At 39.6% G+C, this 57,671-nt stretch carries 51 protein-coding genes and 1 pseudogene (2 of these 52 running past the window's edge); 7 read left to right on the top strand and 45 right to left on the bottom strand.

What is annotated here, in order from left to right:
• From FHY60_RS04490 to FHY60_RS04445, 10 genes are all read right to left on the bottom strand, one after another.
• On the bottom strand, positions 1-243 hold the 5' end (the start) of the coding sequence (locus FHY60_RS04490; protein WP_139903827.1) for a glycosyltransferase family 2 protein. It extends 648 nt beyond the left edge of the window; only the first 243 of its 891 coding nucleotides appear in the window; the start codon lies at positions 241-243; its stop codon lies off the left edge, out of view.
• Positions 243-1,562, bottom strand: a complete 1,320-nt coding sequence (locus tag FHY60_RS04485) for an oligosaccharide repeat unit polymerase (protein ID WP_139903825.1) — start codon at positions 1,560-1,562, stop codon at positions 243-245. Before FHY60_RS04485 ends, FHY60_RS04490 begins: the two co-directional genes overlap by 1 nt.
• A gap of 7 nt (positions 1,563-1,569) precedes the next feature.
• A complete protein-coding gene (locus FHY60_RS04480; RefSeq protein ID WP_139903823.1) occupies positions 1,570-2,664 on the bottom strand; it encodes a glycosyltransferase family 4 protein in 1,095 nt (364 codons plus the stop codon).
• 263 nt (positions 2,665-2,927) lie between these two features.
• Positions 2,928-5,075 (bottom strand): Ig-like domain-containing protein, encoded by a 2,148-nt coding sequence (locus FHY60_RS04475; protein ID WP_139903821.1) that lies wholly within the window; start codon positions 5,073-5,075, stop codon positions 2,928-2,930.
• Between the two features lie 21 nt (positions 5,076-5,096).
• On the bottom strand, positions 5,097-6,146 hold the full coding sequence (gene rfbB, locus FHY60_RS04470; protein ID WP_139903819.1) for a dTDP-glucose 4,6-dehydratase: 1,050 nt from the start codon (positions 6,144-6,146) through the stop codon (positions 5,097-5,099).
• On the bottom strand, positions 6,146-6,724 hold the full coding sequence (gene rfbC, locus FHY60_RS04465) for a dTDP-4-dehydrorhamnose 3,5-epimerase (protein ID WP_139903817.1): 579 nt from the start codon (positions 6,722-6,724) through the stop codon (positions 6,146-6,148). The genes rfbB and rfbC overlap by 1 nt, the downstream gene beginning before the upstream one ends.
• Before the next feature lie 10 nt (positions 6,725-6,734).
• The gene (rfbA, locus tag FHY60_RS04460) at positions 6,735-7,604 is read right to left on the bottom strand and encodes a glucose-1-phosphate thymidylyltransferase RfbA (RefSeq protein ID WP_139903816.1); all 870 of its coding nucleotides are present in this window, start codon (positions 7,602-7,604) and stop codon (positions 6,735-6,737) included.
• The gene (locus tag FHY60_RS04455) at positions 7,601-8,551 is read right to left on the bottom strand and encodes a glycosyltransferase family 2 protein (protein WP_139903814.1); all 951 of its coding nucleotides are present in this window, start codon (positions 8,549-8,551) and stop codon (positions 7,601-7,603) included. Before FHY60_RS04455 ends, rfbA begins: the two co-directional genes overlap by 4 nt.
• Before the next feature lie 223 nt (positions 8,552-8,774).
• Positions 8,775-9,794 (bottom strand): LCP family protein, encoded by a 1,020-nt coding sequence (locus tag FHY60_RS04450; protein WP_139903813.1) that lies wholly within the window; start codon positions 9,792-9,794, stop codon positions 8,775-8,777.
• A 139-nt stretch (positions 9,795-9,933) separates the two neighbouring features.
• Entirely contained in the window at positions 9,934-10,962 is a 1,029-nt protein-coding gene (locus tag FHY60_RS04445) for an LCP family protein (protein ID WP_139903811.1), read from the bottom strand.
• Positions 10,963-11,237: 275 nt separating this feature from the next.
• Here FHY60_RS04445 and FHY60_RS04440 point away from each other — a divergent pair, with 275 nt between their 5' ends.
• Positions 11,238-12,680, top strand: a complete 1,443-nt coding sequence (locus FHY60_RS04440; protein ID WP_139903809.1) for a cell wall-binding repeat-containing protein — start codon at positions 11,238-11,240, stop codon at positions 12,678-12,680.
• Positions 12,681-12,831: 151 nt separating this feature from the next.
• Here FHY60_RS04440 and FHY60_RS04435 read toward each other — a convergent pair whose 3' ends face one another.
• The 3 genes from FHY60_RS04435 to FHY60_RS04425 all read right to left on the bottom strand — a co-directional run bounded on the left by FHY60_RS04435 (position 12,832) and on the right by FHY60_RS04425 (position 16,789).
• The gene (locus FHY60_RS04435; RefSeq protein WP_139903807.1) at positions 12,832-13,479 is read right to left on the bottom strand and encodes a TcaA NTF2-like domain-containing protein; all 648 of its coding nucleotides are present in this window, start codon (positions 13,477-13,479) and stop codon (positions 12,832-12,834) included.
• 32 nt (positions 13,480-13,511) lie between these two features.
• Complete coding sequence (locus FHY60_RS04430) at positions 13,512-15,545, bottom strand: DUF5050 domain-containing protein (protein ID WP_139903805.1); 2,034 nt, start codon at positions 15,543-15,545, stop codon at positions 13,512-13,514.
• 152 nt (positions 15,546-15,697) lie between these two features.
• The gene (locus tag FHY60_RS04425) at positions 15,698-16,789 is read right to left on the bottom strand and encodes an O-antigen ligase family protein (protein WP_180375470.1); all 1,092 of its coding nucleotides are present in this window, start codon (positions 16,787-16,789) and stop codon (positions 15,698-15,700) included.
• A 324-nt stretch (positions 16,790-17,113) separates the two neighbouring features.
• Here FHY60_RS04425 and FHY60_RS04420 point away from each other — a divergent pair, with 324 nt between their 5' ends.
• Positions 17,114-17,773, top strand: a complete 660-nt coding sequence (locus FHY60_RS04420; RefSeq protein WP_139903802.1) for a sugar transferase — start codon at positions 17,114-17,116, stop codon at positions 17,771-17,773.
• Between the two features lie 25 nt (positions 17,774-17,798).
• On the opposite strand, the gene FHY60_RS04415 is transcribed toward FHY60_RS04420, so the two are convergent.
• The 18 genes from FHY60_RS04415 to FHY60_RS04330 form a co-directional block, all read right to left on the bottom strand.
• Positions 17,799-18,974 (bottom strand): DegT/DnrJ/EryC1/StrS family aminotransferase, encoded by a 1,176-nt coding sequence (locus FHY60_RS04415; RefSeq protein ID WP_139903800.1) that lies wholly within the window; start codon positions 18,972-18,974, stop codon positions 17,799-17,801.
• A 34-nt stretch (positions 18,975-19,008) separates the two neighbouring features.
• Positions 19,009-20,235, bottom strand: a complete 1,227-nt coding sequence (locus FHY60_RS04410) for a glycosyltransferase family 4 protein (protein WP_139903799.1) — start codon at positions 20,233-20,235, stop codon at positions 19,009-19,011.
• Between the two features lie 11 nt (positions 20,236-20,246).
• Positions 20,247-21,302, bottom strand: coding sequence for a non-hydrolyzing UDP-N-acetylglucosamine 2-epimerase (gene wecB / locus FHY60_RS04405; RefSeq protein ID WP_139903797.1), 1,056 nt, complete (start codon positions 21,300-21,302; stop codon positions 20,247-20,249).
• A gap of 3 nt (positions 21,303-21,305) precedes the next feature.
• On the bottom strand, positions 21,306-22,397 hold the full coding sequence (locus tag FHY60_RS04400; protein WP_139903795.1) for a glycosyltransferase: 1,092 nt from the start codon (positions 22,395-22,397) through the stop codon (positions 21,306-21,308).
• Between the two features lie 19 nt (positions 22,398-22,416).
• Positions 22,417-23,751: a glycosyltransferase gene (locus FHY60_RS04395; protein WP_139903793.1), complete on the bottom strand. Its 1,335-nt coding sequence runs from the start codon at positions 23,749-23,751 to the stop codon at positions 22,417-22,419.
• Between the two features lie 20 nt (positions 23,752-23,771).
• Positions 23,772-25,079 (bottom strand): oligosaccharide flippase family protein, encoded by a 1,308-nt coding sequence (locus FHY60_RS04390; RefSeq protein WP_139903792.1) that lies wholly within the window; start codon positions 25,077-25,079, stop codon positions 23,772-23,774.
• A gap of 2 nt (positions 25,080-25,081) precedes the next feature.
• Positions 25,082-26,590, bottom strand: a complete 1,509-nt coding sequence (locus FHY60_RS04385) for an O-antigen ligase family protein (protein ID WP_163215994.1) — start codon at positions 26,588-26,590, stop codon at positions 25,082-25,084.
• A gap of 10 nt (positions 26,591-26,600) precedes the next feature.
• A complete protein-coding gene (locus FHY60_RS04380) occupies positions 26,601-27,779 on the bottom strand; it encodes a glycosyltransferase family 4 protein (protein ID WP_139903788.1) in 1,179 nt (392 codons plus the stop codon).
• Position 27,780: 1 nt separating this feature from the next.
• A complete protein-coding gene (locus tag FHY60_RS04375) occupies positions 27,781-28,884 on the bottom strand; it encodes a Gfo/Idh/MocA family protein (RefSeq protein WP_139903787.1) in 1,104 nt (367 codons plus the stop codon).
• Positions 28,885-28,951: 67 nt separating this feature from the next.
• Entirely contained in the window at positions 28,952-30,265 is a 1,314-nt protein-coding gene (locus tag FHY60_RS04370) for a nucleotide sugar dehydrogenase (protein WP_163215997.1), read from the bottom strand.
• A gap of 150 nt (positions 30,266-30,415) precedes the next feature.
• A complete protein-coding gene (locus FHY60_RS04365; RefSeq protein ID WP_139903783.1) occupies positions 30,416-32,260 on the bottom strand; it encodes a polysaccharide biosynthesis protein in 1,845 nt (614 codons plus the stop codon).
• A 26-nt stretch (positions 32,261-32,286) separates the two neighbouring features.
• A complete protein-coding gene (locus FHY60_RS04360) occupies positions 32,287-33,390 on the bottom strand; it encodes a DegT/DnrJ/EryC1/StrS family aminotransferase (RefSeq protein WP_139903781.1) in 1,104 nt (367 codons plus the stop codon).
• Positions 33,391-33,618: 228 nt separating this feature from the next.
• Positions 33,619-34,923, bottom strand: coding sequence for a cell wall-binding repeat-containing protein (locus tag FHY60_RS04355; protein WP_139903779.1), 1,305 nt, complete (start codon positions 34,921-34,923; stop codon positions 33,619-33,621).
• 74 nt (positions 34,924-34,997) lie between these two features.
• Positions 34,998-37,169, bottom strand: a complete 2,172-nt coding sequence (locus FHY60_RS04350) for a cell wall-binding repeat-containing protein (RefSeq protein ID WP_139903778.1) — start codon at positions 37,167-37,169, stop codon at positions 34,998-35,000.
• 89 nt (positions 37,170-37,258) lie between these two features.
• On the bottom strand, positions 37,259-38,341 hold the full coding sequence (locus FHY60_RS04345) for a mannose-1-phosphate guanylyltransferase (protein ID WP_139903776.1): 1,083 nt from the start codon (positions 38,339-38,341) through the stop codon (positions 37,259-37,261).
• Positions 38,342-38,483: 142 nt separating this feature from the next.
• Positions 38,484-40,148, bottom strand: coding sequence for an SGNH/GDSL hydrolase family protein (locus FHY60_RS04340; protein ID WP_139903774.1), 1,665 nt, complete (start codon positions 40,146-40,148; stop codon positions 38,484-38,486).
• Positions 40,149-40,423: 275 nt separating this feature from the next.
• Positions 40,424-41,038, bottom strand: a complete 615-nt coding sequence (locus tag FHY60_RS04335) for a sigma-70 family RNA polymerase sigma factor (protein WP_139903772.1) — start codon at positions 41,036-41,038, stop codon at positions 40,424-40,426.
• A gap of 60 nt (positions 41,039-41,098) precedes the next feature.
• Positions 41,099-41,302, bottom strand: a complete 204-nt coding sequence (locus FHY60_RS04330) for a hypothetical protein (RefSeq protein WP_139903770.1) — start codon at positions 41,300-41,302, stop codon at positions 41,099-41,101.
• 168 nt (positions 41,303-41,470) lie between these two features.
• Here FHY60_RS04330 and FHY60_RS04325 point away from each other — a divergent pair, with 168 nt between their 5' ends.
• Both FHY60_RS04325 and FHY60_RS04320 read left to right on the top strand, forming a co-directional pair.
• Positions 41,471-41,833, top strand: a complete 363-nt coding sequence (locus tag FHY60_RS04325) for a helix-turn-helix domain-containing protein (RefSeq protein WP_139903768.1) — start codon at positions 41,471-41,473, stop codon at positions 41,831-41,833.
• Between the two features lie 39 nt (positions 41,834-41,872).
• A complete protein-coding gene (locus FHY60_RS04320) occupies positions 41,873-42,814 on the top strand; it encodes an ImmA/IrrE family metallo-endopeptidase (RefSeq protein WP_180375469.1) in 942 nt (313 codons plus the stop codon).
• A 95-nt stretch (positions 42,815-42,909) separates the two neighbouring features.
• Here FHY60_RS04320 and FHY60_RS04315 read toward each other — a convergent pair whose 3' ends face one another.
• Positions 42,910-43,683, bottom strand: a complete 774-nt coding sequence (locus tag FHY60_RS04315) for a hypothetical protein (protein WP_139903765.1) — start codon at positions 43,681-43,683, stop codon at positions 42,910-42,912.
• Positions 43,684-43,950: 267 nt separating this feature from the next.
• Here FHY60_RS04315 and FHY60_RS04310 point away from each other — a divergent pair, with 267 nt between their 5' ends.
• Positions 43,951-44,658, top strand: a complete 708-nt coding sequence (locus tag FHY60_RS04310; RefSeq protein ID WP_139903763.1) for a hypothetical protein — start codon at positions 43,951-43,953, stop codon at positions 44,656-44,658.
• 51 nt (positions 44,659-44,709) lie between these two features.
• On the opposite strand, the gene glf is transcribed toward FHY60_RS04310, so the two are convergent.
• The 6 genes from glf to tnpA (FHY60_RS04285) all read right to left on the bottom strand — a co-directional run bounded on the left by glf (position 44,710) and on the right by tnpA (FHY60_RS04285) (position 50,213).
• The gene (glf, locus tag FHY60_RS04305; RefSeq protein WP_139903761.1) at positions 44,710-45,834 is read right to left on the bottom strand and encodes a UDP-galactopyranose mutase; all 1,125 of its coding nucleotides are present in this window, start codon (positions 45,832-45,834) and stop codon (positions 44,710-44,712) included.
• Between the two features lie 394 nt (positions 45,835-46,228).
• Positions 46,229-46,363: a hypothetical protein gene (locus FHY60_RS18440; RefSeq protein ID WP_279230445.1), complete on the bottom strand. Its 135-nt coding sequence runs from the start codon at positions 46,361-46,363 to the stop codon at positions 46,229-46,231.
• Positions 46,353-47,660 carry an IS91 family transposase gene (locus tag FHY60_RS04300; protein WP_139903760.1) on the bottom strand — a complete coding sequence of 436 codons (1,308 nt, stop codon included), beginning with the start codon at positions 47,658-47,660 and terminating at the stop codon, positions 46,353-46,355. Before FHY60_RS04300 ends, FHY60_RS18440 begins: the two co-directional genes overlap by 11 nt.
• A gap of 119 nt (positions 47,661-47,779) precedes the next feature.
• Positions 47,780-49,414: an IS66 family transposase gene (gene tnpC, locus FHY60_RS04295; RefSeq protein WP_139902287.1), complete on the bottom strand. Its 1,635-nt coding sequence runs from the start codon at positions 49,412-49,414 to the stop codon at positions 47,780-47,782.
• Between the two features lie 140 nt (positions 49,415-49,554).
• Positions 49,555-49,911, bottom strand: a complete 357-nt coding sequence (gene tnpB, locus FHY60_RS04290; RefSeq protein WP_139902289.1) for an IS66 family insertion sequence element accessory protein TnpB — start codon at positions 49,909-49,911, stop codon at positions 49,555-49,557.
• Positions 49,905-50,213, bottom strand: coding sequence for an IS66 family insertion sequence element accessory protein TnpA (gene tnpA, locus FHY60_RS04285; protein WP_139902291.1), 309 nt, complete (start codon positions 50,211-50,213; stop codon positions 49,905-49,907). The genes tnpB (FHY60_RS04290) and tnpA (FHY60_RS04285) overlap by 7 nt, the downstream gene beginning before the upstream one ends.
• Positions 50,214-50,416: 203 nt before the next feature.
• Between tnpA (FHY60_RS04285) and FHY60_RS17805 the strand changes: the two genes are divergently transcribed.
• Entirely contained in the window at positions 50,417-50,587 is a 171-nt protein-coding gene (locus FHY60_RS17805; RefSeq protein WP_180375468.1) for a hypothetical protein, read from the top strand.
• A complete protein-coding gene (locus tag FHY60_RS04280; protein ID WP_139903758.1) occupies positions 50,577-51,317 on the top strand; it encodes an ATP-binding protein in 741 nt (246 codons plus the stop codon). Before FHY60_RS17805 ends, FHY60_RS04280 begins: the two co-directional genes overlap by 11 nt.
• 115 nt (positions 51,318-51,432) lie before the next feature.
• On the opposite strand, the gene FHY60_RS04275 is transcribed toward FHY60_RS04280, so the two are convergent.
• The 7 genes and pseudogenes from FHY60_RS04275 to FHY60_RS04245 form a co-directional block, all read right to left on the bottom strand.
• Complete coding sequence (locus FHY60_RS04275) at positions 51,433-52,038, bottom strand: ATP-binding protein (RefSeq protein WP_139903756.1); 606 nt, start codon at positions 52,036-52,038, stop codon at positions 51,433-51,435.
• Positions 52,026-53,588: an IS21 family transposase gene (gene istA, locus FHY60_RS04270; RefSeq protein WP_243122222.1), complete on the bottom strand. Its 1,563-nt coding sequence runs from the start codon at positions 53,586-53,588 to the stop codon at positions 52,026-52,028. The genes FHY60_RS04275 and istA overlap by 13 nt, the downstream gene beginning before the upstream one ends.
• Positions 53,589-53,716: 128 nt before the next feature.
• A pseudogene (locus tag FHY60_RS04265) lies at positions 53,717-53,848 on the bottom strand (IS256 family transposase); the annotation flags it as partial.
• A 107-nt stretch (positions 53,849-53,955) separates the two neighbouring features.
• Positions 53,956-55,569 carry an IS66 family transposase gene (gene tnpC, locus FHY60_RS04260; RefSeq protein ID WP_139903755.1) on the bottom strand — a complete coding sequence of 538 codons (1,614 nt, stop codon included), beginning with the start codon at positions 55,567-55,569 and terminating at the stop codon, positions 53,956-53,958.
• 91 nt (positions 55,570-55,660) lie between these two features.
• Complete coding sequence (tnpB, locus tag FHY60_RS04255; protein ID WP_139903753.1) at positions 55,661-56,011, bottom strand: IS66 family insertion sequence element accessory protein TnpB; 351 nt, start codon at positions 56,009-56,011, stop codon at positions 55,661-55,663.
• Positions 56,005-56,340, bottom strand: a complete 336-nt coding sequence (gene tnpA / locus FHY60_RS04250) for an IS66 family insertion sequence element accessory protein TnpA (protein ID WP_139903751.1) — start codon at positions 56,338-56,340, stop codon at positions 56,005-56,007. Before tnpA (FHY60_RS04250) ends, tnpB (FHY60_RS04255) begins: the two co-directional genes overlap by 7 nt.
• A 389-nt stretch (positions 56,341-56,729) precedes the next feature.
• Positions 56,730-57,671, bottom strand: the 3' portion of a protein-coding gene (locus FHY60_RS04245; protein WP_139903749.1) for a mannose-1-phosphate guanylyltransferase. It continues 129 nt past the right edge of the window; 942 of the gene's 1,071 nt are visible here — the last part of the coding sequence; its start codon lies off the right edge, out of view; it ends in the stop codon at positions 56,730-56,732.

Raw genomic sequence — 57,671 nt, 5'->3', positions numbered from 1 at the left:
CAGTGCATACCTTATACCAACATTATTCCCATAAGCAAAGCCTCCGTTTTTACCGGAGGACATAAATATGTGTTTATTGCCTATTGCTTTTTTTATTAATGAAACAGACTTATCCGTGGATTCATTATCAACTACCACTATTTTATAATTATCATAATCTATTCTTTCCAATGAATGTATGCAGTCAATTGTATCTACAGCCCCATTGTAATTCAGTAAAATAATAAATACTCTCTTATTCATTATCTCACCTTCTTCTTTATAAATTCATATAATCTTGGCAGCAATTTATATTTATGATTAAGTTCTACTGCCACCACCGCCATAATATTCAGCAGCAATACAGGAATCTTTAAGGAGTTGACAAACACACTCCAGAGCAGCAGGTTTAGAGTATTTGAATATATGACCATGGCTCCTACGGCAGAAAAGTCTGTTTTTCTCCTGTTCAGCCTCATGGTAAAGTATATCAGACCGCAATATATTCCAATATATACTAGTACCCCTACATATCCTAGGTCTTGATAGGCCTCTACTATAAAAGAGTCAGCAGTAAGTCCCACGGACTGAGCTAAATGAGGACTGAGAGTCTTTCTATGGTTTAGCCATTGCCTGTATTCATCACCCTTACCCACTATATTGGCTGATAATTTTATAAAGGGGTACAGCAGGTTATTAAAATAGGTAAACTCCACTTCCTGACTAGCCATAGAATGTGCCGCATTATCCATGGGACTTGTCAGGTACATGTATACCCACACCAAGGAGTCAGGCATATAATCACTCATCTTATAATGCTGCTGCAGGGTCTTATTATACTTATTAAGAGCGTACTCCATTCTTGCATTACCAACATAAGCAAAAAGCTGAAGGAAGATAACCACTGCTAAAACTGCAGCGGAAATGGATATATAGATTTTTCTTTTTGAAATTCTATCCTTTATTTTGATGAAGTGAATTACTTCATATATATATATTGTAGTGAATAAAAAGGCTATGGGGCCTCTGTTCAAGGTAAGAAAAAGCACCAAAACACTTATAATCAGTACTATAAGATCCTTTTTATTCTTAAAGGTCCTATATAGTATGTACTTTATCTGGGCACACAGGGTAAGCATATATACTATATAGGAAGAATAGTGCTCCATAGGCTGCTTGCCGATTTTATTTTCTGCAAGAAAGGCTAAGCCATAGTGCAGCACATTATTAATAAAGGTTGGCACAGCCATAAAAAAGATCACATTAGACACCAGGTAATATGTATTATAGGAATTTTCCTTACTGATCTCATCTATAAGTCCTATGGCCTCTTCACTGCTAATGGAATTGTTTCTAAGTATTAAGATAATTGCTGCAATGATCAGCATAACTATCAAATTAATTTGTAAAGTTGGTGAATACAGTCCACTGAACTGAAAATTATACAAACATATGGTGGTCACCCATAAAAGCACAAAGATCTTAGAGGGGTCTACCCAGAAGGTCAGCCCCTGTTTTTTGTTTCCTATATATATGTAATAACCAAGAAATAAAAGCTGGAGTACAGCAAATGCATATATCATCCCCTATTCATCCTTTCGTTATAAAGTTATATATTTCTTCCCCTGTCTTTTCCCAGGAAAAGTTCTTAAGGTTTTCTTCTCCTTTTCTTATAAGCTCCAACCTGTAGTTCTCATCAAAGAGCACAGCCTCCAGGGCCTGCTTTATACTTTCTATGCTTCTGGCATCAAAAAACGCAGCTCCCTCTCCAGATGCTTCCGGCAAGGAAGAATTATCACCGCAGATTACAGCAGTGCCACAGGCCGCCGCCTCCAGTATAGGCAGGCCAAAGCCTTCATATAGGGTTGGATAAACAAAGGCCTTTGCAAAGTAATAAAGTGCCGGTAAATCCTGCCCATCCACATAGCCGAGAAAAATAACCCTATCACTGATATTGAGTTCTGCGGCCATGGCCTTTAACTTCTCCACATAGGCTGAGCCCTTGCCCACTATAACTACCTTATAGTCTGTTTTATCCTTGATCTGACTAAAGGCCTTCAATACGCTCTCCAGATTTTTATGGGGATAGGCAGCTCCTACCATAATTATGTAGTCCTTGTCTATACCATACTTTTGTAATACTGCTTTATCTTTTTTCTCCCTGTTGAATACATTTTTATCATATCCATTATAAACAACTTTTATTTTACTTTCGTCAACCTTGTAAAGGTCCAGCAAGTCTTTCTTGGTGTTTTCAGATATGCAGATTATCTTTTCTGCCTTTCTCAAAAGAAAGGGCATTATGTACTTATAATAATAGTATTGATGCTTTGCAACCTCTGGGAAATGTACCGGTATGAAATCGTGAATTGTAATGATCTGCCTCGCCCGGGATAAAAACGATATGTACTGAAAAGGATGATATAATATATCCTCCTTCCCCGCCTTAAAAGGCAATACAAGCTGTGTCCATAAAAACCTGAAAAATCCTCCCTTTCTGCCATAGCTGGGCTTAACCTTATCTGTAATCTTTATTACCTCTACCCCTTCTATATCCACGGGGCAGAATACTTTAATATCCTTGTTTTTTCTGCCAATCTGCTTTATCACATTCTCTGCATAAATCCCAAGACCGGAAGGCTGTTCATGTAGAATACTTCCATTGATAAAAACTCTTTTTGCCATCCAAATTCTCCTTTTCCAAATCTTCTTTTCTTTACGTTTACACTTCCACTTCCACTACTTAATTATTATAAATAATAATGGGAGAAAAAGCAAAAAGATATCTGCTTTGAATTAAAAATTAAGAATAAAGGTGGGAATTCAGCTATGGCTGAATTTTTAAAAAATAATTAAAGAGCCCTCACGGGCTCTAAAAAATATTAAATTCAAAGACTTTTCTCAGCTCTCGCTGAGAAAAGTCCACCATAATTCTTAATTCTTAATTTTTAATTAGCCTTAGGTGCAAATACCGGTACTTCGAATACCAAAACGGGTCGTTCCATCTGGTCCACCAAGGCTTTGATGGACTTTGTCTGCTTGCTGGCCCAGCCGATGTCTGTGGCATATTCGTGCCAGATTACATCAAAGTTCCACTTCATCTTGTACAGGGTGTACTGCTTATACACCTCATTTTGGATATAGCTTTCAGAGATGAATTTTGCACCGCCTATTATGGCTGCGTCCACGGAGAACCACTGCTGCTTATAGGCGTATTCGGAGCCGAGGACGTTGGGGTTGGAGTCTCTTGCCCCAATTCCATAGATATTGTAGGTCACCCTAGGTTCTACAGGTACGCCTCCTACGCTGGTTACGTTTATACCTGTAGCTAATTTTGACTTACCGTTGCCGGTTTCCAAGAGGGCATGGGCTATAAGGTACAGTGGATTAACATTGTACAGTTTTCCACCATCTAGGAATGCTTGTCCCTTTCCTTCCAGTACTCCCTTGCCAGCCAAGGTTCTGTTGAGGTCTTCTACATCTATACCCTCTATATATGTAAGCTTCAGGAACATATATTTTCCGGAAGGATCATTGATGAAGTTTTCCGGATCCATATAGTACTTCACTTGTTCATAGGTGGGAGGAGTAGAACTTCCAAAAATCACATTGGCTCCCTTTTCATACTGCCTTTGCACATAGTAGTCCAGATCCTTGTCGTAGTAGACCTTTTCCACCAGGCCGTGCATATTAAAGGTTATAGTTGCAGTGGTGGCTGTGCCGTCATTACCCTGAGCCAGAACTGTAATATCATGTTTTCCAATTGATAAGGTGCTTATATCAATGGTATGGCTGAAGCCAACCTCTATTACCTCCGGAAAGGCATCGGCATAATGCCCTAGGTCCGTTCTTATTTCACCATACTCAGGTTTTCCGGCAAAGGTTTCATCCAAGATTATATAAACATCTTTTACACCGCTGGCATTCAGAGCATAACCGGATACAGTGATGGTACCGCTGCTTACGCTTTCATTCAGCTTAGGTGATTCTATGCTGACAATGGCCTTGGGCTTATTATATGTAAAGTTTCTGACATCATATATTATGGTTCCGTCTGCAGCGATAAATTCAAGCTTTAAGCTGTGTTTGCCAAAGGATATGTACTTCATGTCCAATTTATAGCTGAAGCCGCTGTCCTCTCCCTGAGGATAGCCTGGATATTTGCCTGCTATGTCTGTTCTCTTCTCTTTCAGGGTAGCTTGTCCATTGTAATTGTTATCTACATACACGTTGATGGCACTGATATCTGCGGAATTCAGGGCCCAACCCTTGACCATAATGCTGAAGGAATCTGTTTCATAGTCCCCAGCAGGGCTGTCAACGCCATATCTTGGGGCTAATCCCTTATATTCAAAAGACCGCTCCAGCTTTGTTACTTGTCCATCATTTCCTGTAACTTCAAAGACAACCTTGTGAACTCCCTTAGTCATATTTAACATACTCAGTTCATAGCTGAAACCTGAGGTCAGGGAATCCTTGTAAGTTGGGAAAATAGCTGCTACGTCCTTTCTGGCAGCCTTAGGTACTGTACTTCCCCTGTAGGCCCCGTCCACATAAACCTTTATTTCCTTAATGCCGGATGGGCCTGTGGCCCAGCCGGAGAAGTTCAGGCTGTTAGCGGTGGTTGAGGTGTTATTTGCCGGTCTTTCCAGTGCTGCTTTTAAGGGAAGTACTGTCTTCTTTAGTGAAATGTTTACTTCCTTTTTCAGTTTCTGGTTGTCCTTACCAACCAGCTCCACTGTCACCTTATAGGTTCCGGTGGTTAAATTTGCATAGTTTATAGTATAGCTGTAGCCAGTATTATTTCCTTGAGGATAGCCGGGAGAAACCTTATTTACGTCAGGCCTGCCTGTTCCATAGTTGGCCTTTCCCTGAAGCTTGCCGTTCAAGTATATATTGACTTCCTTAACTCCGGAGGGGTCCTGGGCCCATCCGGAAACTGTAATGTTCTTATTCACATAACTTTCATTGACCTTAGGACTTTCCACCATGAGCTTTTTCTGAAGCTTAGCAGCCGCATTTACATTTACCGGAGCTGCAAAGGTCAGAGCCATCAGACCTATAAAGAAAGCGGCAAGAGTTTTAATTATCTTCATCTTTTCTTTCCCCCTGGTATATTACTTATACATTTTTTCGTAATAGTTGCGGTATTCTCCTGAGGTTACTCCTTCCAGCCACTGTTTATTGTCTAAATACCATTGAATAGTCTTAACAATTCCTGCCTCAAATCCAGTCTCCGGATACCAGCCCAATTCATTCTTAATCTTACTTGGGTCTATGCCATATCTTCTGTCATGACCCTTTCTGTCTTCCACATACTTAATGAGGTCTTCAGTAACGGACTTATCAACATTTTCATGGATATAACTGATTACTGTTTTAACGATCTGTATATTGGTTCTCTCATTGTGACCGCCCACATTATATACTTCGCCGCATACGCCCTTGTTTATAACCATGTCGATGGCCTTGCAGTGGTCTTCAACATAAAGCCAGTCTCTTATATTCAGGCCGTCACCATAAACCGGTAAGTCCCTGTGGTTGAGACAGTTGTTTATGAGCAGGGGTATGAGCTTTTCAGGAAATTGATAGGGGCCATAGTTATTGGAACACCTGGTTATATTTATTGGCATCTTATAGGTATCCCCATAGGCCTTAACCATTAAGTCGGAGCCTGCCTTGCTTGCAGAATAGGGGCTGTGGGGGTCCAGTGGAGTCTCCTCAGTAAAGAATCCTGTTTCCCCTAAGGAACCGTAGACCTCATCTGTAGAAACATGGAGGAACTTAACACCGGGCTTCCACTGCTCCCCATCCAGCCATGCCTCCCTGGCACAATTCAACAGGTTTACTGTGCCCAGAACATTGGTCTTGGCAAAGACTTCAGGTTCCCTTATACTTCTGTCTACATGGGACTCAGCAGCAAAATTAACCACATAATCTACGGAGTAATCCCTGAAGATCTTACTTACAACTTCTCTATCAGTTATATCTCCCTGTATAAACACATAGTTTGGGTAATTTTCAACCTCTTTCAGGTTTTCCAGATTTCCTGCATAGGTAAGCTTATCTAAGTTAATGATCTTTATATCCTTATATCTCTTAAGCATATAGATGACGAAATTGGATCCAATAAAACCGGCCCCACCGGTTACTAAATATGTCTTCATTATCTTACACTCTCCTTATATATAAATGGAACCTCTAAATCCTTCAATCTCTTTTGCACTTTATCCTTTTCAGACAGCAGCACTTCCTCTATGCCTTCCAGCGGCCACTCTATTCCAACGTCGGGATCATTCCACAAGAGACCGCTGTCATATTCCGGGGCATAGTAATCTGTGCACTTATAATTGAACACCGCTGTCTCGGATAGCACCAAGAATCCATGGGCAAAACCTTCCGGCACATAGAATTGACGTTTGTTTTCCTCAGACAGCAATACACCCTCCCACTGTCCATAGGTTGGGGAACCCTTTCTAAGGTCTACTGCCACATCAAAGACTTCACCTTGAGTTACCCTGACAAGCTTACCCTGGGTATGCTTAGTCTGAAAGTGCATACCCCTCAGTACTCCCTTTTTAGACTTGGATTCATTATCCTGTACGAACTCCATGGTAAGTCCTGCTTCAAAGAATTCCTTCTTGTTATATGACTCCATAAAATAGCCTCTTTGGTCTCCAAAAACCGTAGGCTGTATTATATATAAATCCCTTATCCTTGTACTGATAAATTCAAACTTTCCCATCTTGTCACCACTAACCTTCCTCTATTATCTCCATGAGGTATTGTCCATACCCGGTTTTAATAAGCGGCTTAGCCAGCTCTCTCACCTGGTCTCTGCTTATCCAGCCCTTCCTATAGGAAATCTCCTCCAGACAGGCAATATAGGTTCCCTGAGTATTCTGCACAGCCTCAACAAAGTTTGAAGCCTGAAGCATTGCCCCGTGAGTTCCGGTATCCATCCAGGCCATACCTCTTCCAAGCAGATTTACCTTTAAGGTACCTTCCTGCAGATACAGTTTGTTCAGATCTGTGATTTCCAGTTCGCCTCTGGGAGAGGGTTTTAAGGACTTTGCCTTTTCTGCCACGGTATTGTCATAGAAGTATAGGCCCGGCACGGCATACTTTGACTTTGGCTTTTCCGGCTTTTCCTCCAGGGAAATTACATTGCCGGCACCATCAAATTCCACCACTCCAAAGGCCCTTGGATTTTGAACATAATAGCCAAAGATCATAGCTCCCTTTTCTATGGCCGCGGCCTTTTTCAGATGGTCGCTGAAGCTCTGGCCCCAGAAGATATTATCCCCCAGTATCATGGCTACCTTGTCACGGCCTATAAAATTCTCACCAATTATAAAGGCCTCTGCCAAGCCATTAGGAGCCTGTTGGATTGCATATTCAATGTGAAGCCCCAGTTCGTGGCCATCGCCAAAAAGTTCTTTAAAGCCTGCAATATCTCTTGACGTTGAAATAATAAGAATTTCTCTGATACCTGCCAGCATCAGCACTGACATGGGATAGTAGATCATCGGTTTATCATAGATTGGTACGATTTGCTTTGAAATAGCCTTGGTCACAGGATATAGTCTGGTTCCTGAACCTCCCGCCAATATTATGCCCTTCATTGCTTCTCCTCCTTTTGGATATTTTTCCAGTAAGCCTTATTTGAAGAATACTTAATTCTCTTTTCCATGGAAAGATTTTTATACCTTTTTCCAAGATAACTTCCAGCCAATCTGCTGGCAAAGTTGGGTATGGCCTGGACTGCAGCCTTTATATTACCTTCTTTTATAGCCTGGGTAATGACATATTTAGCTATGCTGAACCCGCTGTCACTGGTCTTAAAATCTGAAAACTCCGGATTTTCCTTAAAAAATACACCGGTGTCAAAATACCTGCTGAAAATCTGTTTAAGGGTGAAAATATGGTAATGAACTACCTCTGAATCACTGCAATACTTGATCCTATAGCCCTTATCTATCAATTTACTGGCCATATACATATCTTCATTTATAATGAGATTCTTTCCGTCATAACCATTTAATTCCCTGAAGACAGAGGCCTTAATTGCAGAAGAAGCATCGGAATAAAAAAATGTCATCAGACCATATTCAGGTATATCCTTCTTGGATACGATCCTTGACTCCTTGGGATAATTTTTTTCTCTTATATACTTTTCCATGATATTTTCGTCACATATCTGTCTGCTGAAGGAGGCTTCGCATTCTCCCATCTGTATAGGCCTTATCAGGTTTATGAGCCAGTTATCATTTATTATCTGAATATCCTGGGTTATAAATACCAGGATCTCTCCCTTGGCCCTATAGGCCATCCGCTCCCTGGTCTTACTATGGGAAAATTCCTCTGGCTGTATTTTTACATAATCAACTCCCATTTTTCTTAGCAGAGCCTCCGTACCATCGGAAGATTCCGTCAGTACATATAGGAGCTCCACATTGTCTACACCTTTTTGTCTTAAAATATTTTCGTGAAGTTTTTCTATATAATTTTCTGCGTTATATAAAGGACATATTATAGAAACCTCAGTTGCCGAATTTTCTTTATTTTGCACAAAAATTACATCCCTTCTTTTTTTCTACATATTGTATTATCGAAATCAGTCACTTTCATTATACTTATATAGTATGTTGTTATCAACCTAATATTGTATATTTAGCGGAGAAAAACAGAAAATTGCCCCCGGCTGTTTTCTATTATTATTTCCATATAACTTGTCGAAAAATAGAGCAACAACTAAAAGAGGGGCTCGTTACAGCTCCCCTCTTCCCCTTCTTCTACTTCTCCGTTGGTTTTATGTCGTCGAAAATGTACTTAAAGATTTGGTCCTTAGTAGCTTCAGCATCAAATACATAGTACCAGATGCCATCGATGGTCTGGCCCTTACCATAGCTGTCTAAAGGAAATCTCTCCTGTTCTAATTTGTCTATGCCGGAGGTTAGTACTTTCTTACCTGTGTTGATCATATCAAGAGGCTTCATACTTGTCTTTACATATGGTAAAAAGTCCTCTACTATGCCCGGAAGCTTTGTTACTCCGGCACTCTTAACTTCATTGAATATGATCTCAAGGACCTTTCTTTGTCTGTCTGTTCTTTCAAAGTCACCATTTCCTACATGTCTTACCCTTGTATAGGCAACTACCTGCATACCGCTTAGTTTCTGCTTTCCCGGGCCATCAATATATGGAGGATTCTTCATATTCTTTAAAGTAGACAAATCCCATATGTGACCATTCATTTCCTTTACTTCATAGTCTTTTATGTCTATGGTGATACCGCCCAAAGCATCTATTATCTTTTCCATGCCTGAAAAGTCTACAGCTACATAGTCTTTGATGTTCAGGCCAAAGTTCTCATTAATAGTTCTTATAGCCAATTGTGGTCCTCCAAAGGCATAGGCATGGTTAATCTTATCCTTGCCATGGCCATATATATCCACATAGGAATCTCTCATTATGGAAGTGAGCTTCATCTTATTACGCTTACTGTCAAGAGTCAGGATCATAATGGCATCAGAACGGCCCCGTTCATTTTTATCTCTCTTATCCAAGCCAAACAAGGCTATGTTGGTAATATACTCTGAGTAGTCGTGCTTCTCAATCTTCTCTTTAAACTCATCAGTGATACCAATCTCCTTATCAACTTTGGAAATCTCTTCGATCTCAACCTTGTTCAAGAGCTTCATTACATAAAAACCAGCAAAAAACAATAGTGCAAATACCAGAGAAATACAGGTAATTAATATTATCTTATTCCTCTTTTTTTTCTTTCTTTTATTTCTTTCCACCCTATTCATTATTAAACACTCCGATTTTTTCATAATTTATTACTTAAAATATAGACATACAATCATTTTATCACTTGTCTATAATTTGTCAAACAAGAATTAAGTTATTAAGCCTCGGTGAATTTCTGCGATAATTCTTAACTCTTAATTATTTCAAAGTTTCCGGTTTAAAATCTTCTTCATAGATAAATTTGTGAAGGGCTTCCAAATTGGGCTCCTTGTCCCAACCTATGAAATATACCCCATTGGGATATATAACCTCGCTGTAATCATCCAGGGGTAATCTCAACTGCTCTACCTTGCTCATACCCTTGGCTATAAAATCCTTAGCCAGTCCTACGATTTTTCCCTTATCCATGCTAGTCTCAACATATGGCAACATTTCACCGATGGCGTTATTAAGCTCCAGCGGATTGAGCTTTGTGAGCTTATTTATGATTGCTTCCAATACCCTTCTCTGTCTTGCAGTTCTTTCATAATCTCCGTTGCCCACATATCTTATTCTGGCATAGGCAACAGCTTGTCTACCATTTAAAAGCTGCTTGCCGCTGTTTTCCACATAAGGTGGATTGTCATCCTTTTCTATCTTGGAAACCTCTTTTATATAACCATTTAAAACAGATAATTCAGACTGCTTCAGGTCAATTTCTACACCGCCTACATAGTCTATTATCTTCTCCATACCGAAGAAATCTACCTTTATAAAGTCCTTGATATTGGTTTTGAAATTTTCATTTACTGTTTTTACAGTCAGAGCCGCCTTACCATAGGCATAGGTATGGTTCAGCCTATCCTGCTTTTGACCTTCCATGGGGCCGTGACCTTTCATATCCACGATCATATCTCTCATAAGGGAAGTAAGCTTAATTTTATTGTGCTTCTTATCTATAGTGGCAATCATCATCACATCTGATCGGGAGTCCTCATCGGGATCCCTGGCATCTACCCCTATGAGCATGATATTGGTATAGTCGTCGAATACCTCCTCAGTTTCTGGATTGTAGATATCAGGATCGATGCCCTTATCCTCATCCTTATCAGGCAGGGGTGTATATTGAATCTTGTTCAACTGATGCATAGCTAAATAATATGCGGTTCCTGCAATACCTCCAATTATAATTACCAAGGCAGATATCACAGCTATTATTATCTTCTTCTTTTTACTCAGCTTTCCCATGGTTACCCTCCATCTGTCACAATGTCATACATTACGTATTATATGCCTAATTAAGAACTATTTCAACACACATTATATCACCTGATTTACACACTTTGACAAAAGTATGTGTCCTTTTCTCTTAAATATACGTATAAAGTTAATGAAAGGTTTAGTTCAAAAAACGAATTCTTTGTGCTATAATCGTAGATGTAAATACAGAATTATACACAATATACGTATATAATTTTAATTTACTTCAATTATTTATAAAAAACAGTGAAAGAAGGTAAGATATGAGAAGAAAATCGTTGAAAAAAGCATTAAGTTATTTTTGTTTTTTTGTTTTCGCCCTATCAATTTCTGCCGTAAGCAGCACCGTATCAGTACAGGCATCCAGCACCACAATCTCATACTCCATAGATAAGGATAGCTTATCCACTGGGACGTATTTTGATATTTCAGTAAATATAAAAAATGTTTCAAACCTCTATGGCGCCACTTTGGATTTCAAGTATGATCCAACCCTCCTGAACATTGTGGGCATAGAGAAGGGAACCCTCTTTAATAATCAGGATGTGAACAGCGCTATTTTAGTAGACAACCGCTCCACCGGCTATATCAGCTTCAGCGCACTGTTAAAGGGAAACAGAACAGGCCTAACAAGTACTGCCTCAACACTTTTTGTAATAAAGGCCCAGGCCTTAAGATCCGGCAGCATGACCCTGCAGACCATCAGTGACAACTCAGGTCTAAGTAATCCAGGCAATAATGTCAGAATTAAGCTGGCGGATGATTCTGTAGTAACAAAGCCCATCAGCTATACTGCAAGTCCCTTTGTTTTAAGCATCGGTTCCAAAGAGTTCTCGCGTTATGCCGGCAGTAACAGATACAGTACCTCTGTTGAAATTTCAAAGGCCGGTTGGTCTCAATCAGATTACATAGTAATTGCTACCGGTCAGGATTATCCGGATGCCTTATGCGCAACCCCTTTGGCAGGAAAGTATAATGCACCCATACTGTTGAGTTACTCAACAGCCTTGGATCCATCAGTGGAACAGGAAATTAAGCGGTTAAAGGCAAAGACAGCCTTTATTGTGGGAGGTACTGGTGTTATCTCTCCAATAGTTGAAAATAAGTTAAAGAGCCTTGGCTTAAATGTTACCAGAATCGCCGGAGCAAACAGATACGAAACCTCTGCCCAGGTGGCAAAGCATCTGTCCTCAAGCCAGACGGCCTTTGTGGTAACCGGCACTAACTATCCAGATGCCCTGTCTATAGCATCCTTGGCAGCCTACAAAAAAGCGCCTATATTACTGACCGCTCCACAGGCTATGGATCCTTCAGTAAAAAAGGTAATTGCCAACGGTGTGATAAAGAACACCAATGTCATCGGAGGACCAGCTTTAATTAACGATACCTTGATGAAGACCTTCCCTAATCCAAAGAGGATTTACGGCATCAACCGCTATGAGACCAATGCCTTAATATTAAGCTCCTTTGCAGGGGACTTCAACTTTGCCAATGCCTTTGTAGCAACAGGAACACACTTTGCGGACGCCCTATCCAGCTCCGCCCTGGCAGGCCGCTACGGTGCTCCCATAATATTAACAAGCCCAGACATGTCCAATAACGTAATAACTAAGTTAAGCGCACGAAGGAGCGAAGTTAAAAAGATCTATCTGCTAGGCGGACCCACTGTGGTGTCAGAAGACATAGCCAGAAAAATATTCGAATAATCGGTAACGAATAATGATCAAAAATAATTAGTAATGAGCAATGAGTAATTAAGGATGAAAGTCAGCCCAAAAGGCTGACTTTCTTTAATATATATAATAAAAAGACATTTTTTAACTTTCGCTAAAAAATGTCCACCTTAATTACTCACTACTAATTACTAATTATTAATTGACTTATGCCCATTCTTTCTTTTGTGAATTTCACGATGTAGGCAGCTTTTTCTTGTTTCTCCTCCGTCTTTCCCCCTATGGTTACAGCAATTACCTGGTTAACGGTAACTTCAAAACTGTCCTTGTCTTTGTCTTTGATGCTTTCGATATCGAAGGTCACAAATTCTATGGTGGCCTTTTTGGCCTTGTAGTCTGCCACCTGTTTGCTCACATAAGTGCTGAATTCGCTATCCGGCATTATTACGTTGTCCAGAACTGAAGAATCTATATTATCTTTACTTACTACCGCAGGATAGAGATTTGAGTAGTTCAGGATTAATTCTTCTACATAAAAGGTCTCCGGCCTGCTGTTGCCTTCGGAACTATCCTTATCTTCCTTATCTGCTGGCAGGTCTGTGGCAGGCGTTTCTGTTTCATCCACAGGCACCTGTGCCGGTTCATCTTCTCCATTTTCAGGTGACTTCTGTGGATCTTCCGTTTCCTTCGCCGGATCCTTGTCACCGGTATTATCCTTTTGCTCTACCTGCGGACTTTCCGATACCTTAGCAGGCTCCTTCTTAAAATCCTTAAATATAAACACGGAAACAGCAACAGCTATTGCAAATATTGCTATAACGAATTTTTTCATATCTCATACACCTCCTGGAAATCAATGTAAGCCTATTGATTTCTGCTTAACTCATAGTTATAAATTGCTACGGCATCATTTCCCTCATTGATAAATCTGGTTTTCAGGCCGTTAAGCAAGGCTGCATCTCCGGGGTTGCTGGGATCATAGCTTGCAAAATAAACATCTAACTTAGCCCTTTCCAAATAAATCTTCTTTATAAAGTCCAATTCATCCACAGGATTTTGCAGATAGGCCGCTATGATTACCCCATTCTTAGTATAAGATCCTGTGGGCCCTCCGGCGCCGTAAACCCCATGCTGCACTGCTGTAGACCAGACTGCATTTCTGAAGGCAAAGCTCTTTTGATTTGTATCTATACCGGTGTTTTTGAATATGAGGTCCACTGCCCTGTCATAATAGAGCTTTTTAACGTAATCTCTTTGAAGGGCTAAGAACTCATCGTAGTGCAGGGCCGCCAGTGCCTTCCACCGGGCATCAAAATTGGTGCCAAAGGTTCCCCCGTCGGCCTTTTTAGCGTTAGACAGAAGGGTATAGAAGTTTACATTAGTATCTGCCAAATATACCAGGAAGTTGTCCACTGTACCAACCTTGGATGCAAACTGCCAAGCTCCGTAGGATTTGCCTCCCCTGTCACTGGGGAGGTTGGATATAATACCTGGATCCCCGTTGGACTCATACTTGCCCGATAGGACACCAAGTCTTGTACCCATTCTGTCATCGTTTATGGTCAATATATAGGCAGAGGCTACATAGCCGGTGGTGATGGTTCCATTTATATCCACGTTAATCTTAAACCAAAGAATACCTTGATTTACCTTTTCTCCGATGATCTCAACCTTTGCTCCGTTATACAGGGACCCAATTACCTTGTCAGTAGTTGATGGGCCCTGCCTTAAGTTAAGTGATTGAGAAACTGCCACCCTTCCTTCAACCACAGTTTCCATGTCCTTCTTTGAATTTCCTTCGGTGGTTATTTTATAAAGCCTGTTCTCATCAGAGGCATTGGTATAGAAGATCCAATTGCCATCCATCAGGAGCTTGGCACTGTTACTGTCCAATGGCAGCTTTTCATTTTGCATTGCAGTCCTTTCACTGCCGTCAGTTTTCATCTTATACAGTCTTCCGTCTTCCCTGGCCGTATAATATATGAATCCATTGTTTACATTTAAAGAAAAGGCCGTGTAGTCCGCTACCTTTATCAAATCATTTCCTTCTAAGTTCATGGAATAAATCTTACTGTCAACGCCGCTGACATAGTAGATCCTGCCCTCATCATAGGCAAAGTTTGTTACCTGTACTGAGCTCACAGGCATTTTGCCCGTACCATCAATATTAATTCTAAAAAGCAGGTTCCCTTGGCTGCTGTTAATATAGTAGATGGTGGTGCCTCTCACAATAAATTTATTTACAGGCTCCTCAGATATGAGGACACTTCCTTGACCGTTTAAGCTGGATTTATAAAGCTTTTTATCTGCAGAAGATTTATAGTATATATATTGACCTGAAACTGTAAAGTCCTCTACCGGTACAGAAACTACCAAGGTCCTTCCACTGCCGTCAATTTTGATTGAATAAATTTTACCGCCGTCACTGCCATTTCTATAGTAGATCTTATTCCCTATTAAATTAAGACTTGATACCTGGTCATCAGTAAGCTTCACCTTTAATTCACTGTTTAATTTAGATTTATACAGTTTATTTTTGTCCTGAGTGTTTCTGTAATACACCAGGTCCCCGTCTACCACCACATAGGAGGAGTTCAGCAAGTTGCTGTGGGTATTGCCTATGGAGTAATAGTCGTTGTCTGCAAACTTTTCATCAAAACCCTTGGATATAAGGGTCATGTCATATACGTCCACATGGCCGTCACCGTTCACATCATAGAGCTTGTCTGCTTTTTCATAGTAGTTCACAGCTAAATGGTAATCTTCCATATCAACTATACCATCGCCGTTTAAATCCAGACTGCCGATAGCTTGTACTTTTTTTGAATAACCTGCCAACATGGCGGACACCATTACCAGCGCCACCATTCTATTGTTAAAAATTCTTTTAAGCCTCAAAATATCACCTCACAAAAACCTAAGGGCCAGTCCGCCTCATGATAACATTATACTACAAAATCCGAGCTATGTTTAAAAATAATTTTAAAAAAATTAAAAAACCGTGTCGTTAATACGCGGTTTTTTATCTGAAAGAGCCTGATTTATACAAATTATTTAATTTTCCTCACAGAAATGAAGGTCCAGAAATACAGGGCAACCTTGGGTACAAAGAGCAGGTTGTCAAAGAAGTTCATTACATAAAAGCCGCAAAGAGAACAAAGAAAGCCTGTGTAAAATGCCTTCAGCCAATTATCCCTGCAATCTTTTATGCAGTCATAGACCTTCTTTACCGATAAGACCACCAGGGATATAAAGGCCAGTATGCCTAAGATACCTAACTCACTCCACACCTTGATATAGGAATTATGGGAGGGAAAGTCCCTGTAATCCTGATATCTTAAGTGTGGATACCTGTCTACATAGTCATTATAATTTGTGACATAGTTGCCGTTTCCCACCCCAAAGATGGGATTGTTCTGAATCATTTTCAAGCCTGCTGCCCATAGCTTTACCCTTGAGGAATTAAGGGAGGCATCAAAGATAGAAAAGATTCTGGAGTTAAGGGGCTTAAATAACAGACTCATCAGGGATAGAGACCCAAGTACCCAGATATACTTCCAGCTCACCAGAAAAACAAGCACTGCTAATGCAGCAACCCCACCCAGGAATACGCTTCTTGAACCAGTGAAGAAGATATTGACAGCAAAGATCAGTGCCATGGCTGCATAGAGGAACTTATACTTAAGGTCCTTCACCTTTGCCGCCAGAATTATCACCGGAAAGAGAAATAATATCAGGTAGGCCGCCAAGGTATTTGGATTGTCTAGGGTTGAGGTAATTCTCTTGGTATTTGTATCACTGTATATAAATTCCGGGTTCAAATTATAATTGGTAAAATACTGGTATATACCAAAGCAAGCAACCACAGCGGCAGAAGCTAAGCACACCTTCAATATTTTCAAGTGCCGCTCTGAGCTTCGGTATTCAGTCTGAATTATGTACACCAGGGCTGCAAAGGACCCCAGTCTAAAGGTTTCACTTATGGCAATGCCTCTATCTTTAGCATAGAATATGGAGATGGTCATAGCAGCAAATAAAATCATCAGGGCCACATTGAATTTATCACAGAAAAAAGCCTTCAGGTTATTCCAGAACTTCCCGCGGTTTTCTTTAAAGCCTGTCAGGTAGATAAAGTAAAGCATAAAAATAGTGAGCAAGAGCAAATCTGCCGTGGGGATAGGTCTATTGAGCACCATCACTTTTAAAGGCAATAAGGGTGTTAAAAATAAATATGTACTGAAAAGATAAAATATAATACTTCTGAAACGGCTCATATTAATCTCCTAAACTACAATTTTGTCATGCTATACTCTATTATATACCTTCAATACTTTGTATTCAACCGTACTGTTCAGGGTAAATATAATTACATAATAAGTACAAGCAATCTATCAATTATATGTTGAAGTGCAGCACTTTATCTGCTATATTATTTAGGTAAAATACTCTCTTAAGTAGGTGTAATAATGGAAGAAGCTTCAAAGGGAATTATAATCGATATACATAGAGACATAGAAAATAAGAAATTTCACTTTATTATCAAGAGGATATTGGATATCCTCCTGTCCCTTATTGGAATCATCCTCCTCTTGCCAGTTTTTTTGATAATAATGGTGATGATCAGGTTGGACTCCAAGGGGCCGGCCCTGTTCAAGCAGGTAAGAGTAGGTAAGGACAGTAAGAATTTTGTTATATACAAGTTTAGGACTATGGTAGCAGACGCTGAAGCTAAACGGCAGCTGGAAATCAATCCTGAGGATATCAGCAATTTTGTGTTTCAAAGCAAAAGCGATAACAGGATCACAAAGGTGGGTGCCTTCCTGAGAAAGACCAGTTTAGATGAGCTGCCCCAGCTTTTTAATGTGCTCATAGGAAATATGAGCCTTGTGGGACCAAGGCCTGAAATACCGGATGTAGTCAAGTTCTATCCTGAAGAGTATAGACAGCGGCTCCTTGTTAGCCCTGGCATCACAGGCCTTGCCCAGGTCAGCGGCAGAGGGGAAATAGAGCTTGGCAAGACTATCTCCTATGATTTGACCTATATAAAAAATTTCACTGTCTGGTATGATATCAAGATCTTGTTCAAAACCTTGTCAGCAGTTCTAAAAAAAGAAGGAGCAATGTAAAAAAAAGTGGCACATGCCACTTTTTCTATTTTGAATACTTTTCTGCTATTCTCTTTACAGCATATATTACATCCTCTACATCTTCATCAGTCATGGATGGATATAAAGGCAGGGATAGAATCCTATCAAAATATGCTTCAGTAATGGGGAAGTCCCCTCTCTTATAGCCGTAGGTATTTACATAATAGGACATGAGGTGTACAGGTATAAAGTGTACGCTTACACCTATGTTCTCAATGCCCATCTCTTCTATGAACTTATCTCTGTCTATTGTAAGCCTGCTAAGGTCCAGCTGCAGTACATATAAGTGCCAGGAATGTTTTGCATAGGAAGGAGCTTCAGGAATAATAAGCTGAGGCATTGCTCCAAAGACCTCATTATAGACCCTGGCTATTTCCTCTCTTCTCTCCTGCATCCTATGGATCTTATCTAACTGCCTGAGTCCCAAGGCAGCCTGAATATCAAACATGTTGTACTTATACCCCGGATATTCTATATCATATCTCCAGTTTCCGCCCTTACCGTACCTGTTCCAGGCAGCCTTGGTCATACCGTGACAGCTCAATACTCTTGCCTTTTCGGCTATATCATCAGCATTGGTAGTCAGCATGCCCCCTTCTCCTGTAGCCAGGTTTTTTGTGGCATAAAAGCTAAAGCAGGCCGCTGTTCCTTCTGCCCCAATAAATTTGCCCTTATACTCCGTATAGATAGCATGGGCAGCATCCTCAGAGACAAAAAGGTTATGCTTCTTCGCAATCCTTCTTATTTCATCCATGTTGCAGGCCTGGCCGGAGTAATGTACAGGCACTATGGCCTTAGTCCTATCTGTGATCTTCTCCTCTATTTTAGCCGGATCTATACAGAAGGTTTCAGGGTCAATATCCACAAATACCGGTGTTGCTCCGGCGTGTATTATTGTGTTTGCAGTGGCGGAAAAGGTCATGGGGGTTGTGATTACTTCATCCCCGGGCCCTACCCCTGCTGCAATCAAAGCTATATGTAAGGCTGCAGTGCAGGAATTCATGGCAATGGCATGCTTTGCTCCTACAAATTCAGCAAACCTCTTCTCTAACTCTATTGTTCTCGGTCCCTTGGCTATCCAGCCGGATTTTAATGCTGCTGTAACTTCATTTATTTCTTCTTCTTCAATCATTGGCAGTGAATAAGGAAGAAACTCTTTTCTTATTTCTGTTTTTGACATTATAAACACCTCTATTATTATTAATAGTATTGCCCTATTTTCTGCACAGATCCAGCAAAATAGTTTCTAATTTTCTTGTAATAGCGTCCCTTGAATAGTTTTCCATTACATATCTTCTTCCATACCTGCCCATTTCTCTGCTTTTATCATAATCTCTATATAGGGTCAATACAGCCTGGGCTACTGCCTCCGGATTTTCAGGTTCCACGGTTATACCCGCCTGAGCCCTGTCAATCAATTCTTTGGCTTCACCTTCTACAGCCATTATTATGGGCAGTTCCGATGCCAGGGCTTCAAACATCTTGGAGGGAAGGGCTCCCTTAAACAATTCCAGCTTTTTCAGCGGTATTACAGTGGCATCCATAGAAGCAATTATGGCCGGCATCTTAGCCTTTGGCTGCATGGGATGAAAGTCTACATTTTTCAGCCCCTTTTCTCTAACCATGGCTATGAGTTTATCTTTCTCCGGCCCTTCTCCGAAAAATAAGAATCTGATGTCCTCATACTCCTTCAGTCTTTCTGCCGCTTCTATTATTACCTCCAAGCCTTGGGCCAGGCCATGGATTCCCGCATAGCATACAGCAAACTTACCATCTATATTTAATTCTTTTCTTAGATCTTCACTTCTATTCTCTCTTCTGAAAAATTCCGTATCCACACCGTTGGTTATCAGGTGCACCTTATTCTTGTCAAAGCCTCTGGAAACAATGTTATCAACAATTCCTCGTGTTTGGCCCGTTACTGCCGCAGCCTTCCTGTAGCAGAACTCCTCCAGCCAGGTGGACATCTTAATAAACAGTTTGTTATTGAGAACTCCAAGCTTTACAGCAGATTCAGGCCATAGGTCCGATACGTTGAAGATAAACTTTGCCTTCTTCAACTTTGACAGTACGTAGCCGGACCAGCCCAGAAACAGGGGTGGTGATTCAGTGATAATCACATCCTGCTTTTCTATATACTTAGATCCCTGCAGGAGGGAAGAAAAGGTGAAGGAAAGATAATTCCTCAGCCTCTTTGTAAAGCTCTTATCCTTGGAGGCGTAAATACTGGTTCTTACGATTCTTATGCCTTCCAATTCCTCTACCCAGGTCTTTCTGCCCTTATATTCATCAAATATCTCCCCCTTGGGGTAATTGGGCATAGCCGTCAAAATACTTACCTCGTGGCCAAACTTCTTAAGCATCCTGGCAAACTCAAAAATTCTGTTTTGAGGCGCTCCTACCTCCGGCGGACAGTATTGAGTAAGAAATAAAATTTTCATTTGTTCACCTCTTATGCCTGCTCATTTATTGCTGCTAATATCTTGTGGGCAGCCTTTCCGTCACCGAATATATCCTTCTGGGGCTGGTCCGGTACAAAGCCTTGTATTGCCGCCAGGATCTTTTCCTTATCTGTTCCAGCAATTACGTTCCAGCCATTTTCCACGGTTTCTACCCACTCAGTCTCATCCCTCATAGTTATACAGGGCTTTTTCATAAAGAAGGCCTCTTTCTGAACTCCGCCGCTGTCAGTAACTATTTTCTCCCCATGCATCTCAAGACTTATCATATCCAGATATCCTACCGGCTCAATTACCCTCACATTGGAGTTAAAGCTCAGGCCATATTGTTCTATATACTTTGTAGTCCTGGGATGCAGAGGAAGCACAATGGCAGTGCCGCTTTCATTTAAAGCTTCAATAATGCCTTTCAGCCTGTTTATGTCATTGGTGTTTTCCGCCCTGTGAATGGTGGTCAAAATAAAAGGCTTACCCTCTAAACCCAAGTCTTTGATAATGGTAGACTTTTCTTCAGCAATGGTTTTAAAGTGCAGGATTGCGTCATACATCACATCCCCTACATTAACTGCGTTTTTAATGCCTTCGTTTATAAGGTTTTTTACGGCAGTTTCCGTAGGTGCAAAAACATACCTGGAAATATGGTCTGTAAGTATTCTGTTCTGCTCCTCCGGCATGTTCATGTTAAAGCTTCTCAGTCCTGCTTCCACATGGGCAACAGGAATCAGGAGCTTACTGGCACAAAGAGCTGCAGCCAAGGTAGAGTTGGTATCGCCGTAAACTAACACCAGGTCCGGCTTTTCCTTCAGATATATTTCCTCCAGGGCTATGAGCATTTCTCCTGTCTGCTTTCCATGACTGCCGGAGCCTACCCCTAAGTTGTAATCCGGCTTAGGTATGTTTAACTCGTCAAAAAAAATCTTAGACATGTTTTCATCATAGTGCTGGCCGGTATGTACCAGAATTTCCTGGTGCTGGCTGCGTATTACATTGGAAACCGCAGCAGCCTTAATAAATTGGGGCCTTGCACCTACTACAGTGATAATTTTCATAGTTTATTCACTTCCTCTGTTACTTATTAAATTTTCATATATGTCTTTAACTTTAGAAAAGTTGTTTTCTATATCAAAGTTGTTTTCCACATGTACTCTTGCACATTGGCCCATGCTTTTTCTCAGAGCTTCATCTAGGATAAGTTTGTTTATGGCTTCTGCATAGGCCTCAGGCGACCTCTCTCTCACCACCAGGCCGGTCTTATTTTCAACCGTTACCTCAAGCAGACCATCTGCATCAGAAACCACCACAGGTGTACCGCAGGCCTGAGCTTCTACAGCCGCTACACCAAAACTTTCTCTAAGGGATGGAAATACGGCTATATGAAACCTGTTAAAGGCTTTAACTACCTCTTCTTCCGGCAGTCTGCCAAAAATAGTTACAGCCTGATCTATTTTTAAATCCTTACAAAGCTTCAGAAGATAGTCCCTTTGGCTGCCCTCACCGGCTATTTCCAGGGCAATATTTTTATTAGACTTGTATAGATGGGCAAAAGCCCTTATCAGTGTCTCTATGCCATAGACTTCCTCTAAAGCCTTCACCGTACCTATTATAATCTTTTGCTCTACAGTATTCTTATTCCACATGGGCTGATACTTGTTGATGTCTACCCCAAAGGGAGTTATAAGCATTTCTGTATCCAGATATTTGCGGGCCTCCTTAGCCATAGCCTTGCTGGTGGACATTATTATATCAGCTGCTTTCAAATTGTACTGGAGCATCTTTTTAAATATATATCCCTTTCTAGGGAAATCATACACATCACTTCCCCATAGGGAAAGTATATAGGGATGATAATCGGCTAAGGCTCCAAGCAATCCATAACTAGAGGCATAGTGGGCATGAAGTATATCCGGTTTTATCTCCTTTACCAACCGTCTTACTTCTTTAAATCTTAATATATACTCAAATTTGCCCAGGACCCCGGAAGCCTTGGTCTTTGCCTTATCCACCTTCAGACAGTGTACTTCTGCCCCATCAAGATGCCCCTCATTCAAGGATATGACATGAATTTCATGCCCAAGTTTTTTAAAGTAGTTACACCACTTCTTCGTATGGACACTGTTTATATCTGCAAGATAACATATCTTCATCCAAGCACCTCCCCATGGCTTACAATTCTTCTATGAGCTTAGCCAGCTGTCTTGTCAATTCTTCTCTTTCATAGGTATAGACCTTTTCAAAATCTATCTTTAGAGGCTCCAGCTTTTCCTTCCAGATCATATAGCCCTTCATTATTGCCTCTTCTATTTCACTTATATTCTGGGGATAGCAGCAAAAGCCGGTATTGGTTTCTGATATCAGGTCCCTGGCCACCCCATCAGGTACTGCACCGATTATTATTCTGCCGCTTCTGATGTATTCAAAGATCTTACCCGTATATATTCCTTCGCTTCCGGGACCATCTTCTATAAGCAGCAGCAGGGCAGTGGAGTCTTCTATCTGTTTAATGCTCTCTCTGTGAGGCAAATAGTTTATGCATTGGACCACATTGGGGTATTGCCGTGAAAACTCCTCTATTTCTTCCTTTGCATCTCTTCCGTTATTGCCTACAAATCTTAAGGTAATTTCATCCCTTTTCAGTACTCCACCACTTATGAGATTATCCACGGCCTTAAAAATCCTTTTGGCAGTCCTGTTCCCATAGAGGGTTCCGTTATAGGTGATGGTGTACTTTTCTGTTTTCTTGTTCATATCATAAGCCTGAAAGTCTTCTTCGTCATAGCCATTGGTTATGACGGAGTACTTGGACCTATCAGTATGCACATATCTTTCAATAAAGTCTGAAATTATGGGCTGGCTTACGGCTATAACCCTATCCGCCGCCTCTACAACCTTCTTCTCAAGTTTGCCGTTTATGTATTTGGCTAGTGTACTGTAAACAGCAAAGGGATCTGCAACCCAGGAATCTCTGAAGTCACATATCCAGGGAATCTTGTACCTGTTCTTTAGCTCAAGCCCTATGAGATGACTGGTATAAGGCGCAGAGGTGGAATAGATTACATCTATCTTTTGCTCTTCTATAATCTTACACCCCAGTTCAACCGCATTTTTCTTCCAGCCCTTTTTCTCATCGGGTATATTCACTAACCTATAAATTGAAAGCACAACTTTTTTAGCAAGATTTATACCATACTTCTTCAGCCTCTTAACAAGGGAACTTCTGCCTGGTCCCCTTGGAATATTTTCACTGGCTGAAGACTTACTGCTGCCGCTTTTAATAAGTCTTTCCAAAATTCCTGCAGAAGCCTCAGCCCTATATATTTTAATTTTCCCGGAAGCTTCAGCCTCCATGGATTTATCCATCACATCCACCCTTGAGTCTACCGTTAGAACACTTACATTATAGTCCATCTTACTCAGGTATTTGGCAAACTTCAAGGATCTCTGTACTCCGGCCCCCCCCAGAGGAGGATAGAAATATGCAATAATCAATATATTCTTCAAAATTTTCTCCTCCTGCAGTGTTATTTTCTCCCTATAGCACTGAGCTTGCCTTTAACTGCACTCATAACCTCCAGAAAGTCTTCTCTCTTTATGAGCAGTACATCTCTCAAAGGTATATCAGTGTATTTCATGTAATAGTAAAGTGCAATGACAGTAAAGGCCGTATAGGATATGGATGTGGCAAAGGCTGCACCCACAATGCCCATTCTGGGAATAAAGCTTATGTTAAGTATTATGTTTATCACTGTGGCCGTACTGGAAGCTATTATATTCTTCTCTATATGTCCAAGTCCTGATATATAGTTAGCCAATACCTTTGAAACTGAAAAGATACATATGCCCGGTATCAGCCAGATCAAGGCTGTGGAGGACTCTCTAAAATCTGGCCCCATCAGGAAAACTATAATGGGTTCACTGATAAGCACCAGTATTATGCCTCCAACAGTCACTATAAACAGGGTTATTCTGGTCACTTTGCTTATAAAGAACTTCATACCCAGCTTATCTTTTGAGTTTGTTGTCATGGGATAAATCACCGTAGAAATACTTCCCGGTATCTGCCACATGGTTTCTCCCAGAGCCACCGCCACGGAGTAAATGCCCACAGCCCTAAGGTCCTGGAAGTAAGTGATCAGGAATATATCTGCCCTGTAGTTTAGCATGGATATTATATTGCCTAGTTGTCCCTTGATTCCAAACTTAAAAAAACTCAGATATAAATTGTTCTTTATTTTAGGCCTTGCCTTATATCTTATTCTAAGTACCCATATCAATATGGCTGAAATAACTACTATAGAAAAGAAATAGGAGGCAAGGGCTGCTTCTGCAGATTTAAAAAGCAGGATTGCCACCAGTAAAAATATAAAGGTAAGGACTTTGTCCAAGAGATTTATTTTGTTATATCTTCCGAAGTCCTGAAGAGCCAGGAGACTGTTCAGCATTCCGGACCTTAGCAGTCCCGCTGCCACGGCCAGAAACACCACTGGCAGTATATAACTGTCAAGTCCCTGAAAAATTTTAAAATCAAACCTCAGGTTAAGAGCATAGACTGCTGACAATGCTAAGATGCTGAAGGCTGACAAAGCCGCATTTATCCCAAGGGCAGAATTGAGGTTTTCGTTGTTTTTGCCGATATAATAAATACTGGCAGCTTCTACACCCACTCCGAATATGAGTATACCAAAGGATATTACGTTGTTTCCCACGCTCATGACACCTTTCCCAGCAGTTCCAAGGAGCCGGGCAGTGAGCAGGGTAGTTAAAATTGATATTGAGAAAATCACTATGTTAGTGCCGAGAGTCAAAAATGTTGACTTTAAAAACTTCATAATTAATTTCCAGAAACCTTTCTATTGTTATATTTTGCTGCTGTAACTACGCATAGGCCAAAGAAGATCCAGAAGGGTCCAAATCCCAGCACGGAACTTGGAGAAAATACAAGGCCTATAAGTAAAAATGCAGTAATAAATAAGGACTTATAGTATGGATAGCCTTCATCCCAGGTATCCTTTCTGACTGCCTTGTACAACAAGCATAATAAGGCAGCATAAAAGTATAGATAATAGGTGAATATAAGCACTCCAAAATCCCCCAGGACCTCAAACCAATGGGAGTGTACATTCACTTCTCCATAGGTGTTGCCCTGTTGTTTTATATAATCAAAGGTATTTCCGGGGCCAAAACCCAGATAATTTTTATCGTAAAATACTCCCTTTACTACATTATATATAAGGGTGTATCTTTGATTTTCCGAACCGCCCTCTCCTATTTTAGGCAGTTGATTCTGATACATCAATTCCTGTTCCAAGGTCTTGTTCCCGTACAACCATACATATACCAGTTTAACAGCCTTTATACTTTTTATCTTGCCATAGTAGCCTGAAACAAAGGGTGTAAAGGCTAAGAGTAAAAATACACACATGGATAAGGCAAGGATCCTGAAGCCTGCAAAGGTCTCCCTCTTCCTTCTCTCTATCATTGAAGCCACTAGGTAGGTCACAGGTAGTCCAACCCACATAATCCAATTTATTCTGCTGGCTGTAAATATAATCTGAACCTGAGTCAGTATAAAAACAGGTAAAAACCACTTTTTACTTATACCCAGAAAATTATAGAATCTGTCTGCAATTATATAGACCATATTCAGTACCAGATATACTGCATAGTTGTTTGGATTAAAGAAGAATACTTCCGGTGTATGCTTAAAGTGCTTATAGATGTCAAAATCTATGCCTAAGGCTGTATATTTATCTGCTAAGCCCAATCTAAAGCCAAGCATCTGTAAGGTTCCTGCTAACAAAATACCGATAAACACAGTATAGAGCAATTTAAAAGTACTGTTTCTTCTTTCCTTTTTTGAGTTCTCATAAACAATACAAAAAAATAGTGCAAAGGAGTATAGGTAAGCCACCATCATACTAAGTGTGTATTCTGTTCTATTGAAGAAAATTGCATACACGGAACTGCAAAAAAAGTATACCAGGAAGATCACAAGGAATAAGTAGAACTTATTTTTATGGACCCTTGTAATATTCTTCAGGTTTAAAATAAACTCTTTAGCAACTATAATCAAATAAATCAGTATGGCTGCATAGGCGAAATATGCACTATATCCCCTGGGTAACTGAATTACCAGGGAACTTCCCATCAAACTCAGCAGTATTACTGAATAATAGGTAAAGTCCCTATTGTCCTTAGAAAATCTGAAGGCAATTATAAATAAATACACTGCCGCAAAACCGTGAGCAAATATCTGGCCCGGTTCCCTGATAGCATTTATAATTACCAAAGCAATCATCAGCAAAAACACACCATACTTCTTTATTATATCCTTATTCATATCCATGCCCCTATCTATCTTTCAATACTTCTCTATATACGTTTTCTAAATTCTTAACAACCATGTGTCTCCCATAGTTATTGGCAGCATAGGCCCTGATATATGCTCTGTCATAGGTCCGGTAGTTGTCATATATGATTTTCATTCCCCGGGCTAAGGCACCTGCATCATCTTTTTCCACCAAAAGGCCCAGACCTTCCTTTACCACTTCCTCCGGTCCGCCGCATCTGGTGCATACCACAGGCAGGCCGCTGGCTAAGGCCTCTATTACCACCACGCCGAAGGTTTCGTACTGGCTGGCCAGAACAAAACACTGGCTTTCCCGCATAAGCCTGCTCACTTCACTTCTTGATAAGGCTCCCAGCAGAGTTACCCTATGCTCTAAATGTTTTTCAGCTATAAGGTCTTTTAAGTTTTGCAGCTCCGGCCCCTTGCCGCCTATAGCCAATTTAATATGAGGCTGGTCTTCAAAAGCTTGGGCAAAGGCCCGTATAACCAGGTCCATGCCCTTATTCTTGTTCAAGCCAGCTACAGAGCAGAACTGAAAACCTTCTGAAGCCTGCCCCCTATCTCCCTCTGCCGGATGAAACAGGCCTGTGTCTACCATATTGGGTATTACTCCTATTTTCCTGGCTGTGTAATGCTTTAAGCTGTCCGCAAAAAACTTACTTACTGCTAAGACTTCACCAGCCCTTTCAAAAGCTTTAACTGCATAGGCAGCCCTCCATTCTTCTATATTCCGCAAAACAAAGGCAGAAGAATGTTCAGTAACTACATAGGGTATATCATATTTTTGTGAAATCAAACAAGCCGCATAGCCTCCCCATAGGGCGCTGTGGGCATGAATTATATCCGGCATTCCAAACTTTTCTCCATAGATATCAAAGAGCTTTAAGGCCTGGGTTATCCAATACCTGCCTTCTCTCTCAGGAAGTTTGGGAAACTTATTCCACCCGTGCATTCTGATCACATTTATCCCATTTTCCTCATAGGTCCTTATCTGAAAGTGATTCTTGCGAAGTGCCTTTATGTTAAAGGATGAAATTGGTCTGATCTCGGGATATATTACCCCTGCTTTAATGCCAAGATCCAAAAGTGCTTCACTCTGCTCCTTAAAAAAGGAGCCTGTTATTTCATTCTCAGCTGTAGGGTACCAGGACGGAATTACTAGTACATGTAATGGTCCCATATTATTTCTCCTGTAAAGCCTCTGACATATCTAAGGTTGAAAAGTCTCCCAGGGGGAACTTCACCGGCTGTCCGGTGAGCCTTGACTTGTAGGCCGCAAGTATTATTGACATTCCCTTGCTGCCCTCTTCACCATTAATAAGGGGCTCTCTGTTGTTCCTGACTGCATCTATCATATCCTTAAACAGGGGGGTATGTCCATGTCCATACACAGAATCCGGGTCCCCTTCCTGGGCCTTTAAGATTTCTGCCTCACTGTCCAAATCATCCGCAAACCTCCAGGCTTCCATTCGGTTTACCGCCAGGCCGCCTATAGACACAGTTCCGGTTTCTCCGAAGATATCCAAGGTTTCCTTCAGGTTCTTAGGATACACGCAGGCCGTTCCTTCAACTATTCCTATGGCCCCGTTCTTAAATCTTATAATGATTGCGCCAAAGTCTTCCCCCTCAATATCTCTGATAAAGGTATCACACTGGGCGTAAACTGTGTCAACTTCGCCACCCAGCATCCATTGCAGCAAGTCTATATCATGGATACACTGGTTCATCAGGGTACCTCCGTCCAGCTTCCAGGTTCCCCTCCAAGGAGCCTGCTGATAGTAACCCATGTTTCTGTTCCACAATATTCTTGCGGTACCGCTGATGAGCTTACCGAACCTTCCGGCCTCCACAGCCTTTCTAAGCTGCTGGATGGGCTTGTTGAAGCGGTTTTGATGGCTCACGCAGAGCTTTACCTTGTTTTCCCTGGCACATTCTATCATTTCTGCAGCATCCTTTGTGGATAGGGCCATTGGCTTTTCCACAATAACATGCTTTCCCTTATTCATGCAGTAGATGGCTATTTCAGGATGGTAGCCGCTTTCTGTGGCTATGGTAACCACATCAATGTCTTCTCTGTCTAACATTTCTTTGTAGTCTGTATATACCCCTACTTTTACCTCTCCTGCCATGCTTTCAATGTATTCTTTCTGCTTAGCCAGGGCATTTGCTTCTATAATATCACATACTGCAGTAAGTACTGCTTCTTCTTTATTTTTAACCAAAGCCTCCACGTGCTTATAGGATATTCTTCCACAACCAATTATGGCAAATCTTAATTTACTCATCAGTACAACACCTTCCTCAAACAAATACTAGCAATTAGGCATACATTCACATGTATGCCTAACTCCCTTATAACTTATGAATTTTTTTTCTGTTAGTTTTAACTTCCTTTGTGGCATTTCTTGTATCATATACAATTTTTGCTCTTTCCACTATTGCTTCATAATTATAATCGCTATGGTCGGTGGTTATAATTACCATATCAGCATCAGCAATAGCCTCTTCCCAAGGCACAGAGAAATATTCCTTACCGCCGTGCCTGAACTTTGGAATATAAGGATCGTTTATTATAACCTCTGCCCCTCCTGCTTCCAGGTGCTCAATAACCTTCAGGGCTGGAGATTCTCTATAGTCATCTATATCCTTTTTATAGGCTACACCTAATAATAGCACCTTTGCTCCGTTCAGGGCTTTCTTTTCCACGTTCAGGAGCTTCATTGCATTATCCACCACGAACTCAGGCATGAAATCATTGATTTCCCCTGCTGTTTCTATGAGCCTTGTATGATAGTCATATTCTCTGGCCTTATAGGTCAGGTAGAAGGGATCCAGTGGTATACAATGGCCGCCAAGTCCCGGGCCCGGATAAAAGGCCATATAGCCATAGGGCTTTGTCTTAGCAGCATCAATAACTTCCCAGATGTCTATACCCATTCTCTTACAGAGAATAGCCATTTCATTTACAAGACCAATGTTGATATGTCTGAAGGTATTCTCCAAGATCTTCTCCATCTCAGCCACTGCCGGTGAGGATACCCTGTGAATGGTACCTTCCAGCACATTTTCATACATGGCAGCAGCAACCTCTGTACAATCCGGTGTAATACCGCCTACAATCTTTGGAGTATTCTTAGTTTTAAACTGCTTATTACCTGGGTCCACTCTTTCCGGTGAGAAGGCCAGGAAGAAGTCTTCTCCGCACTTTAAGCCGGACTCTTCCAAGATAGGCTTTACTATTTCCTCTGTAGTTCCCGGATAGGTGGTACTTTCCAGTACTACCAGCATGCCTTTATGTATATACTTTGCTATACTCTTTGTTGAATTCACCACATAAGATACATCCGGCTGTTTAAATTTATCCAGAGGAGTGGGTACAGCTATAGCAACCGCATCTACATCCTTAACAAAAGAGAAATCTGTTGTAGCTCTCAGTCTGCCTTCCTTAACCAGCTCTGCAAGCTCAGCGTCCACAACATCACCTATATAATTATGGCCTTCATTGACCATTTGAACCTTTTTATCCTGAACATCAAATCCAATTACCCTGTAACCGGCCTTAGCCTTTTCCACTGCCAAGGGTAAACCAACATAGCCTAAACCTACAACACCTATGGTTGCTGTTTTTCTCTTTATCTTATCCAAAAGTATTTCTTTAGCGGACATGATTGTACCTCCTAATTAATAACTCACAAACAGTTAAATTGTACCTCTACTTTTATACGACGTCAAACCTTTTTGTTGCTGATTTGACATATGGCAAAAATTAATCACGGAAGACACTGAATCCACGGAGGACGCAGAAGGATCCCATTTTTAATTCTTTCTCTTGTAGGTTGGGACTTTGGCTTCCATAAGCTTAAAGATGTCTTCCTTACTGCCTTTAACTACCTGGCTGAATTCCTCTATGGAGCTTTCGATGTAATTCATACTGTACTCCATGGGCTTTTCTACGAAGATTTTTTCGTGCTCTGTGCTGGTGAGGGCCACTTCACTCATAAGCAGTTCCTCATAGAGCTTTTCGCCCTTTCTCAGCCCTGTATACTCTATCTTTATATCTTCATCGGGCTTAAGGCCGGACAGGATGATGAGGTCCCGAGCCAGATCTGCAATTTTAACCGGCTGCCCCATATCCAAGACGAAAATCTCTCCCCCCCGGGCCATGGCTCCGGCCTGGATAACCAGCTGGGCCGCCTCCGGTATGGTCATGAAGAACCTGTTAATCTCAGGATGGGTTACGGTAACCGGACCACCTCTGGCAATTTGCTCCTTAAACAGCGGAATAACGCTGCCGTTACTGCCCAGCACGTTGCCAAACCTCACTGCAACGTATTCGGTGCCACTGACCTTGTCAAAGGCCTGCACCATTATTTCACAGAATCTCTTGGTGGCCCCCATGATATTTGTGGGGTTTACTGCCTTATCAGTACTTATCTGAACAAATTTCTTCACCCTATACCTGTCACAGCACTTTAACAGATTATAGGTACCGATAATATTATTTTTTACAGCTTCCGACGGATTATCCTCCATTAAGGGCACATGCTTGTGGGCCGCTGCATGAAAGACTACAGAAGGCCTATACTGCTGAAAAATAGCTTCCAGTCTCTCCCTCTCTCTTATGGAGGCTATGAGCACTTCTATTTTCATCTTTGGGTACTTATACATAAGTTCCATCTGCAGGTTGTAGGCGCCGTTTTCATAGATATCCAGTATCAAGAGCTTTTCAGGCTTAAACTGCACCAGCTGCCTGCACAGCTCCGAACCTATGGACCCACCGCCGCCGGTTACCAGGACAACGGAATTTTCCACATACTTTTTAATTACCTCGTTATTTAGCCTGACCTCTTCCCGGCCCAATAAGTCCTCTATATTCACATCTCTTAACTCTCTGATGTTGACCTTATTGTCTATGAGTTCATAGATGCCCGGCAGGGTCTTCAGCTTGCACTTTGTATTTTTACACCTGTTATAGATGTCCTTCTTTGTCTTCTGATCTGCAGAAGGTATTGCCACAATGATATCTTCAATCTTATATTTTCTGCATATATTTTCTATGTCCTCCCTGTTGCCCAGAACCTTAACTCCGCTGATGGTCTTGTTAAGCTTATTTACATCATCATCAATTAAGCCTGCTATTTGATAGTTCAGTTCCTTGTGGCTGAGAATTTCCTTGATGAGCATTACTGCCGCATCTCCTGCTCCGATGATGAGGAGCTTTCTCTTTCCGTCTTTGGCTATTCTCCTATCCCTGTTGAGAAAGATGCGGTACAAAAACCTGCTTCCTCCCAGGAGGGCTATACTTAACAGCCAGAAAATTATATGCACAGAAAAAGGAAACCTGTAATAACTTGCCTTCAGCAGTTTATAGTTTACAAAATAATTATAAACTATAAAACCTATATTGCTGGCAGTAGTGGAGTATATAACAGAGAGCAGTTCCTCTATGGAAGCATACCTCCAGATACTGTTATATAAGTTAAAAATCTTATTAAAGATTATGGTAAATATTATTACAGGCAGTATGGACCAAACTATAAGGTGTAAATATCCATGGTAATCCCGGTCAATACCAAAGTCAAAGCGCAGCAAAAATGAACCGAATAGTGATAATACAATAAGAACAGCATCACTATAAACAAATCTACTAATTTTTCTCATAACTTAATTCCCTCTAATCTATATCTTTATTTTGAGAGGTACTCCTTAATCCTATCTGTTACATACTGCTGTTGTTCCTCTGTCAGTTCCGGGAACATGGGCAGGGCAAGGCTCATCTCACAAGCCTTTTCTGAAACCGGCAAATCTCCAGCCTTATAGCCAAGGTCTTTATATACCTCCTGAAGGTGTACCGCCAAAGGATAGTACACTGCTGTAGATACTCCATTTTCATTCAGGTATTTTTCAAGGCCATTTCTGTCCTTTACTCTTATTACATATTGATGGAATACATGCTTGCACTCCGGAGCCTCATAGGGGGTGATGACCTCCAGCCCCTGCAGCAGGCTGTTATAATAGTGGGCGTTTTTTCTTCTAAGCTCTGTCCACTTATCCAGATATTTCAACTTCACTCTTAATATGGCTGCCTGAATTTCATCCAGTCTGCTGTTATGACCTATGATGGAGTGATGGTATTTCTTATTGCTGCCGTGAGCCCTCAGTAGTCTCAGCTTTGCAGCCAGCTCATCATCATTGGTGACAATCATGCCGCCGTCACCGTAGCAGCCCAGGTTTTTAGTCGGGAAGAAGGAATAGGTTCCGGCTATACCTATGGAGCCTGCTCTCTTACCCTTATACTCAGCGCCTATGGCCTGAGCTGAATCCTCTATAACATATAAATTATGCTTTTTTGCAATGGCCATAATTGGGTCCATATCAGCCATTTGTCCAAATATATGTACAGGTATTATAGCCTTGGTCTTTTCTGTGATAACTTTTTCTATACTTTCGGGGTCAATGTTTAAAGTCTTTTCATCTATATCAGCAAACACCGGTGTAGCCCCAACCACTGAGGTAGTTTCTGCAGAAGCAAAAAATGTAAAGGGCGTCGTGATAACTTCATCCCCTTCCTTTATGTCCAAGGCTTTTAAGGTCAGCATCAGGGCATCGGTTCCGTTAGCAACCGCAATGGCATGCTTAACCCCTGAAAACTGTGCAATTTCTTCTTCTAACTTCCTGACATTTGGTCCCATAATAAAATGACCGGCTTCTAAAACCTCTTTAATGGCCTTGTCAATTTCATCCTGCAACATATGATACTGTGTAGTCAAATCCAGCAGATCAACCTTCATATTAACATCTCCTTAAGAAATCTGATGTAGTAACTTTTACATTGCCATCATCAGCTATTATTGACGTAAATATTATACTGTAAACAGATTTATTTGTCCAATGCTATAGGCTAAATAGCTACGCTCCTTATTCAGTAAAGATACATAAAAAAGAAAGAAATTCAGCCCACAGACTGAATTTCCACCTTAATTACTCATTACTCATTCATCATTACTCATTAGGAAAAATTATTTAGTAATTTTTTCTACAGTTTTTCTCGGCACCACACTGTCTCCACCCAGCAGGAACTTATGGTTCATATATTCCTTAACATATCTTAATTCATCTACTACATTCTGAGGCATATTAGGCTCTGCCAGGATTACCGGTGCAATGGCTAGGCCAGCCAAAGCTGATCCTGCCAGGCCATCCGGGAAGTTCTGGCCAGTGGCAAAGAAGGTATAGGTAAAGCTCAACTCATCAGCAAACTCTGCCAATACATTCAGGTTTGTTTCATATCTGTTGGCTCCCTCAATTCTCTTCTCCCAAGTGGTTGTCAATTGTCCGGGGGCAAGGGCTACTGCACCGTAACCGCCAATTGTATATACCTTACTGATCTTAGTTTCTGCAAAGAACTGCTTTGCTGCATCAGGAAGCTTTGTCTTTTCTGTCAAAATAATCGGCATCTGTTTTGCCGCTGCAATTGGAGCTATAGACAAGGCATCCGGGAAGTTAGCTCCGGTAGTTAAAAATACAGTTGTATCACTGTTTACATCCAACTCCCTGGCAATAGCTATGGAAGTCTCATATCTATCTTTACCGCTTAATCTTTTAACGCCTATGCCCTTAGCCTTCAGGGTATTCTCAATCTGTTGAGAAACCGCACCGATCCCCCCTACGATGAATACATTTTTAACGCCCAGCCTATTAAGTTCTGCTTCTAGGTCCGGGGCTAAGGCAGCAGACTTAACCAGCAGGATTGGAGCAGAATATTTTGCTGCCAGTGGTGCTGCACTCAGGGCATCCGGAAAATTAGCTCCCGTTGCAAGTACTGCGTAATCGGAATTATCCGGCCAGCCCTTTTGTGAGATTTTTATGCTGGTCTCATAACGGTCTGCACCCCCAAGAACTGTGTATTCTTTATCTGTTGTAAACTTAGCAGCATAGTCTGCTTCTAAAAAATTTCCCTGAGAATCAACTATTGCATCCTTTGGCATATTAATTGTATAAGCAGTTGTATACTGTAAATTTGAACTGCTTTGATAGAAAACAGCTTCCTTACCTTCTATTAAATAATCCAGGGGGATGGTTTGTCCACTTCCATTTTTCAAAGTTACCTGTGCAATTCCTGGACCGGCACTGACCTCACGGTCAAACTCAAAATATACAGGTGTACTTACAGGAACCTCAGTATAAGTATCTTCAGGAAAAGCTGTAACAATCTTTACCGTATTAGTCTCAGTTTCAGCCTCTGCATAGACACTTGGGCTTTCAATGGTAAACAGCTGTATCAGAAGTAAGGCAAATAATAATATTGAAATTTTTCTTTTCATTATTCATTCCTCCATTCGTACACCATTCACAATCTCATCTAACCTACAATAAGTATTTTAAACTCTATAATTTATTACTGTTGCTTAGTTATAATCTCAAGCAAATCAGCACTGGAAATTACTCCGTCACCACCGATGAAGTTAACCTTTGATATCTTATCAAACTTGCTGCTTACGAAACTCTTTGCCATCTGCATCTTGCTGCTGTTGGTTAAGACTATGGGTGACTTGGTCAATGCCGCCAGGGCAGAACCGGAAAGTGCATCCGGGAAGTTATCACCAGTGGCCACATATAATAAACTGCAGCTGAAATCACCATCAAAGCGCTGTAATACGGCATGGTTTGTCTCATAGCGGTCGCTGCCGGAGATTCTTTCCGCATTGGGCAGGGAGTTTTTAACCGCATCTGACACAACCCCTGTTCCCCCAATGACATAGGTCTTGCTTATGTTCCTGGAATCAATGAATTTTGCTACGGAATCTGGCAGCTTTTCTGTGGTGGTCAGCAAAATTGGCATGCCTTCGCTGGCTGCATAGGGTGCTATGGACAAGGCATCTGGGAAAGAACTTCCTGTAGCCACTACTATTTTATCGAAGTTACCCAGGTGTTTTGCAATCTCTATGGAAGTCTCATACCTGTTCTGGCCTCCCAGTCTTATTACGGTATAGCCCTTTTCCCTGAGATATATGACAATATCGCTGGAGATTACTCCCGTGCCCCCTATGACAAAGATATTTTTTACAGACAATCTCTTTAGCTCATTTTCTATGTCCGCTGAAAGTTTTTTCCCATCGGTCAGTAGTATAGGTGCATTGTACTTCTTTGCCAGGGGTGCTGCACTTAAGGCGTCAGGAAAATTCGCCCCTGTGGCCAATATTACAGTATCAGAGGTTCCTGTCCAACCTGTCTGAGACAGCTTCAGGGAGGTGCTGTACCTATTGTCCCCCGCGATTCTGACATAGTCCTTGGTAACAGCAGGTACTAAATTTGCCGGATCCAGTTTTAAATCATTAGAAGCTACAATATTTCCATCCTCATCCTTTGCATAAACCCTCACCGTCACCTTTGAACTTAAAACAGCATCGGTGTAGGACCAGCTCCCTTTTGAGTAAGTTCCAATAACAGCATCTCTGCCCCTGGAGTCAGTAGTAGTCCTTATAGGTGCGTAGATTCCTGGCGCTTCCGGATAATTCATATTATCTTCAAAATATACTACAGTGTATTCCATATCCTCAGTGGTATCATCCACGCTCTTTGTCCAGGATAGGGTTGCGCTTGTCTTAGTTCCAAAGACAGTATTTATTTTCTCCACCTTTGATAAGGTTAATACCGGCGCAGAAGGCGGTACTTTATTTACCGGCTTAACTCCGGAGAGGTTTGTCCAGTATGAATAAAGACCACTTACCTGCCAGGCCAGGGGCAGATAATAGTTTTCCTGGGGCCAGAAATTAAACATGGAGCTGGAATAATAATAATTCTCCTGCCTGCTTTCAACCTTATCTCTCACATCATAAAACTGATAACTTACCTTGGCCGTTGGGCTTCCAAAGAGCTGTTTGTAATCCTCCGCCGCTATTTCTCCCGGCTCCCATTCATGATAGCCGGAAGAGATGGGGCCATAGGAACCAAGGTTTCTTAACTTGTAGAAGCCGCTGGAGGAGCTGCTGGGGGTCTTTCCTTCTTTGTTCAGCAGATGATAATAGGTAAAATGATGTCCATATTCATGGGACAGGACTGAAGCCAGGCTTTCAAAGGATATTTCATCAACGCCGAAGATTTCAATTTTCCTCCCCGGGGACAGCTTATTGGTACTTGTCCACTGACCATACCACATGCCAGCAGTGCCTCTCCCCCTGGGATAATCCGGTATCAGATCAATATAAGACAGATAAGAAATCTCGGGTCCTATGGTGTTTTTCATTAGTTCGTCGTATACTGCCTTAAGCTTTGCTGTATCCTTATAGGCAGTGGAATAACTCCTGATAGTAACTCCAGCAGCCCCTTTGTAGGAATTTAGGGGCGCAGCAGTACTATAATGTACAATCTGGTTTTCCGGAAGCTTGTCCAAAATAACAGGGGACTCTATGGTGGTGCAGCTTTCCACATAAACCTGGTCTGAGGCCAGCACCATGTTGCCGCTGTCAAAGCCCATTGTCTTAGGCGCCATTGTCAGCAAAGCCAAAATTGTAATAATTGCAGCAGTCCTTTTAGGTCTTATCAACGCTATAACCACCTTTCTTTTCATTAGTTATATTAATATTATACAAAATCTTAACTTTCCACAACTAAAAAATATATTATTTTAGATATAAAAAAGATGCAGGATTGGGTCTGCTAATCCTGCACTTCATTCTTTATAGCTCTTAAGCTGTCAATTTGGTTCTTGGTACAGACAAAGATCACTTCATCGCTTTCCACCACCAGCATATTTTCAACCCCTGCCATGACAATGGGCTTACCGCTGGACACCACCAGGTTACCTTTACAGTCGAGAGCTTTAACCTGACCCTTCAGTACATTGCCCTGGGGGTCCTTGGGGCTGTGCCGTTCTACGGCAAACCAGCTGCCCACATCATCCCAGCCAAAGTCACCGGGAATCACATATATACTTTGGGCTTTTTCCATTATGCCATAGTCCACAGAGATATTGTCAACTAAGGGATACTTTTGGAAACAGTCCCTTATAAAATTTTCTCTTGAGGATGTATCTATGGCTGTCAGTATGTCATAGGTGTTACTTAAATATCTCTTGGTGAGGTTTAGTATGTTCTCCACACTCCAGATAAACATACCTCCGTTCCACAGGTAATTCCCTTCCTTAATATATGCCTCTGCCACAGCCTTTGATGGCTTTTCTACAAAGGCTTCTACGGGAAGCACCTTAAAGGACTCCATATCAACCGCTGCGTCACTTTTTTCAGTTTCCTCAGCATATTCCTTATTAAACCTGATATAGCCATAACCGGTTTCCGGCCTGTCCGGAGAAATTCCTATAGTAACAATGGCCTCAGGATTTCCATTGACAAAATGCTCAGCCCTTTCAATAATACCCAAAAACGTCTTATCATCTTTAATTAAATGATCAGAAGGCAGCACTGCTATCACAGCATCCTTATAGATCTCATTTATGTACAGAGCTGACAGGGTTATACAGGGGGCTGTATTCCTTCCCACTGGCTCCACTATAATATTCTGCTCTGGCAAGTCCGGCAGCTGGTCTAAGACTAAGTCCTTATATATCTCTCCGGTAACTACAAATATCCTTTCAATAGGAATAAGCTTTTTCAACCTATCCACTGTCATCTGAATCATAGTTTTTTCACCCAGCAGGTTTAAAAACTGCTTGGGCCTCTGATCTGTAGACAAAGGCCAGAACCTTTCGCCTTTTCCACCAGCCATTATTAAAGCACACAGCATAGTTTCCTAACTCCTCTCGCTAGCTTCCTTTTTTAGCAAATACCTCGTTCCATACTATTATATCATAAAAAACCACTGTGAACATGCCACAGCGGTTTTTCCTTTTCTGTTCTATATGTATTTTCTTCAATAAATCTGAAAATTATTTACCATTTTCCCCTTGCTGGGTAACAGCTTTTACTATGGGCTTGTAGGCATTGACATAGACCAGCTGTGTAGCAAAGGCTGTGGGATGATTTATGCCGTTGCCGGAACTATGCCAGTTGGTATAGCCTAACATATAGGACTCTTGATAGATCTGGGACATCTGCACCGGCTTTTCATATTTCAAGGATATATCAGCAATATTATCCCTATTTTGCTTGAAGCTTACATAGCCATTTCGCAGATTCCTGTACATTATGAACTTTTCATTATTAATGGTTATGGCTGCCCCATCCAGCTTAATGGTGTTCACATCTTTAGCCTCAACACTTACGAATTCTATAAGGGGTGCCTGCTGTACATTGTCTATGCTATACAGGGAAATAATATTTCTGCCGTTTTTCTCATATAACTTAAATAAAAGGCCCCCATCAGTGTCACTGCCTCTAAGGACAATATCCGTACTGTTATCAAAATCGGCATATTCCCTCAGGCTTACCTGCAGTTCCCCGTTATAGAAGCTGGTTGCTGAGATGTCGCTGATTCCATACGCTTCCCTTTCCGTATAAGTTGACTCGTCTACTCCCTTTAACAATATTGTCCAAAGTCTGTTGGCATCTATTAAGGGAATATTGTTCAGCTTTGCATATTCTCTGGTAGCACGGGCAATCTGCATGGTATACTCGTTGTTTTGCTTATAAAGGGTCTTGTCCATAGTTGGCGTAATAGTTGAAACCAAAACCACATCTGTGTTTGGTGAATTGACCTTAACATAATCCATAATGTTATCGATGTTCTTGATAAAACTATAGGAGGATAGGTTATTGGTTACATCATTCATGCCAAAGGCAAGGATGAGCAAGTCCGGTTTATATTCCACAACATGGTCCTTCCAAGTCTTCCCCACTGTTGCCCAAGACCTCCAGAAGTTAACTACTGCATTGGTTTCGGGATTTAAGGCTTTAAACTGGGAGCTGGAAGCTAAAAATGCATTTCTGGCCCCTAAGGAGAAATTTTTATGTTCTACCGTTATACCCGGGAGACTGTTCTGTATTTCTTTTATAAAGAGTTCTGCGTAGGATTCAGCCTTCTCTATGTCGCTTCCCTCCGTAATACTGTCTCCCCAGAAGGCAATCTTAAGTTTCTTTTTATCTTTTACACTGTTTTGTACATTAGGTAAGGAGTATGTAGTTTCACTTATTTCTTTTATAGCCTTATGGTAGAGTAATAAGTTTGTTTGATTTTTCAAGCTATCAGCCCAGTTTCTGATTTCCCTGCCGGAGGAGGTACTCATCTCATCCAGCAGGGCCTTTGTTTCATTTATTTCCTCTTCGTTAAAGTTTTCTGCATTGTTATTGTACATGGCAATGGCCTTTTGCATTAAGCCCTTCTGTAAGAGCTGGACTTCGTCCTCCAGTTCCTTAGCATAGTCCTTATAAATAGTTGCCTCCAGCTTATCTGCCGCTTCTCTTGCAGCATCAATTGACTTTTGGCTTTGATTTTCCCTGGCTGCTTTCACAGCCACATAGGCCTTCATGTATATTTCCTCCGGGGAAAGGTCTGACCTAGTCTCAGCGGCTTGTACCGAAAAGCCGGTGAATAAATTGACCATCATAAATATTAAGAGCATTAAAAAAGCTGTGTTTCTGGCTCTGACTCTCATTATTTAGTCACCTCCTGAATTATTGTGTACATCATACATATCTCAATACCTATATGTATTATACCAAATGAAAGAAATTTTTTAAACAAAATGGTAATTGCCCTAACACCTCCTCTTTGGTTTTGGTATCAGCAGTTGTCAGCCTATAGTACCTGCTGTAAAGGATACCCCATATATAAGACGTATTGGGGCACCTTAAAGTTACCACTTTGGTAAAATATATCTGCATTATTGTAAACAATGGTTATTAATGTATAATATAACAATGAAGCTTTTTAGAATGAAAGGTGTTTGTCATGAATAGTAAAAGAAAGAAAATTAAGTCTTCTTAGAGCCTTGTCTTTTCTTCGTCTGGCCTGCTTGTAGGTTAGACCATTTTTGACCGCATAGGTTGTAAGGGGAAGTTTCCTGTAGTATACATTGACAATCAGGGACTTTTCATCCTCAGGGAGGTCTGCAATGGCCTTTCTTAAGCTACTTATTTCTTCTCTTGCCACTAATAGCTTTTCCGGTTCTTCCCCGCCCTCTACATAGTCAATGAATTCTTCCGCTGCATTTTCCTCCGGCATGAGGCTGATATTTAGGCTGAGTTCATCTTTATACTTTGAATTCTTCACCAATGTGTGTACAATATAATTTTTTATGGCCTTGGTGGCATATTTTGTGAAGGTGTTAGACCCTGTTTTATATTTTGCCACAGCATTCATGACGGCAATATAACCGATCTGTATCAGGTCATGCAAATCATAATTTTTTATGTAAAACCTTCTTGCAGTTTTAATTATAAAGGGTTTATAGTGTTCCATGAGCTTTAAGAGTTCAGCTTGATCTCCATTTTTAGCCCTTATTACAGCTGCTTCAATTTCATAGTGATCCATATAGTGATTCATTTTACATCCTCCTTTACTTGTCCATTTTTCTTATTTGCTTTTGTTCATTCTCATATGTTATTACTGTTGGCTGTAGTATATAAATCCCTTTAGAATGATATTTCTCATAGTATTCTTTTGCTCTGTATTCAGATTTATTAAATGTACTTCCATATCGTCGTCGGACAGGTCTATTAGTATTCCCTGCCTTATAACTTGTTTCCCTCCGTTGTTGTCTATTACTTCCGCCCTGCAATAGAATTCATCATGTTCTTGTATGACCATACTCCCACCCCCATATATTTTTGTTGCTTTATAAGCAACTTTCTATATATAATATTATTGCTTTAAAAGCAACTTGTCAATACAATATTTAACATTTGTTTCTCTTTAAGCAATTTTAGTATCTTTTAACGCAATTTTTATATTATCATATAGCTAGGAGGTGATTTTATGACAACATTCGGCACAAGATTCAAACAACTTCGTATGGAAAGAAAGCTTACTCAGGAAAAATTGGCTGAAATGTTTTATCTCAACAAGAGTTCTATATCAAGATACGAAAATGATATACAGATTCCTGAAATGCCTGCCTTAGAGGCCTTTGCTGAATTCTTTGACGTATCTGTAGATTATCTGCTGGGTAAAACTGATGTTAGAAAGCTTGATGAGCTGAAAATTCCTCCGGGTTTTCTGAGGGTTGCAAAGGAAGCCCAGAAAAACGGTCTTACACCGGAAGATGTGAAATTTGCTATTGACTGGCTGATAAAAGCCCGTCAAAGAGATGAGGAGGCTCAGAAGAGACGTGATAAATAGATGAGTATAAAGGGGTATAATAGACGCACTTGGCTATATATGAGGATTGGTCAAAAACTAAAGGAACTTGGGATAACCTATAGGGATTATCCGCTGAATTCTATTGAACTGTTAAAGTCTAAGTTTCCGGATGTCATACTTGAAATAACAGTATTCCCCAGTATAAATATGGGTGGAATTTTTTACAGGGGTAAAGAATGTAGTGGAATTGCCCTTAATGCCCTCCGGTCTGAAAAAGGACGGAATTTTGACTGCATGCATGAAATGATCCACTATTGGTATCATCCCAATAGTGAAGCAATTTGCTTTGACAGCAGCTTTATCAAGCAAAACCCTGGCATTGAGTGGGAGGCCAACGAGGGTGCAGCCTATGCCTTGATGCCTCCAAAATTATTTGCCAAGAAGTATTTCGAGTTTCATGGGGATGTAAGGGCCCTTTCTGATTTTTTCTTTGTGGGTGAGATGGCTGTAAAATACCGCATTGAAAACCTAGGCCTGCCAAAGTTGGAGAGACCCAGGATTATAACACCTGCCAGGCAGGAGAACAAATTTACACTGCTGCGGAAGGATCCAAGGCGTACCCTGAATGAAAAAGCCAGATATTGTCCTGTTTGCAGGCGCCTTGATATAAACCCCGCAGAAAGCTATTGTAAGTTTTGCGGAGAAGAGGTTTTGGCTCCGGTGCTGGGTTACTACGGTATCAACTATAGGGCCGGAGTGCCACTGGGGTATAGGAATAAGGCTCTTATCTGTCCAGGGTGCGGCAACGGAAATATAGGCTCCTCTGATCACTGCTGCAGTATATGCGGTGCCTACCTATATCAGGAGTGCACTGACCCTAGGTGTGATTACAGTCCTGACAGCAATGCCCGGTATTGTTCAAGATGCGGACAAGTTACTACATTCTTTAGGGACAAGTATCTTATGAGCTGGGAAGAGGAAGCAGAATTGTACATAGCAGACCATAGTAAGTCCATGTGAGAAGTCCATGTGAGAAGCATCTGTAGATTTGTGTGTACAAATTTACAGATGTTTCTCTTTATTCTCTTTAGCTATGGTCAAAAGCTCCTTATCTATCAAGGAGAGCCAGCTGTAAGCTCCTTGTCTCCTCCACTGTCGGTGAAGTACCAGGTGGCAATGGGTATGCCTATAAAGGGTTCATCGTCATCATCAAAATAGGTCCCATCCACAAGCTCTGCTGCATTTTCTTCTATGACTTCTTCCTTGCGTTTCCTCTTCCGCCCTTTTGATTTCGGTTTTGTTGGAGTATCTGCAAAACCGGTAAATATCATATCTTCAGTTTCTTTACTCTCCACCGGTACAGCTTGTACAGTCTCTTGTGGCTCTTTTACTTGCACCGGAGTTACAGCAGATGTAGCTTGTACATCAAGCTTTGCTTCTTCTCTTATAGGCTCTGTCTTTATTTTATCTGCAGTCATTATGCCATTAAAGAGCTCCTCTACCGGATACTGTCTATGTATACAAATTTCATAAAGGAGCTTTAAGAACTCTTTGTCCTTCACATCTTTGAGTTCCTTATTTATGGCACCTATGGTCTTTTTGTTGGCTTTAAAATTATGTTTAAACCAGTTTACGATCATGATTTCCTTAGTTGTCTTTGATATGATCAGCTTTCCATAACTTTCAAAGGTCTTGAGATGTGTTTCTATTACCTCAGGAGCTAAGCCAGTCTCAAGCTCTGCTAATTTAATACTGAACTTGTATATTCCACAGAGGTTTGTCATGGTATTGGTGATAAGATACATATAAAAGTACCTTTCCTCCGGCTGTAACCCCAGGACAAATTCATTCTGCCAAAACTTTTCCTGTATTTGTTTTTGTTGACTCATTATAATTCCTCCTCAAAATAACTTTATTTTATGAGACTTAATATGCGATTTGAGGAGAAATTGCCTTGTTTTTTGAAAATTTTTTGATTTATTTTTTCCTGTGAAGGTTTAATATAAGGCAGTGGGTTGAATAAGCTGCCTGAAATTGGTCCATAATGTATAATGATAAGTTTTCCAGTTTTATTCTGTCTTTCACTTATTGTATTAATATTGTATAATGTATATAATAATGGTTTTCCAAGAACAAATTATAAGAAGGTGAATTCTATGAAATCCAAAATTATTGCAGTGGTACTTACATTGTTTGTGGGCTGTTCCATAATAGTCATGAACCGTCATTACAATAATAAAATTGTACAAGCAACAAATGAAGTGGAAGCTGCAAAGGTTTTAGATAAGAAGGAAGAAAAAGTCCTAAGCAAGGTTGAAGATGCTGCTGAGGAGGATTCAAATACACAAACAGAAGTGGACACAGAGGATAAAGAAAACTCAGAAGCTGAGGATAGTCAGACTGCCAATGAGGATGTACATACAGGAGTAAATAACACCACAGTAAATACAAATACAGGTTCTGGTGCTGCAGCAAAGGGGGATAATGCGTCAAATAATACTAATAACGGAAATAATAGTACGAATAATAGTGCTGGAAATTCAGCTGCCAATAATCAAGCGGCAGTTACTCCTAATAATACTAATACTCCTTCAGCCGGAGGAAATACCGGTAGCGGTAATACTGACAATACATCAGACCAAGCGGGCAGCAGCGAAACAAGCAGCAATACCGGTAATGGTACAAATGGCAACAGCGCCGACGTTCCAGCGGATACACCGGCAGATAACGGCGGTAATGCAGAGATTCCTGAAAACAATAATCCTGCTGCGGAAACCCCTGAAACTGAGGAGGAACAGGTAGATAAGGGTGAGGAGAACGGTACTGCTCCTACGGAAACAGAGAATAATAATTCCAGCAGTTAGTTGGCAACAGCCATCTTACTGCTGGATTTCACTTTACTTTTATCAGTAAATTTATACCATTTTATCTTCCAGATTAAATTCTTTTTCCACAGTTTTTAAGGCATGATAAATTACATGATGCATATCATAATACTTATAATCTGCCAGCCTGCCCCCGAAAATTATGTTTTCTTCTTTTTCAGCCAGCTGTTTGTATTGCTTATATAATTCATTATTTTTCTCGTCATTTATTGGATAATATGGCTCATCTCCTGGTACCCATTCAGCAGGATATTCCCTGGTTATAACAGTTTTTTCTTGAGTTCCAAACTCAAAATGCTTATGCTCTATTATACGAGTAAAAGGTGTTTCTCTGTCTGTATAGTTTACTACTGCATTTCCCTGATAATTATCCATATCCAATATTTCATGTTCAAATCGTAAGCTTCTGTATTCCAATCTGCCGAATTTATAGTTATAAAATTCATCTATCATTCCTGTAAAAACGATCTTATTAGCCAGTCCTTCTAATTCCTCTCTATTCTTAAAAAAATCGGTATTTAGTCTTACTTCTATACCTTCAAGCATATTTTCTACTATAACATTGTAGCCACCTTCAGGTATTCCCTGATATCTGTCGTTAAAATAGTTATTATCATAAGTAAATCTAACTGGCAGTCTGGTAATTATAAAAGCCGGCAGCTCCTTGGCACTTCTTCCCCATTGCTTTTCTGTATACCCTTGGATGAGCTTTTGATAAATATCTGTACCCACTAATGAAATTGCCTGTTCTTCTAAATTTTTCGGTTCAGATATACCAGCTTCTCTTCTCTGTTCTTCAATTTTATTTTTCGCTTCTTCAGGAGTAAACACTCCCCAAAGCTTATTAAATGTATTCATATTGAAGGGTAAATTATATATTTCACCCTTATAATTTGCTATAGGTGAATTTGTGTATCTATTAAACTCAGCGAATCTATTAACATATTCCCAAATTCTTTTGTTACTGGTATGAAATATATGGGCACCATACTTATGTACATTAATACCTTCAATATTCTCGCAATAAACGTTGCCGCCAATATGATTTCTACGGTCTATCACCAGGCATTTCTTTCCTAACCTAGTTGCCTCATAAGCAAAGACTGAGCCGAATAAGCCAGCGCCGACGATTAAATAATCGTATTTTTTTAACATTATAAATCTCTTCTTTCTATTATAGTTTATTATTTTCGTATTATTTACGAAATTAATTTAAAATGAAAATGTATTTTGTAAGTGAAACTTTTAGCTTTCTGCGCAGAATTTTACAAGCACCCATGTTTACAAATATGTTAATTTGTGGTTCAGTGTTGTATTCTGTAACTTTATCCCTTAAAAAGCAGGAGATAACTATGGTGTATTATTCTATCAATGATCCCACTAGTAAGCCTTCGTCATAGAAAATGCTGTTCCATCTTCCAAATTCAGGATTAGTATTATGATTGTACTCCTACATTCATTATAATCCCAAATGACTTGGAATAGAAGCTGTGCTCCCTCATAAAAAAATCCCCTAACGGGGACTCTCAATAGAGTGGCTAACGCCACTCTATTGCTTTTCAATGTCACCGGTAAAATAAAAGTCTGCATTACAACGAGGGCATACCAAAATAGGCATTCCCAAATCTTCACATTTAGAGTCTTCCACAAGAATCTCATCCATGTATGCAATCTCATCTACCACAAAGGCTGGGGCCCACTCTTCGAAACCGCACTTGCGGCATTGATATTTGTACACAATTTCTTTCTCTATTGGATTGAGTTCGTAATAATATTCGTCTATTGGATCCATCTGGTTTATCCTCCTTATAGGTTGATTCCCTTATATCATATATCAAACCATAGTCATCATGCCAGATTTTCCATAATTCCATTTCTTTTTTACACTTTCTGCATTCTAATGGATTTCTATCAAAAGTCTCTATTATTCTCTGCTTCCACCTCTTTTTTTCTTGTTTCTTTTTTCTATTTAGAATATCTGAAATCTTTAACTGTTTAACAAACTTATACAAGTGTATTATTTCTTTAGCCAAAGCATTTTTCTTCCTTGAATATAGACCATACCTTCTAACGCACTTAAAGCCTTTTTTATGAATTTGTTGTACCAGCTTTCCAATGAACGTTAATACATCCAATGTAACTTTTATATGTTCACCGGTATCATGGTCTTCGTACCAAAAGGTTACATTCTCACCATCATAGCTTTCAATTCTATACTCTGCTATCGCAGCTCTTGCAAGATATCTCCCTATGTATTTAGTGGCTTTTTTCATATCTGTAAGGGCTCTGTCTGCATTAACATAAAAACCATCTTTATATACCCTGTACAAGGTACTAATTAATTTTCTAGTTTTATAATCCTTAAAATATTTCTTTATGATATCTAAAACAATTTTTTGCCAAGACTTCCTTAGGTATTCATATGGTATATATTCTACCGGCTTCCACCAGCTATATTTATTGTTAATAGCCCCTTCCGTAACAAGTGCATGCACATGAGGATTCCATTTTAAGTCTCGTCCAAAAGTATGAATTACCGCTATTACACCCACCTCATAACTCTTGCCCTTATGTTTTTTGTACCAATAGTCAATTACTTGATAGACTCCGTCCATCAGGTCTTTAAGCATCTCTCTTCTTTTATAAAAATAATTTCTAAGTTCCTCAGGTATAGTAAATACGCTATGTCTATGTACTACATTTAGCATATTCTCTTGCTGCTTTTCTACCCATTTCAGCGTGTATAGCCTTCCACATTTCACACAGAACTTACTTTTACAAGTGAACCCTACTTTAATACTCTCTCCACAATTGAAACACATGTACTCAGCGTAACCTTTATTAATTTCTCCACAATGAAGAGATTTTTCAACGACATTAAAGATATGCTCTCGCATATCTTTAGGCAATCTATATGATAACTTATCTTTGAATTCATACCATTTATGTTCCAGAATCATTTTTATGGTTATCTTATTCATAGCAATCACCTAGATAAATACAGATACACTTAAATAATCGAAGTTATCCACAATTTCTTAAATACATAATTTCCTATAGAGTAAAATAGTCCCCACCTATTATTCAGATGGGGACTCTGCTATACTTGTTTTGATTTACAGTATTTAGGTAAGGTAGATGACCAAGGCAATAAAGAATCTAAAACTTCAGAATCATTTATATCAACATTTGGAAACTGCTCAAATAAGTATTTTAAGTATTCAAAAGGATTAAGATCATTTTCCTTTGCAGTTTCAATAATACTATAAGTAACTGCACTTGCCTTTGCTCCCTGCGGAGTATTGGCGAACAGCCAATTTTTTCTCCCAATGACAAATGGCTTTATTGCCCTTTCGGCGCGGTTATTGCTAAGTTCCAGCCTGCCATCTTTGAGTATACTCATCAGTTTATCCTTCTGATTGAATGAGTAATTGACAGCTTTCCCGTAACTTGATTTGGGTAGTGCAAGAGCGTGTTCCTTTTCAATCCATGAGAAATAAGCCTCTAGCATTGGTTTAAGTTTGCTAAGGCGTTCATCATACCGGTCTTCAGATGACAAACTTGATAGTTCTTCCTCAAGCTTAAACATTTCATCAATATATTTGACTCCTTGATAAGCAGAGGTATACATGTAGCTTTCTTTATCAGTCACTGCCTTTAAGGTATCAGTGAAATACCTCCTTGCATGTGCGAAGCACGCTACGAGAGTAACTTCCATGGCACCGCCGGCTTTGGAATCTTTCAAAAGTTTGTCATAACCGTCATAGGCATCAACATGAAGATAACCCTTAAATCCATTTAAGAAGGTTTTGGCATTATCTCCTGCCCTTGATGGCTGATAATCGTATAGAACAATAGGCTCATGCCCATTGCCTGTACGGTACATCCACATATAAGACCTTGTTGTGGCCTCACGGCCCGGCTCATTGAGAACTTCTAGTTCTGTTTCGTCCGCATGAGCTACATCATAGTCCGTAAGGTATTTACGTAGACGCAGGTACAAAGGATTCAGCCAATCTTGTGCAGCCCGAATAATCCAGTTAGCCATGTTTTGACGGTTAACTGGTAAACCACGCCGCTTGTATTCTTGTTCCTGCCTATAAAGAGGAGTAGCATCTACATATTTCCTAGTCATGATATATGCTATTATAGAAGGGGATGCTATACTTCCCTTAATGACAGGCTTAGGGGTTGGCGCCGAAATCATTGGGACAGTTATATCTTCCTTTTCACATTTCCGACAGGAATAAATCATGCTGTGGATTTCTTTTACGATAATTTGTGCCGGGATGACCTCCAGCTCTCTGCGGATTTCGGAACGCACCTCATGGAGTTGACCGCCACATTGAGAACAAACCTGTTCTTCAGCTGAGAGCTTATATTCAACTATTTGCTTAGGAAGATCTGAAAGATCTTTTTCACGTTTTCCTTTAAGCTTTTTAGCCTTGGATGAAGATTGTTGTTGCTTTGCACAATCATCTAAATTAGGCTCAGCAGTAAAAGGCTGTCGCTCACTTTCAGCCTCGTTAAATATTGGCATGTTAATCTGACCATCTATATTCTTTTCACTGGATTTACCAAATAGTCTCTGCTTGTTGAGCTTGTATTGCTCTTCATACCATTTTAGTCTAAGCTCAGCCTGCTCCTTTTCAATGCTGAGTTTTATGAAGGCATCCTCTAGCTCTTTACGACTGTAATTCTCTAAGTTAAATGATTTTACTTCTGTTTTACTCATACTTATATTATACACTTTTCATACAAAATTATCAAGAAAAAAAGTCGTAAAAAGCTAGTGTTTTCAACGGTTTTAGAAGTTTTAAAGAGTTGGAAATTATCCACTTTTTGATTGAATTTTTTAGGGTTATCCACAAAAAATCAAATGATTTTTCTCTGCATAATATCACGATGTACTCCCTTTTGGTTAATATCCAGTCCATCTAAAAGCCAGCGGAGCTCCCGCTCCGTTACATGTATAACTTTGTCTTTAGAATTATTAGGCCACTTAAAGCGACCTTTTTCCAAACGGCGATAGTAAAGCCAGAATCCATTCCGCTCCCAATAGAGCAACTTGAGTTTGTCGCGTTTAGCGTTGCAGAATACAAAAAGTGCATCAGAGAATGGATCTAACTTAAAATTCATCTGAACGATGATGGCGAGACCGTCAATAGATTTTCTCATATCAGTACTTCCAGCAGCCAAAAATACATTAGAAGTCTGCTTTAGGTTTAACATAAAGTTAATAGGGATTGGACAACATCTGCAAAGAGTTCTTTATCGAAGTCTTGCGAAACTGAAATTTCAGCCTTACCGACTTTTACAGTAATAGATGTTGTTGTTATAGATAAATTTGTTTTTACTGAAACCCACTGCTGTCTTGGTTCTTCTTTAAACTCTGCTTTGTTGAATTTGTTAATCCAATAGCGTAATTTGTGTATACTCAATTGTTTTTGCTGACACCATACCGGCCCGGTAAGGCCGCTAGATCTATAATCAGCAATGAGCTGCTGCCAATCTTCCATATTTAATTTTGTCAATAAAAACACCTCCGGAATTTTATTCTAGAGGTATTATCTCACAAGATTTATATTCATAAAATGTGTGGACAGTTTGACGCTTACGTATATTTAAGAGTGTAACCATAAAAGAACAAGGATATAACTCTGCATTATCAGTTTTAAAATTAAGTAAGAGTTATTCAGAAGAGCGCCTTGAAGTTGCATGTGAAGTAGCCTTGCCTATGACACGTGTACCTCGTTATAAGCAGCTTAAGTCCATTCTTGCCAGTAATCAAGATATTATCTATCTTGAGAAGAAAAATGCCCATCTTAAAGCCCTAGAGTCAAAGTCCAATGCTCATGGCTATGTAAGAGGTGCAGAATACTACGGAGGTGGCAGGTATGATAGGTGATGAAACAAAACGCAAGCTTCGAGAGTTAAACCTTGATGAACTGGTTGATATATTTAAAATACAGGATGACGATCAACCGCTCTACTCAGCCATGACCTTTGACGAAAGAATTACTTTAGCTATTGATAGTCTCTATCAGGATAAAAACAATAAGCGCTCAATACGTCTAATAAAGCAAGCCAAATTCAGATTTACTGATGCAGATGTAAACTCAATTTACTATGCGGATAGGGGGCTTGATAAAAATCAAATTATTGAGCTTTCAACCTGCCAATACATGCGTAACAACTTTAGCCTTGTGCTTAATGGCTTCACAGGCTCTGGTAAGACTTTTCTAGCTTGCGCATTGGGCAAAGCTGCATGCAGACAGTTATATCGAGTACGCTATATAAGAGTGCCAGAGCTTCTGGAGCTTCGTGCTGAGGCAACTTTACAAGGCAAAGGGATCAGTAAGCTAGTAAGCAAATTTTCTAACTACAACCTCTTGATTCTGGATGAATGGCTCCTTCAAGAATTAACCGATGATGATGTCAGATTCATTTTTGAACTTACTGAGAAGCGCTATGATTGTCACTCCACCTTGTTTTGCACTCAGTACAAAGTGTCAGATTGGCATACTCGCTTAGGGGGCGGGACCATGGCTGATGCTATTCTAGACCGGATCGTACATAAATCTATTCGTATTGATACTGGGAACATGAACATGAGGGAACATTTCTCCACCAAATAAATTAAGTTATACAGGCACCGCCTTCAGGCGGTGCTTATAAGTGAATAGATGGTTTCTTTACTGTGAATCGATAGTTTTGAAAATATGAACCTACGGTTCTAATGGAGCGTAATAATCAATTAGACGTGATTATTATCGAAGCCTGCTCATGAAGTGCAGATATTAACTGAAAGAACAGATTTGCTTCTTCTTTGTTTATAGGAAGGTATCCTAATTCATCAATTATGACAAGGCTAGAAGATAGTATGCTATTGACTTTACCTTTACTTTTTCTTGATATATCTTGAGTTTTTAGTACATGCATAAGATTATCCATTGAAACAAAACTAACCCTATAGCCGTCCTCAACGGCTTTTAACCCCATTGCGATAGCAAGGTGGGTTTTTCCCACACCTGGAGGCCCTAGGAAGATAAGATTAAACATCCTATCTATCCATTCTAGTTCCAAGAGCCTGTTAATTTGTCTAGGTGTTATAGACTTCTGAAAGTTTAAATCAAAATCTTCTATGCGCTTAATTATAGGAAACCCGGCATTTTTAAGTAGCCTTTCTTGAGCCTTCTTCTCTTTTAGATTTACTTCACTCTTAAGTATATCCAGTAGCAAATCTTGATACGATAAGTCATTAACATCAGCGTTTTCAATTATTGTTGATGCGTTAGCACTTAAATTGTTAAGTTTAAGTGTTTTTGCGCAACCCTTTATCAATTCTAATTTTTCCATTCTCTATTATCCTCCTTCAAAGCCATTGTATACTCACTTATTGCTCTAATTTCTGTCTTTACACCCTTGCACTTTGAAGGGATGGAGGAATTGTTTAAAGTAGGTTTCTTGCTTGAATTTTCACTATTTTTCATACTAAAATGTTCAAGTGTATCCTTAAACATTCCGGCACTCCAGAGCCTTCGGCTTACACAATACTCTATTGCCTTTTTTACAGACTCTTCATCATAATTAGACGCAGCCTTAACTATAACACCTAATTGATCCTTAGCATACCTTGATCTTTCCTTTCTTATATTATCTAGAAGTGTCTTGGCACTTTCCGTGCCACCAAGCACTGTGAGTGCTTTAAAGTACATTTCTTCAGTAGTTTTACTTATATATCTTTCCGGATGATTAAGTTTAACCAATTCACCTTTTTTACTGCTTATAACATGATGTGCTATAATCTCTCCGGTTTCTAAATCTACTATATCCAATGAGTTATCTTTAAGTACTAGTTTCACCTGTTTTCCAGGTTCGTAAGTTCCTTTCGGCACTTGATATCTATTTTGTTTATAAAAAACAATATTGTTTTTTCTCACGCTATAGATTAAACTAGTATCATTGGATTTTTTATCAATTGATTGAGGTACTGGTTGTAAGTGTTGTCTCTCCGAAACGAGCACTTCTGCTGGTACCTTTTTCGTTATATCATGTACCTTTCCATTCCCAGTCCTGTCAAGCCATTTCAGGCAATCCTCATTGAAAGAATCTATGTCTACGAACACTCTATGTATAGCAAAGTTATATTTAACAAACTTAACTACTGCTTCTACTTTACCTTTGCTTTCCGGGTCATAGGCTCGACAGAGCCTAGTCTTAAACCGCATTAGATTAATATAGTTTTGAAATTCTTCGGTGTACACAACGTCGCCGAAATTTTCATCTACTGCAAGTATTCTATCCTGGTCATAAACTATTTCCTTCGGCATACCTCCAAAATACTCAAATGCTCTATCATGAGCCTCAATGAAAGTTGCCGTAGTAAAAGGCTTATCCAACCAATATACATACTTAAATCTTGAATGAGAGAGTACCATAGCAAAGCAGTAAAGTTTTATCCTCGAGCCGTCAGGCCGATGAAGCCAAGCCTGTCCAAAGTCTACTTGTGCTTGATATCCCATGGGCAATTCTGGTACCTCCATATATTGCCTATCACGTGCTGCCTTCGGCAGGTTAAAGTCTTTTCTTAACTTCTTAACATACCATCTCAGTGTTCTGTCCTTAAAATCTAACTCTCCATAACGTTCTCTTAACCAATCATGGATCTGAGCCGTTGATATATCTCTAAATTCTCTTATCCACGAAAGTATATCACTTTTGTACTTGTCTAATTTCTTTGCTCTGTTCTTTGCCTCCTTCACTAATTCTGCATATTCTTCTGGCTTCATATTCCAGTATTTCGTTACTGTCTTGTAGTTGATATTCATTATTCTCTCTACTTGAGATTTGTTCAATCCTTTCCTTTTAAGTTCTTGTATTTCAGCAAACACTTTCCATCCCTTCATTCTGCATCCCCCTCTGATGAATAACTCTTTTATTCTATCAGAGGTAGGAGTAATATTAAACTATACTGGGAATTATTCTCCCTTTTTGTTTGCCGAAATCTCTCCATTTTATTTTACCATTAACAACACTCTAGAAACTGCTGTATTATCCCTCCAAACAATCTCTGCATTAATCCATTCTTGCCAACAAGGTCCTCCATGTTCTTACATTTACTCAATTCCTTATTCAAATCTATATCTGGTAATTCTAATAGGTTCATTTTTTATACTCCTCTGTAAGAGTCAAAGTTTTAGTACCTTTAATAACTTGAAAAATAGCATTAAAATATCCCAGTAAGGCAATTTACTAAACTTTACTGGGATTAACTTATTTCCTATCTTTAATTTTCATATTTTCAGGAATCTTATCTGACCAAGGCATAAGATTCTCTAAGCTTTCGCTACCTTCTATATCTATCTTCAATAGATTATCAAATAGATAAACTAAATACCTTTCTACAACTAATTTATTAGCCTTGGCAGTTTCAATAATGCTGTAAATATTAGCACTATGTGTGGCACCTTTAGCAGTATTAGCAAAAAGGAAGTTCTTACGGCCGATAACGAAAGGTTTAATAGCTCTTTCCGCTGCATTATTGTCTACCTCTAAAGAACCATCTAGCAGTACATTCTTTAATCCTGGTAAATGCTTTTTAGCATAATCAAGTGCTTTACCCAACGGACTTCTTGGAAGAGCAGCTTTTATTTCTCTTTCAACATATTCAATAAAGTTATCTATAATTGGAGCTAATTTTTCAGCTCTTATTTTAAATCTAATATCATAATAATCATCCTTACTTGAAAAGGATTCTCTAAGCTCTTTTTCAAGTTTATAAATTTGCTCACAATAATTAAACCCTATTATTGCTCTAGAATTTTTTAGGGCTTCTTCATCTAAGTCTACAATTATATTATGGAAGTATCTTCTTATGTGAGCTAAGCAATATACCCTTGTAGCGTTTGTAACGGAGTTATAACCGCTATAACCATCCGTTTGGAGAAATCCTTTGAAATCTCCTAAGAAATTTTTAGGGCAAGAGCTGGATCTGGTACTCTGATAATCATACAAAATTACTGGCTTTGAATTGGTATCACTCATATATAACCACATATATTTTTGAGATTTAGAATCCTTGCCATTGTCATTAATTACTTTTAAAGTAGTCTCATCTGCATGAATATAATTTCTGCTTAGTAATTCTTTTTGCATGTGGTTATATATTGGCTCTAAAGCCTCAGCTGCTGACATAGTCCAGTTACATAGAGTTTGTCTTGAAAGAGTAGCACCCATCATATCAAAATAGCTTTCTTGCCTATAAAGTGGCATAGCATGTTGATATTTAAGTATAAGAGTATGAGCAATTAACTCATTAGAAGCCATACTATTATAAAAAATAGTTTGTGGTGCTTCTGCTGAAATTATATTACTTTCACCAGTTTCCTTTTCGCATGATTTACAAGCGTAGCTGTAAATCACGTGTTCTTCAACTACAAGCTTAGCCGGAATATATTTAATTATCTCTTTTCTTGATTTTACACCTATTTCAACTAATTGCTCTCCGCATTCTTTACAGTTAAGGTCATCACCTTGTAATTTATGTTCAATAACAACTCTTTCTAAGTCTGCTAGATTATCTTTTTTACCTATGTAATTATTTCTCTTAGCTCTTTTATATGTAATTTCCTCTAAAGTAGGTTCTTCTACCTTTGAATCACTATATTTTTCGGCCTCGTTGAAAAAAGATAATTGATTAGCATCTGCCTTTTCACTAGATACTCCAAATATCTTCCTATTTTTATTTGATATAACACCTTTTAAGAATTCTAACTCATTTTTAAGTTTTCTTATTTCTTCATCTTTTGAGCTTAATTCTTTTTCCATTTTTTCAATTAATAATTTTGTATTTTCATCAAGTTCATTAGTTAAAATTTCGTGATTCATGATTACCTCTTTAGCTTTATTCTATATATTTATTATACCACAAAAACCGTTGAAAATAAAGGTTTTTCAACGGTTTTGGAGTGATACACTTTTAAAAATAATTACTTTGTTTTATAGGTTTAAACTTGGATTTTGTTCTTACTTCGTACCCCTTTAGAAGCCACCGTAATTCTTCTATATTTACTTTCAATGCTTCTTCTGTCGTAGCAGGCCATTTGAAGCGATTCGCTTCTAAACGGTGATAATATAGCCAAAAACCTTCATCAAAGTGAAGAATTTTTAATTTGTCCATTTGTCTATTACAAAAAACAAATAAGGCTTTATCAAAAGGATTCAGTTTAAATTGATTCTGAACTATCATAACTAAACCATCAATACTTTTCCTTAAATCCGTGTAGCCGCAGGCAAGATAAACTGTTTCTACTTTATCTATGTTTAACATTTTGCAGCTAATTCCTTTATTATTGATGATATTAGAGCAGTTTCATTAACAGGAATGGCTATGATGGTATTACCTATTGTAATCTTTACCTCATTCAAAGTATAGATATTTTCTTTAATATTATTCTCTTTATTATCTAAAGAAATAGCATGAAAAACTGTTTCTTTGTTTTCAAATTTTGCCCTTTCTACTCTTCTTTTATGATAGTAAAATTGACTTTTAGTAAGTTTATTTTCTAAACAAAAATCTTTAACAGTTATTGTTCCATTACATGCATCAAATTTATTAATATATTCTTCCCAGGTTGCATTATCTAATCTTCTAGACATAGTTACCCTCCCAATAATAATCTTATGAAATAAGTTTATCAATGAGAAGACATGCTATCTAGATACTTAATTTTTGACGCTTACGAACATTTCTCCACCAAATAAATTAAGTTATACAGGCACCGCCTTCAGGCGGTGCTTATAAGTGAATAGATGGTTTCTTTACTGTGAATCGATAGTTTTGAAAATATGAACCTACGGTTCTAATGGAGCGTAATAATCACTAACATAGAAGTTTTAAGTACGGAGGAACTTAACAAGCTTCTGCCTTGGTCAAAAGAACTTCCAAGTAATTGTTATGCCAAATAACATCTAGAATTAAGCTGCGCTTTTGCGCAGCATTTTTGTTTACTGATGTGGGGACAGTTTGACACTTACATTTTAAGAATCTACTGTTCTAAGACTTTCTTCTTTATATCTTTAAGCGCACTTATACTATCCTTTGAACATACAAATATAAGTTCATCACTTTCCACTACAAGTAAATTATCAGTACCTACAACAACAATAGGTTTCTGATAGGATATAACTAAATTCTCCTTAGAATCTATACTTATGACTTTGCCCTGATGAACATTGTTGTCCTCATCTTTATTACAATAACGCTCCACTGCAAACCAGCTTCCTATATCATCCCACCCAAAGTCACCTGGTATAATATAAATGTTCTCAGCCTTTTCCATAATGCCATAGTCAACGGATATATTATCTACAAGTGGATACTTTATTTTACACTGTTCTTTAAAAATTTGAGGATTAGACATATCTATACACTTTAATACACTATATGTATTGTAAAGATGTTTTTTTGTAAGTTCTATTATATGATCTGCCGTCCATATAAACATGCCGGCATTCCAAAGGTAGTTTCCTTCAGAAATATACCGCTGTGCCTTTTCCCGTGAAGGTTTCTCTACAAAGGCACTAACTGGTAGTACTTGAATCTCATCTGAATCCGCAGCAATTTCGCCGTTTGCTTCATTATCAAACTTTATGTAGCCATAGCCTGTCTCAGGTCTATCAGGATTTATACCAATAGTAACTATAGCATCTTCTTTATTTTTAACAAAATTACCGCCTACGGATAAAACCTTTAAAAATCCTTCATCATCTTTTATAAGATGGTCTGATGGAAGTACTGCTATTACTGCATCATTATAAAACTTTTTTATATACATTGCAGATAAAGCTATACATGGAGCAGTATTTCTACCAATGGGCTCCATTATAATATTTGCTTCCAGTAAATCCGGCAATTGCTCTTGAACAAGGTCTTTATAAATTTCTCCGGTTACTACGAATATCCTCTCTATAGGTATAAGTGCCTGTAG

This window comes from Clostridium thermarum (genome assembly GCF_006351925.1).
GTDB lineage: Bacteria > Bacillota > Clostridia > Clostridiales > Clostridiaceae > Clostridium_AU > Clostridium_AU thermarum.
Note: the sequence above shows the minus strand (reverse complement) of the source record. Positions and strands in the feature narration are given on the sequence as shown.

Bases quoted from the DNA above. Each gene is read 5' to 3' on its own strand.
- FHY60_RS04375 (WP_139903787.1), bottom strand. From the start codon at position 28,884: ATGAGTAAATTAAGATTTGCCATAATTGGTTGTGGAAGAATATCCTAT.
- tnpC (WP_139902287.1), bottom strand. From the start codon at position 49,414: ATGAGTAAAACAGAAGTAAAATCATTTAACTTAGAGAATTACAGTCGT.
- FHY60_RS04355 (WP_139903779.1), bottom strand. From the start codon at position 34,923: ATGAAAAGAAAAATTTCAATATTATTATTTGCCTTACTTCTGATACAG.
- FHY60_RS04345 (WP_139903776.1), bottom strand. From the start codon at position 38,341: ATGCTGTGTGCTTTAATAATGGCTGGTGGAAAAGGCGAAAGGTTCTGG.
- rfbC (WP_139903817.1), bottom strand. From the start codon at position 6,724: ATGGGAAAGTTTGAATTTATCAGTACAAGGATAAGGGATTTATATATA.
- FHY60_RS17805 (WP_180375468.1), top strand. From the start codon at position 50,417: ATGACACGTGTACCTCGTTATAAGCAGCTTAAGTCCATTCTTGCCAGT.
- FHY60_RS04450 (WP_139903813.1), bottom strand. From the start codon at position 9,794: ATGAATAGGGTGGAAAGAAATAAAAGAAAGAAAAAAAAGAGGAATAAG.
- tnpA (WP_139903751.1), bottom strand. From the start codon at position 56,340: ATGTCTAGAAGATTAGATAATGCAACCTGGGAAGAATATATTAATAAA.
- FHY60_RS04275 (WP_139903756.1), bottom strand. From the start codon at position 52,038: ATGGAAAAATTAGAATTGATAAAGGGTTGCGCAAAAACACTTAAACTT.
- tnpC (WP_139903755.1), bottom strand. From the start codon at position 55,569: ATGAATCACGAAATTTTAACTAATGAACTTGATGAAAATACAAAATTA.
- FHY60_RS04415 (WP_139903800.1), bottom strand. From the start codon at position 18,974: ATGTCAAAAACAGAAATAAGAAAAGAGTTTCTTCCTTATTCACTGCCA.
- FHY60_RS04330 (WP_139903770.1), bottom strand. From the start codon at position 41,302: ATGGTCATACAAGAACATGATGAATTCTATTGCAGGGCGGAAGTAATA.
- FHY60_RS04340 (WP_139903774.1), bottom strand. From the start codon at position 40,148: ATGAGAGTCAGAGCCAGAAACACAGCTTTTTTAATGCTCTTAATATTT.
- FHY60_RS04350 (WP_139903778.1), bottom strand. From the start codon at position 37,169: ATGAAAAGAAAGGTGGTTATAGCGTTGATAAGACCTAAAAGGACTGCT.
- tnpB (WP_139903753.1), bottom strand. From the start codon at position 56,011: ATGTTAAACATAGATAAAGTAGAAACAGTTTATCTTGCCTGCGGCTAC.
- FHY60_RS04370 (WP_163215997.1), bottom strand. From the start codon at position 30,265: ATGTCCGCTAAAGAAATACTTTTGGATAAGATAAAGAGAAAAACAGCA.
- FHY60_RS04475 (WP_139903821.1), bottom strand. From the start codon at position 5,075: ATGAAGATAATTAAAACTCTTGCCGCTTTCTTTATAGGTCTGATGGCT.
- FHY60_RS04360 (WP_139903781.1), bottom strand. From the start codon at position 33,390: ATGAAGGTTGATCTGCTGGATTTGACTACACAGTATCATATGTTGCAG.
- FHY60_RS04365 (WP_139903783.1), bottom strand. From the start codon at position 32,260: ATGAGAAAAATTAGTAGATTTGTTTATAGTGATGCTGTTCTTATTGTA.
- FHY60_RS04485 (WP_139903825.1), bottom strand. From the start codon at position 1,562: ATGATATATGCATTTGCTGTACTCCAGCTTTTATTTCTTGGTTATTAC.
- wecB (WP_139903797.1), bottom strand. From the start codon at position 21,302: ATGAAAATTATCACTGTAGTAGGTGCAAGGCCCCAATTTATTAAGGCT.
- rfbA (WP_139903816.1), bottom strand. From the start codon at position 7,604: ATGAAGGGCATAATATTGGCGGGAGGTTCAGGAACCAGACTATATCCT.
- FHY60_RS04400 (WP_139903795.1), bottom strand. From the start codon at position 22,397: ATGAAGATATGTTATCTTGCAGATATAAACAGTGTCCATACGAAGAAG.
- FHY60_RS04310 (WP_139903763.1), top strand. From the start codon at position 43,951: ATGAAATCCAAAATTATTGCAGTGGTACTTACATTGTTTGTGGGCTGT.
- FHY60_RS04315 (WP_139903765.1), bottom strand. From the start codon at position 43,683: ATGAGTCAACAAAAACAAATACAGGAAAAGTTTTGGCAGAATGAATTT.
- FHY60_RS04380 (WP_139903788.1), bottom strand. From the start codon at position 27,779: ATGGGACCATTACATGTACTAGTAATTCCGTCCTGGTACCCTACAGCT.
- FHY60_RS04445 (WP_139903811.1), bottom strand. From the start codon at position 10,962: ATGGGAAAGCTGAGTAAAAAGAAGAAGATAATAATAGCTGTGATATCT.
- FHY60_RS04480 (WP_139903823.1), bottom strand. From the start codon at position 2,664: ATGGCAAAAAGAGTTTTTATCAATGGAAGTATTCTACATGAACAGCCT.
- FHY60_RS04385 (WP_163215994.1), bottom strand. From the start codon at position 26,590: ATGAATAAGGATATAATAAAGAAGTATGGTGTGTTTTTGCTGATGATT.
- rfbB (WP_139903819.1), bottom strand. From the start codon at position 6,146: ATGAAGACATATTTAGTAACCGGTGGGGCCGGTTTTATTGGATCCAAT.
- FHY60_RS04410 (WP_139903799.1), bottom strand. From the start codon at position 20,235: ATGAAAATTTTATTTCTTACTCAATACTGTCCGCCGGAGGTAGGAGCG.
- glf (WP_139903761.1), bottom strand. From the start codon at position 45,834: ATGTTAAAAAAATACGATTATTTAATCGTCGGCGCTGGCTTATTCGGC.
- istA (WP_243122222.1), bottom strand. From the start codon at position 53,588: ATGAAGGGATGGAAAGTGTTTGCTGAAATACAAGAACTTAAAAGGAAA.
- FHY60_RS04440 (WP_139903809.1), top strand. From the start codon at position 11,238: ATGAGAAGAAAATCGTTGAAAAAAGCATTAAGTTATTTTTGTTTTTTT.
- FHY60_RS04320 (WP_180375469.1), top strand. From the start codon at position 41,873: ATGAGGATTGGTCAAAAACTAAAGGAACTTGGGATAACCTATAGGGAT.
- FHY60_RS04435 (WP_139903807.1), bottom strand. From the start codon at position 13,479: ATGAAAAAATTCGTTATAGCAATATTTGCAATAGCTGTTGCTGTTTCC.
- FHY60_RS04325 (WP_139903768.1), top strand. From the start codon at position 41,471: ATGACAACATTCGGCACAAGATTCAAACAACTTCGTATGGAAAGAAAG.
- FHY60_RS04425 (WP_180375470.1), bottom strand. From the start codon at position 16,789: ATGCTTTACTTTATCTACCTGACAGGCTTTAAAGAAAACCGCGGGAAG.
- FHY60_RS04280 (WP_139903758.1), top strand. From the start codon at position 50,577: ATGATAGGTGATGAAACAAAACGCAAGCTTCGAGAGTTAAACCTTGAT.
- FHY60_RS04390 (WP_139903792.1), bottom strand. From the start codon at position 25,079: ATGAAGTTTTTAAAGTCAACATTTTTGACTCTCGGCACTAACATAGTG.
- tnpB (WP_139902289.1), bottom strand. From the start codon at position 49,911: ATGTTAAACCTAAAGCAGACTTCTAATGTATTTTTGGCTGCTGGAAGT.
- FHY60_RS04420 (WP_139903802.1), top strand. From the start codon at position 17,114: ATGGAAGAAGCTTCAAAGGGAATTATAATCGATATACATAGAGACATA.
- FHY60_RS04335 (WP_139903772.1), bottom strand. From the start codon at position 41,038: ATGAATCACTATATGGATCACTATGAAATTGAAGCAGCTGTAATAAGG.
- FHY60_RS04300 (WP_139903760.1), bottom strand. From the start codon at position 47,660: ATGAATAAGATAACCATAAAAATGATTCTGGAACATAAATGGTATGAA.